Genomic DNA, 54493 nt, shown 5'->3' on the forward strand with positions numbered 1-54493 from the left:
TAGGGAATTCGCGTTAGCCGCATATCAAGATAAGAAGATGACCGAATGGACCTCTATTCGGGAGTACCACCCCATTAATGGGCAAGACAATGGCCCACCTGTCGTATCGCTAGTAAGGAGATACCCTGTACTTGCAGGCGACTCAGGTATTATCGTTGTGAACCTGGAAGCAGCTTCCCTCCAGAAGATGATAGACGGAATGACAGACAACTCTTCCAGCTTTATGGATCTCTATGATCAGGATGGACACCCATTTCTGGATAAGAAGCTTCAGTTCTCGGGAGTTGCTCATGCAGAGGAAGAGACGGGGACGTATAAGGTGATTTCTAACGTTGCATCCAGCACAACCAATTGGGAAATAAGAAGTGGTTATCGCAATGTTGACTTCCTCAGCATGGCGTCCATTGTCTACAATGTATGGGTATGGCTGGGGGTTGCCGCCATCTTGCTCGGCGCGGCTGCGGTCATCTTTCTTTCTAGACGAAATTACAAGCCGGTTGAGCTCATCCTGCAGAGTCTAAATATGAGCCAAGTTCGTACACCAGAATCGAAGCGAGGAAAGAGAATCGATGAATTCAACCTTATTGCTTCGGCCATTCATGACTTGATTGAGCAATCGGACTCCTATAAGAAGCGTCAGAATGAAGACCTTGCGTATCGACGCAAGCACTTCTTCAAAGAAATTATGGAGGGGACGCGTCCCGTAGGGCAGGAAGAGTGGAATCAGGAGATGTCGCGGCTCGGCTTGCGGACAGCAGGAGGAACCATGGTTGTAGCTGCGATGGAGATTGACCGCTACTCCTTGTTCGCAAACGGCTATTCGCATCATGATCAGTATCTGTTAAAGTATGCGCTCTCGGCCATTATTCATGAAATAGCCGAGCAGGAAGGTGTACAAGCATGGTCAGAATGGATATCGAACAGGAGATTGGGCGTGCTGCTGCAATATGAGGCTGATGCCATCAATCAGAGCTCGCTTGCCCATGACATAAGCGATCAAGTGCGGGATTGGGTGAAGGCGAACATGAACTTTACCGTCACCCTGGGCATCGGAAGCGCCGTCGATCGCCTTGACGATCTCTCACTTTCATACGAGGAGGCGCAGCAAGCCCTAAAGTACAAGCCGGTGCTTGGCAGCGACACAACGATCTCTACTGCCGATGCCGAGCTTCAGCCGCAAGGAGAACTATATCGGCTGCTCCAGACGGTCCGCTCTCTGTCGCAGTCATTTCGATTGAATGAGGAGCAGTGGAAGGAACAATATGAACAATTCTTCAACGGCTTGCGTGAAGGAGTATTCACACGCGACGATATTATCAATCTGCTGAACTACTTAACGTTCCATTTGCAGAAAGAGATGATGGAGCTCCCAACTGAGTTTCAGAAGGTTTGGCGTACGAATGCAGAGAGCAAGCTTGCCGCGGCTACCGCCAGATTCGAGTTGCTGGAGGAGGTTCGGGACGAATACTTCGACATCCTGCTGGATGTGTCCAGTCGATTAGCCGGTCTTAGGAAGCAGCGGCAGAACCATAGCCTTATTCAAGAAATCAAAGTGTATCTTGAGCATAACTACGGCAACCCTGACCTTTCATTGGATCATATCAGCGATCACTTTAACCTGAGTCCAAAATATTTCAGCCGCCTGTTCAAAGAAGAGTTCGGCGAGAAATTTACCGACTTCATCGCGAAGGTTCGCGTTCAGGAAGCGAAGAAAATGCTTATAGAGAGTGATGCTCCTGTGCATGTCATCGCATCTAAGGTCGGATATGTCCACACGCTCTCATTTATCCGAATGTTCAAAAAGATAACCAGTGTAACGCCTGGATACTTCCGAAGTGAGCATCAAGCCTCCCAAGTGGAACATTGAATATACCTGGAAAGTTGTATATGAAGGGATAGCCTAACACCGCGACTAGAGCGTGATTGAGCCGATTCAATCCGCCTGCTGCGGTGTTTTTGCTGTGGATGGAAATACGTATACGAAAAGAAGAAATGTGGATATTGTTCGATGTGTCCAGAAGAAGGTAGATTGAGATGTACCATGTTGCATGAGGAGAGGGGGTGATAACAGCATGAATCAACGAACGGCGGAAGCGGCAAAGGGGCAGGTGTCCAACATGTATCCTAACGGGGCTTTATTATCCCCAAGAAGAAAGCGGTTTCAACATAATATCCCTTTGCTCATATTGTTCCTACCCATTGTGCTCTACTTTGTAATCTTCAAATATGTTCCGATGCTTGGATTAGTCATTGCATTTAAAGATTACGGCTTCAGGGACGGTATACTCGGCAGTCCTTGGGTTGGGCTGGACAATTTCAAGCTGCTGTTCGACAACCCTATGATGCTGAATGTGATTCGGAACACGTTGATGCTTAGCTTACTGAATATATTTGTAGGCTTTCCGTTCCCTATCATACTTGCGATTCTGATTAATGAAGTCAGGAAATCCTGGTTTAAGAAAAGTGTTCAGACCTTGGTGTACCTGCCACACTTTCTGAACTGGGTCATTATTGGGGGCATCGTCGTCACCTTGTTTGCTCAACAGGCTGGGACGATTAATATGCTGCTCGAGAAGCTGACAGGGTCCAAGTTCCCTTTTCTCTATAACGAATTAAGCTGGCTGTCCATTTATGTTGGTTCAGGAATATGGAAATCCGCAGGCTGGGGGGCCATTATCTACTTGGCGGCATTGTCCGGAATCAGTCCTGATCTATACGAGGCGGCGAGTATTGACGGCGCTTCAAAGTGGAGGCAGATGTGGCATATTACGCTGCCCGGCATACGTTCCACCATCGTGCTGGTCTTCATTTTGAGCATGGGAAATCTAATGGAAGTGGGCTTCGACCACGTCTATGTCCTGCAGAATTCAGCCGTTTCCAATGTTTCCGAGGTCATTAGTACCTGGAACTATAAGTCAGGCTTGCGTGGCAATCAATTCAGTATCGGCGCGGCACTCGGTTTGTTTGAATCGCTAATTGGCCTCATATTTGTTATTGCTGCGAATCGGATCGCACGCAGATTCGGGCAAAATATATGGTAGGAGGAGAAGGATGAAGGCCACTAGAGGGGAAAAATGGTTTTACGCATTTAACTATGGAATACTGTCCTTGCTTTCCATATCATGTCTGCTGCCGATTATTCATCTCTTATCCGTTTCGCTAAGCTCAAATGATTCGGTAATGTCGGGGCTCGTGTCGTTCTGGCCTGTTGAATTCACATTCGATTCGTATCAATTGCTGTTTGATGGTACGCCTATTATGCGTGCTTTCACGAACAGTGTGGTGATTACAATCGTAGGTACGATGATCAACATGACATTTACGATTATGGCTGCTTATCCACTGTCACGAAAATATTTCTATGGTCGAAACTTGTTCAGTATGGCGATCGTCTTTACGATGCTGTTCAGTGCGGGGCTCATTCCGAACTTCCTGCTCATTCGATCGTTGGGACTGCTCGATAGCTATGGCGCGCTGTGGCTTCCTGGAATGGTAAGCGCTTGGAACCTGCTGGTACTGCGCTCTTTCTTTGAGAATATTCCTGAGGAGCTGGTAGAGGCCGCTCGTATAGACGGATGCTCAGAGTGGGGATTGCTATTCCGTATATTTCTGCCGCTGTCTATGCCGGTTCTTGCTGCGCTTTCCCTATTTTATGGAGTCGGACACTGGAACTCGTTCTTCAACGTGCTGATGTACATTAACGATTCTACCAAGCACAATCTATCGGTATTGGTTCAGAACATGATACAGAATCAGCAATTGTTGAATGAAATCAACAATCAGATGAACATGGGCAACACGAGTGAAGACTTAAGCAAGATTACTCCCCAATCCATTCGTGCTGCTGGAATTATGGTTATGGTTGTTCCGATGCTGGTTGTGTATCCATTTCTACAGAAATTCTTTGTGAAAGGTATGCTGATAGGTTCTATTAAGGGATAGGCTTTGTATCCATATTATTCTATTATTGTTCAAGGGGGAGATAGGTGTGAAGTTGGGAAAATGGAGATCAATCGGGGTATCTACATTAGCGGCACTTCTGGTTATGAGCGTGCTCTTGTCGGCCTGCTCGGGGAATACGTCAACCAGTAGCAATAATAATACGAACAGCAATAATGCGGGGGAAAGTGATAAGAAACCTGCGGCACCTGAGAAGAGACCTAAGATCACCGTTTCGATTTATGATCGCGGACTTGTTCCTCCGGGTGAAGGAGATTATACCAAGAACCGTTGGACGGAATGGATCAATGAAAACTCACCGGTTGAAGTTGAATTTATCCCGGTACCGCGAACTGGGGAAGCCGAGAAGTTCAATACGCTGTTTGCTTCTAACTCTGCGCCGGATCTTATTATGACATATGCGCAGGGCTATCGTAACGATCTATACAGCTCGAAGCAGGTTATGGCGATGGATGAAATCATTGATAAGTACAGCACCAACTACAAGCAGATGATGGAGAAGTATCCGCTGCTTAAGAAGCTGGGCTACAAGAATGATGGAAAAATATACGAGCTTGGCCGCGTAACGGGCCTGCAGCAGAATACGACAGTTGTGATCCGCGAGGATTGGTTGAAGAAGCTGAACCTAGAGATGCCGAAGACAACGGATGATCTGCTCAACGTCATGAAGGCGTTCACCGATCAGGATCCGGATGGCAATGGGAAGAACGACACTTTTGGCTATAATCTAAGCGGCAGCGGCGGCGATATTATTAATGCGACCTTCGGCAACAATACGTGGCATTTTGATCAGAATGGCGCGTTGTATCACGATTTCGAACGTGCCGAGGCAGCAACAGCTTTCAAGAAGCAGATGTATGAAGCTGGAGTTGTGGACAAGGATTTCTTGACGGACAAGGGCGGAGAGAAGGCGAAGCAAGACTGGGTAAATGGCAAGCTCGGTATCTACGCCGCAACAAAGATTACGTCTAATCTGCCGCTGTATCAAACGTTTAAGAAGAACAATCCAGATGCGAAAATGGCAGTAATGCCGCTGCCGAAAGGACCTTTTGGACATTTTAGCCCTGAGGTTGATACACCTGCAGGATCAGTTGCGATGGTAAATGCGAGCGCGGAGGACCCGGAAGCGGTTATCAAATTTGTAGATTGGCTGATCTCTGAGCCGGTACTGCGCACGCTAAAGTATGGCTTTGAAGGTGAGCACTGGAAGATGGGACCGAGCGGATGTCCAATTCCGATAGACCCTGAGAAGAATAAGAAGGAGCTCGACTGGAATTATGAATACTGGACATTGTTCGGCAACACGATACTGCTCGGCAAGTGCGGCAGCCTAATCGGCAGCTTTGATCTGAGCGACCCGTTACAGAAGGAGCTTACAGATATCTACGCGGAGGGGGACAAGGCATTCCTCGATCCAAGCAGACCTGTATATAAGGATGTAGCCTTTATGCCGGCATTACCTAAGGATCTTCAGCTTATCAGCACGAACGGCTTCAGTTATAGAGATCTATACGAGAAGGCCATCGTCAGCGGACCTGAGTATACGGCGGAGCAGGCGAGCAAGGAAGCGAAGGACATATGGGAGAAGGCCGGCGGCCTGAAGGTCGATGAATATTACACGAAATATTACGCTGACAACAAGGACAAAGTGTACATGGCCAAGATTGACGCTTATAAATAAAATATAATGAACGTGAAGAAGCACAAGGGCGTCAACTGCACTTGTGCTTCTCTGTTGAATGATCATGCAGAATACCACGTATTAATCCAACATGACCTCTTTGTCAGGGTCTCTAAGATACTCGAACATCATCTTGATCTGCGCTTCGGTGTTGCGCTCATAGGAAAGCTCGGGAAGAGCATCCTCCCCGAAGAACTCGACAGCGCTCGTTTCGACACCGCTATGCGCTTCACCGCCGACGATCCTGCATAGGATGAACATTTTATAGATGTGATAGAGATCTGGAGGGTGGTTATGACGTTTCTTATCCAGCACAGCCAGCAAACGAACGGGCTCGACCACATAACCGGATTCCTCTTGCGCTTCCTTCACTGCAACTTCGGAAGGCGTGTACCCGATATCTGCCCAACCTCCGGGCAGCGACCATGCGCCGTCCAGCTTCTCGCGAACCAGCAGAATCTTATTCTCCTGAAAAACAACAGCTCGAACATCCACTTTCGGTGTCGCGTATCCGGTATCGCTGGCAAAGGCAAGCTCAATCTTCTCGCTGCTAATAGAGCCTAAGGTGTATGCGGATAGGATCTCGACGCTCATCTGTCTAAGCTCTTCATACCGCTCAGCATCGTATACATCCTTCGTATAGGTCAGACCAGTCTGAGCGATGGCCTGGATCTGCTTAGCCCACGTTAACCATTTCGGATCCATAGACATAGATTATCTCTCCTCCTCTTGCAGCAGACGTATGAATTGATCCGTGCTCGTAAATATCCGATCGGGTGCGGTCTCGAAGCTGGCGCTCTGAACGGTAGGCAGCCAGTGAACGCCATATGTGCGCACTCCCGCAGCTAGCCCGGCTCTAATATCAGCGTTGCTGCCACCGAGAAACATGGCTTCCTCCTTACTAACGCCAAATGTATGTAACGCCGTTAATATGCCCTCTGGATGCGGCTTGGGCTGCTCGACGTCATCGCCTGTAATGGACAGGTCGAAGTAGTCGGACTGTCCGAGCGCCTCAGACGAGATGATAAAGGACTTGCGGCTCTTTCCGGTTATAACTCCAATCTTGATTCCTTTATTCTTCAGATAGGTTAGTAGATTGCTAATGTCCTGAACCTTCATTGCATCATCAAGATGACCCTGGCGGTACAACTCATAATAGTCCTCTATTGCTTGGGGTACGGTTGATGCGTCGCTGAAATTGATCGCTATTATCTCATCATCGGTTGGCCCGAACATGTCTATTAGCTCACTCACGGTCACCTTCCGTCCGTCATACTTGTCAAATACCGCTTGAAACGCTTGGAATGCAATTGGCAATGTATCCGCAAGTGTGCCGTCATAGTCAAACAATACAACCTTAGGAAGCATGTGGTCACTCTCCTGTTTCGTGCGTAATATGTCTCCATTATACTGCAGGATAGGTTTGTACATGTGTTATCAGGTGCACACCTCAACCTTTTTGCGTTGTAGTTATATACCATTATAGCAGCGGGTGAATGGAAAGGGTGAGGGTGAATATGAGTTACAGCAGAAAGCTGGATTCATCTCCAATTCCTATTGCCTATAGCATCTATGGTAAACTAGAAGGAAAAATGGATACCGATAGGCAAGGAGATAAACGATGATGAAGCTGATATCTTGGAACGTTAATGGGCTTCGTGCCTGTGTGACGAAGGGATTTTATGATTATTTTAAGGAACAAGACGCAGACATCTTCTGCGTTCAGGAAACGAAGCTGCAGGAAGGGCAGATTGCTCTTGAAATAGGTGATGAATACTCACAGTATTGGAACTACGCTGTGAAGAAAGGCTATTCTGGAACGGCTGTATTCACTAGAATTAAGCCATTATCGGTGCGCTATGGCATAGAGGAGAACGAGGAGCCGGAAGGCCGTATTCTGACACTGGAATTCGACGGCTTCTATCTCGTGAACGTGTACACGCCGAATGCGAAGCGGGACTTGTCCCGACTGGACTATCGATTGGAGTGGGAGGATCGGTTCCGGAGCTATCTTCAGCAGCTGGACAGCCAGAAGCCGGTTATCGTCTGCGGCGATCTGAACGTGGCGCATCAGGAGATTGACCTGAAGAATCCGAAGTCGAATGAAGGCAATTCAGGCTTTACCTTCGAAGAGCGCAGCAAGATGACGGAGCTTCTGGGAGCAGGCTTTATCGACTCGTTTAGACATCTATACCCAGATCGAACCGACACCTACAGCTGGTGGTCGTACATGGCTAAGGTAAGAGAGCGCAACATCGGATGGAGAATTGACTATTTTCTCATCTCCTCACGGCTCGCATCCCTGGTATCAGATGCGGAGATTCATACTGAGATAATGGGAAGTGATCACTGTCCGGTAGTGTTGAAGATCGAGGATATTCAATAGACAATCTCATATTATAGGCCAAAGAACCTTCAAATCCGCTTGAAAGCCGGGTTGAAGGTTCTTTTCTATTTGGATATGACAAACAGAGCGGAGAGGATTCTATTAAACAGGCATCCTATAGTAATCCGTCGCTGAAACAACCTGGAATCCAGCTGAGATATATAGCCGGTAGGCTCGCTCATTTGCGCTGTTCACGTCAAGAACGATATCCGAGATGTTCCTACTCATTAATTCGCGTATTACTTCTTGGAGCGCGGCTCTGCCTAACCCCTTGCCCTGAAGGGTTGGATCGATCCCAAAGCCATTGATGGACGCCGATTGTTCAACATAGGTGATCGATACGATGCCCGCATGTTGATCGCCATGCATGATTGCATATTGCGTACGGTTGGCAGCTTTCATCGTATTGGTTATGAATGATGCAGCAGACTCTATACTCTCTTCAAAGATGGTACTGGATAAATGAATGATACTGTTCAGATCCTCCTCAGAAGCCACCTTCAGACGAACTGTATGCGGAGAGAGGGAATTAGAAGATATCCGCTCTCCCTTGTACTTTAGTGAATACTCTGTAAATTGATACGCGGCTGGCAGTCTACTCATGACCTGCTTAGCAGGAGCGGCTTGAGAGTCGCATACAAGCAGCAAGCTAGGTATGCGGTAGAGTGAGAGCTGTTCACTAGTTGTTGTCAGCAGCGAGCTGAAGTATCCTTGTTGCCTATAGTCAGGGAGTGTACAGCCAGTAACCTCTGCTTCCTCCATCGTAGGGATAAACAGTTTGATAAAGCTTACTAGTTGCTGTTGTTCATAATATAGATAGTAAGAAGGAATACGCTTATCGATATTGAGAGAATTATCGAGAGTAAGACGGACAGACGGATCAATTGCTTGGCAGCAGCGCTCCAGCTGTTGGATGTCTTGTATGATGTCGAGATCAAGTTCATTCAGCATTAGAATCAAGGTATTTTCACGCCTTTCACTAACAAGGTATAGGATTACTCTTGAATATTGGTAAGCGGATGTTGAGAAAAATGACAATTGGATCGCATTGGTTGAAACAATCGCTGCTCCTCATACGTATGATGAGAATGATGCCAGATTAGATGAATGTGATGGCTGTACTTGTAGCATAGCTTAAACATGAACAAAATTTAAGCCTAATTTCAGCATGATTTTACATAAATTGATCATACTAATCTCATCCCATTATGAATTGGAGGTGTCACAAGGATGAAATGGACTACAACATCGGCTGTTGCTTGGTCAACAGCTATAATGCTGCTACTCGCGTCTCCAGCATCGACATCGGCACTTGAAATGACAGAGAAGACTATTGCGACGCTGCCAGAGGCGAAGGTCGTGATGGCTGGAGTAAATGATCGCAAGAACGATGAGCCGTCTCAATTATTGTCGATGCTGCCAACAGGCGACATGATGAAGCCGAGCACATCTGAAGATAAATCCCAAGCTGATGCTAAGGCGAAGTGGGAAGAACTGCAGAAGGATCCAGAGCTGCAGAAGATGCAAACTGAGATGAAAGAACTTCGCGGCCAGATGCGAGAGCTGCGCGAGAAGCGTTTGATGCATATCGCCAAGAAATTGGGCGTATCGACAGAAGGGAAGACGCTTGAGCAGATTCGTGACGAAGTTCAACAGAAAATGGGTGGAAAAAAACACCTGTTCCACGGGAAACATGTCAATAAAGAGGACCGGGTGCAGCATATGAAAGATTGGTCTACGCAGAACGGTGCGCAGATGGACGGGATCACCGCAGAAGAATTAAAAGCGAAGATGCAGGAATGGAGAGCTCAACAGAGTGAGCAGGGCTCTCGACAATAGCACGGATGCAAAGTGAAGTGAGGCATGTCCACTGGTCTAAGGGACATGCCTTTATCATTACAATTGTTTCACGGGCAAGGCTTATCGTGGCATTGGACATTACTCTCGAAGTTTGAAGGATTAATGATTGCCATGCCGTCTAATAGTCAATTAATCATAACGAAGGCCGAAGGCTCACATCAACGCGGAGTTACATAATAAAAAACCCGACAGGCCGCATGAGGCATCCTACCGGGTTAATCTACTAAATCTGTTGAACTACTATTCGACTGCCATATACTTGTACTGCTCGTCGCTCAAGATGCGCTTAGCACCTACATAGCGGTTCTCATAGTAATCCATGCTCAAGCTGTCGATGCGAGTTCCCTTACTTGTAGAAGCGTGAGCAAATTTGTTGTCGCCAACGTAAATGCCAACGTGAGAAACACCTTTTCCGCTAGTATTAAAGAATACTAGGTCTCCAGGACGAAGTTCGCTCTTCTTTACTTTAGTACCTTCATCATACATCCCAGAGGATGTGCGAGGAAGATCAATTTCGTACTTGTCGAATACGTATCCTACGAATCCAGAGCAGTCAAAGCCTTTAGTTGTTGTGCCGCCGTACTTGTAATCAATACCTAACAAACCATCGATCGTAGTGTCCAGCTTAGTTGCTGCGAATGCGCTTCCAGTTCCGATAGAGAATAGCAAGCTCATTGCAACAGCTGCTGTGATAAACTTCTTCTTCAAGTAAATATACCCCTTCCGTGCCTGCGAGGTTAGCTGGAGGGTTCGGTTGAAGGTCCCCTATGATCTCTGCATAAGCAAGATCAATTCACCCAAAATACTTGGTTCCCCCGCTTCCCGGATGTGTACGGGAACTCGGCATAATAAGATCACATCTGAGTCCGATGCTTACAATTACAATCTTGCAAGAACTGAGAATGGTTTCATGACAAAGTTGTAATAAATCCTGGATTTATTTTAACAGAATGTAATTCATTTGACAAACTGTTTTTGTCCCTAAAATAAAAAAACTTGTCCCTATCCGCGAAAAAAGCGGGAAAGACAAGTTTTTTTTGCTATATATGCGTTCTATTTTTGATGCAGTATCAGCTGTATGATTTAGAGATTTTCCCGATGCTGCCAAGCTGCGTATCGGCTGGACAGGCTCCATAGCTTCAGCAAAGTTTGCAGTGCTGGAAAGGCCTGTTGAAGGATAAGGGCCGTCATGCCTGTCCAGAACATAGCGGCTGTTGTAACCATAGCGCCAGAGAGAGCTGTGATCAGGATGAATATGAGCGATATTCCGATAACGGGCAGAATACGGCGTATGCCCCATTTCATTGCCTGAAGAAGCGACATCTCTGTCGCCGCACCGAATTGCAGGAACAGGAACAGGTGATGCAGTAGCCATCCTCCTATGATCCAGACGAAGGCAATGGGCAGAACATTCATTAGCATGGACTGCCAATTTAGGGAAGTCGCCAGCGTCTCTGCCAGATAAGGGACGATCCAATAAGAGGGGGCCAACAACACAACCGTTTCGATTAGATACAATAAGGATATCGGTTTCCACACTGTGGCAATACCTCGAAAGAAGGTCAGACTGGATTCTGATCGATGATTGGCCATGGTATACAGCAGTCCGGCATGAATCAATGGTGTCAACAACATCCGCAGCGCGATAAATCCGATAGCAGCCCATAGATAAGGGGTATAAATAGATGTCTTGGTTAATTGGAATTGGCTTTCCAGCATAAAGATTTGATTGCTCATCTCAGACGGCGCTGGATCGGGATATCGCTTCAATATCGGAACAACGATAGAATCAATAAACCGGTAGAGGAAAAATCCCCACAATAGATGGTACAGGAACAGAAGTACCCAGATATGAACATGATTCTTGATCCAATCCCATCCTGTGCGAAAATGTGGTTTCATGCGACGATCACCACCCCAATACATTCGTAATCAGTTCAATCCACTTGACTGCTGTCCAATTAACACGCGTTCGAACCGGTTCATCCACTTGAGCGCGCATATAATTGTTAATATGTTTATTTTCGACGACTATGGTATAGAGTGGATCGACCATAACCCAGCTAAGTGGTGATTGATGTGTCAGCTTGTACTGAATGCGATCACCCTCAACTTGCCATATTTTCCGAGTTGTCGTGCCATCCTTGAATCCAAATACGACCGGAACGCTAGGATAATTCGCCCCAAGCTTCTGGATGCTAACGGTCGATTCATACTTCACCGTATTGTCAGCTTGCACGGTGCGAGTTTCAATGCTCTCAACCGCAAAGTCAGCCATCTCCTGACCATATACATACTGATTAAAGAAGTCAGACCATTTCTGTTTCGTCACCGATTCGACCACACGTTGGAAGTCAGTAGTAGAAGGATGCTTGAAGCGGTACTTGCTGACATAAGTCTTCAAGATGCGCTGCATCTTCTTTTCTCCAACCTGCCTCTCCATCGCGAGCAGTACCAGCTTAGCGCGATAGTATACATTTTCAGCATAATGATTCTGATCCTTGTACCGCCATGCATCCTGCTTCAATGGGGCAGGGTTCGTCATATAACTTGACACGACAGCTAGGTTCGGAGCGACGCCGAACTCTTCCTCCATCAGCTTGTCTTCCGCGTATGAAGTGAAGCCTTCGTCAAGCCATGCCTCCTCGAATTCATTAGAGGCTACCATGCCGTAGAAATATTGATGTCCAATCTCATGAATAACCGTGCGCTCCAGATCATATCCAGGACTGTTGTCTCCAGCGCCGAAGGCAGTTATCAGCGTAGGATATTCCATTCCACCTGCTCCGTTAGCCTCCATCGGCGGCACGACAATCGATAGTGTGGTATAAGGGTATTCCCCATACCATTGGCTAAACTTATTGAGGGCTGTCTTAGCTGCAAAGAAGTAACGCTCCTTTAGATCGGCATGCTTCGGATCAAGATAAAGCTTGATTCGCACACCTGGCACTTGCTCAGAGGAAAATGGCTGTTCCGCATATACGAAGTTAGGTGATGCCGCCCAGGCAAAGTCGTGTACATCATCCGCGTAGAATTGATACACCTTAACGCCATTGGCGCTAGCCGGTGTCTTAACAGGGAAGCCGGTGGCAGCAACTATATAGTTGTCAGGCACTTGCACGCGAACATTGAATATACCGAAATCCGAGTAGAACTCAGAATTGCCGTGATACTGATGCATGTTCCAGCCTTCTTGAGATCTTCCCCGCACCCCAGCCTTCTCATAGGCTGCGATCTTCGGGAACCATTGACCCGCCATGACGAAGTTGTCGGTCATCCCCATTCTGGCAAATACCTTTGGAAGCTTTACTTCAAACTTCATCACTAACGTTATCTCGCCTCCAGCCTTAACGGGTTGAGTTAACCTGAGCTTGGCGAGGGTCTTATCCTTCGTATTGCCATCGTCCGGGTGCACATACTCAAGTCTGTTTAGCAGCGACATTCCATCCACGGTCTCAATAGAAGTAATGTTCATCCCGCCGTATCCATTCTCCGGCATCTTGTCCGTTCGGAGCTTGCCGCCGGACTCCTTCATAAATGTTGAATCTGAAGAGGCAAATGCATTCGGATACAGATGCAGATACATCTCGTTTACTGTTTTCTTTCCCGGATTCGTCCAAGTGACGGTCTGTGACCCGTAAAGAGTCTTAGTGGTCTCGTCCAATCGGACATTAATGTGGTATTCCGATACGCGTTCACTTCGCGCCTCATACTGAGGGGACTCTACCTTCTTCGGTAATGCAGGCTCGTCTGCTCTAGGAGCGCCTTGCTTCACTTCCGGCCCGATAGAAGGCAAGGGTTCGCTCGACCATAGCTGCGGAACAATTATGAGTCCTGCTGCGAGGATTACGATGGCGTAGAGGATTGTGCGATAGGCATTGCTTCGTCTCATCCGATTCTTACCTCCCGTTGACAAGCATCTACAGCATGTATATGTTGGCTTTTTGCGGAATATTAGCTAAAATGAAAATGAATTTGATTCCGGTTCTATACTGGTCGGATAACGTATCGTATATGGTATGGATCCGACTAAAGAGGGGACAAGGAAGGAGCCTGTGGTAATGGAAGAAGAGAAGAAAATGAAGAAGCCGCTGGCGTTGAACGTCATTGCTGGCGCAAAGCATAAAGGGTTCGGTGCAGGAAGCATCGACTTAAATAACGTTTCTCCTGTCATCATTGATCAAGGGGAGGCGTATATCGATATTGGTGCGATGCACGCGAAGAGTAAGGTGGAGAAATTAATTCGTTTCTCACCTGATAAGGATACGGTACCGAATGGACGCAAATGCTGGATCGTTTGGGTAGCTGTGGACCGTGACGAAAATGGCGCGTTCTACGGCGGTATGACAGCATGTGAGATGCTGATTGATACTGAAGCAAGACGCGGTTGGAAGATTCTAGCTGACCATGTCAATAAGATGGACGCTGCAATGAAGCGTCGCGTCATCTTGGAAGGTCTAAGCGCTGAAGAAAAGGCGCTGCTTCGTGAGCTGCTGCAGTCTCATAACAGCGAATGGTGGGATCGTACACCGGAAGAATTTAAGGCGGAGCTAGCATAATCATGAAATGAAGAAAAAGACCTGCAACCTCTTATGGAGGATGCAGGTCTTTTTTATTTATCAAAACAGACACCTTCGTCATGTGTATGTAATATAATCTAACATATAAACTGCGATTACACTTATATTTTGAGTTATTGAACCTGAAGATGCGATTTCTTTTATTGATTGGGGCTGAAAATATCTTATATATAACATCTTAGCACTTTTCGTGTTATATATATTTACATGAAATAAAATATTGTCTACAATACATCGTATCAAGAAATGAACAACCTCTAGGAAATGGGTTAGCAATTAAACAAATAAATCTGTAACTAATAATGTTATAAAGGAGATGGGTCACATGGAGTTAGGTACAAGTGCGATATGGACAATGCTGGGTGCAATATTGGTAATTTTCATGCAGTGCGGATTTATAATGCTGGAAGCCGGATCGACCCAGATGAAGAATGCTGGTCACGTTGCAGGTAAAACCGTATTTACGATCGGTATTGCATCACTAGTATTCTGGTTAGTGGGCTATGCTTTCATCTTCGGTTCACAAGGCAATTCAATTATTGGTTGGGGAGATTACTTTGGATTTGATCTCAAGACCGTGCCAGAGGGTGCAACAGTGGCCCCGATTGTTATGTTTTTGTTCCAGTTGGCATTTGCAGCTATTTCGATGTCGATTGCATTCGCCGGATTTGCAGAGCGTGCTAAGCTGTCGGTGTATTTAATATTTGCAGTACTATTCTCTGCTTTCATCTACCCTGTAGTTGCCCATTGGATATGGGGCGGTGGATGGCTGGCGGAGCATGGCAAGCAGGACTTTGCAGGCTCCACAGTTGTTCACTTAACTGGTGCGATGGCAGCCTTAGCTGCAACGATATTATTGAAGCCGCGCCTAGGCAAGTTCAACAGGTCGGGGGAGCCAAACGAGATTCCAGGTCACAATCAAGTGTTTACGACACTTGGCGTTATGCTGCTGTGGATCGGATGGTTTGGTTTTAACGCAGGCAGTACGATTACGGTTGGGGACGGAAGCTTCTTCGGGTTCATAGCAGTCAACACGCAACTGGCTGCTGCGGCTGCGGCAGTGGCTGCCTTTATTATTTCGTGGCTATTCATAGGTAAGGCAGATATTCCGACTATGTTAAATGGCGCTCTGGCTGGGCTGGTTGCTATCACGGCATCCTGTGCTTTCGTAGAGACTTGGGCTGCGATAGTAATTGGTATGATTGCAGGAATCATCGTCTTCTTCAGTATGAAAATGTTTGATAAGCTCGGCATTGATGATCCGATCTATTGCTTGTCCGTACATGGAGTGGCGGGTGTATGGGGAACGCTGTCCACTGGATTCTTCGCAACACCAGAACTGGTTGAGAAAGTAGGCGTAGGTAAACCAGGCTTACTGTACGGTGGCGGGCTTGAGCAATTAGGCGTGCAGGCTGTAGGAGTTGTAGTATGTGGTCTGTTTGCATTCGCGGCTTCCTACACTATACTGGCGATTATAAAAGCAGCTATTGGAATCCGTGTGACTGAAGAAGAGGAGTTGGTTGGCCTCGATATGAGTGAGCATGGGTCATATGGGTATCCTGAACAAATGAGAAAATTGACACCAAATGCACAATATAGAAGTTCGTAATTAGAAGTGGGTTTGCCCATCAGTCGCTCGTATGCGGCGGAGGTGCAAACTCATTTTTGTGTGCGATGTTGTTCTGTTCTGTATATGTCTCCGAGAGCGTCTCACTATTATCCCCAAGGCTCAGGAGCAGTGCAAATTGTTTTCACAACTGTTTTATGAAAATCATGGGAGTCTTGCAACGCTAATTCTGAAAGTTAATATCATAATCTATAGGATGAATCGTCGTCCTAGTGAATAGTGATCATCGAGATTGTCATGATCTACTTCATGAAAATATCACGCATACTGAATTGGACATACGGTATTTTGATGATTATGCTGCGAATCTGACAGTAGAAGTAGAGTTGTGTCTGGAGATGGGGGCATAGTGAGTGGACATGGATATGCCAATTAATTGGTCCCATGAGGAATAATGCCCAGACACTGCGTTGGAACGGAAGCAGAATTCATCTAAATAGCGTTGCAAATATTTCGGCCCAATACCGTGGAAGGTGTCGATCATCCATCTGCGGGCTTGTTGAAACACTTTTTTTAAATAATGAAATCGATTCGTTCTACAAAGCTGTTGGACAATCGTTATCTTGGAGATATCTGTGTACGTATGCAGGTCAATGAAATGGTCACAAGCGATATTACGCAATGACTTCCCATAGAGATGTTGACGATCAACGGTCTTAATCTTGAGGCTGGTGATCTGCTCATGTGCAGTAATGGCCGCTGCAATGATAAGCGGTTGTTCAGTTGAATGAAGTTCCCATGATGTAGGATAAAGGGGCTTGCTGTGAAATGACACAATACCTTGAACGGTTCCTTCGAGTGGCTGATCTGCATCTGCTGAGCTGATAACTGCTCGAATCTTATGAAGAATGGACCAAGCAGTCTTGTATGTAACTTGTATGATGGAGCTAAGCTGAACAGCATTGATGTTATGCTGGGCCACCAGCCATATTGCCGTGATCCACTTCTTCAATGAAGTACGGCTGCGTTCCATGATTGTATCTGTTGTCAGTGATGTTTGATGTTGGCAGGCGCAGCATTCGTAGAGAGGGAGTCTCCGTGTGCTAATGACATAGGCGTGTGAGTGTTGGCATCGTGGGCATTGGAATCCGTGAGGCCATTTAATACTATATAAATAGGAGACACAAGCTTGTTCATCAGAAAAATGTTGAGACAACTCCTCTAATGTATTCCATGAGTTCCAGTCCTCTGCAAACATAACTTGCGCCTCCTTTGTCGAATATATGTTCCTGCATGACTTTATTGTAGCAAACAAATGTTCGCAATTCAACTAGTTAACTGTAAAATATTCCAATAAATTCACTGTAAATACATAGGGAGATTTAAAGCTAGATACGATAGGATAGGGCGCGTAAGGAAAAGGAAACCTGAGTGAGTGGGAGAATAGCGAGAAGTCGAAACAGGGGGTACATAGTAAAGAATGGGTGCTACAGGACAGCTCTGCGAGAGAGCGGACCTCTGTCAATAAATCGTATGTATCCTGAGTGAATGGGAGAATAGTGAGATGGCACTGCAAAGGGGATACAGCCCCGAAGCGCAAATCACGATGCGATGCGGAGAACGGAGCAAGGAGACGGCTATGATAGGTGATTGGGCGGAGAAGGGTGAATGCCAAAGAGCGGTCAGTCTTAAGGGGCTGATCGCTCTTCGCTTAATGTCTCATCAATTATGAAGACTTTTTCCGATATTCAGTTGGGGACAAACCAACATACTTCTTGAACGTTGTTGTAAACGTTGAAGAATTCGCATATCCCACACGTTCACCAATATCCGCGACCGCAGATTCAGTGTTTTTCAGCAGAGCTTTAGCATGATGGATTCTAACCTTATTCAGGTGCTCTACGAAGTTAACGCCGAAAGTTTTTGTGAAGTAGTTTGAAAAGTACTTGGGTGTTGTATTGAACACTTCAGCCATATGATCAAGATACAAATTATTAGCGAAATGTATCTCAATATATTGGATGATCTCCTCAGCGTTCAGTTTGCTGGCTTGAGGCTGTTTTCTCTTTGCCGTTACGTGACGCACAAGCTCTAATAGATAGTCGCGCAGCTCAAAAAATGTTATCGAGTGTTCCGTCATCAGATTATGAATACGATTCTGAGCGGCATTCCACTGGGGATTCCGTTCGGAATCTTCTAGATGCTTCGTAATATGATAAGCTATGATCTTGGCGATTAGCAGCAGCTGTTCATAGTGAATATTCTCCTCTACGTTGCGCTCAAGCACCTCGTTAACGATCTGTGCAGCTTCCGTCTCATTTCCGCTCATTATGCGGTTAGACAGCCTTTCCAGTGCGTCCGGCGGCAAGTGCATCTTATTCGTCCATGTGATAGCTGCGATATCAATGACGGATGAATGGATCTGAATATTGCGATAAGCCATGCCGTTCTTTAGGTCTAGACTTGCCTGGTGCAGATGCTGAATCTTCGAAGAATAACCCTGACTAACGGCTGCGTGCAGGGAGCCATTCAGCACAAGCTCTCGATTCAACCGTTCGACATGCTTCCTAAGTCCAGCAAGCATCTCCTTACGTTCGGCCAGCTTACTCAAGCCGATGATAGCGATAAATCGCATATTGTCCCTATAGAATATCTGAACATCCGGGAATGCGATTCTCATCTCAGCTAACAATCGATCATATGCAGCCTCAATGCGCTGGTCGTCATGCTGTGGGATAGCCTTGGGATGAGGAAAATGAATAGACACGAGTACAAAGTAAGGTTTCACAAATAAGTCTGGATAGAAATTGCGAAGTGCCTTATCCAAGTCAGGGTTATGGACATATTCATCCAAGGATTGAATAAATAAATCCCTCCGAACCATATCTCGCACGATGTTGGATTGTTCGATAAGCGCCTGATTGTTTTGCTGCAGCTGTACGATATTTTGATAAATATGCGGGAAGCTGTTGCGATTGTTCTTATAATCTCCAAATAGATTCGTGATGCGATTAATCGGACGATACAAGAAGAAGCTTAAGATCGCAGACAGCAGCACTCCGCATATGATGGTGATCAGCATAATATAAGTATTTGCGTTCGTCACGCTCTTCATATCGTTAAACCGGTACGGCATCTTATGAACATAAATAAAGCCGTTAAGCGGAGATTTAGAGATGTTGTATTCATAATCTTTGTTCTTCAGGGTCTTCTCTTTTCCTTGATCGAAATAAAGATCATCTAGTATATCAACCAACATTAAATTCTTTTCTGTGCTCAAGATAACATTCTTATGTTGATCCAGGACGATTAAGTGTGAGCCCTGCATCATGGCCTTCTGATTCACATGCTCAAGCAGCTTGTTAACATCGACGAAGACTAGAATATTTTTGTTCGACATGCGAATCTTCTGATTGACGGCGAATGCGATCAGCCTCTTGCTGCTCTGCTGGTACGGGTTGGTCTTATCTCGATAGGTCTGCTCGGGTACGACAGTGACACTTTGAAGCGATGCAATATAAGACTTCCAGTAGTCCCCCGTGTACAATAGGTGATTGTACTTCTTAGACATCAACGTCTGAAAGTCTATCGTGCCCAAAGTAGTAACTGCAAGATTAGAATCCTGATAGTACACAATGACCTCTTCAATATAACTGTTAGTCGATACTAGAGCGTTTAGATTCTTCTGCAGAGCGTACATGTTATACATTTTGTCTCCATCGGAGCTGCCCTCTGCAGAGTTGATGTAATTCTCCTGCAGCATCAATATCGAAAAGATAAGATTGTTCATATCCCGAAAGCTATCGTTGAAGGATTGAATAATGTTGTCGACTACCATCCGATTGTTGGCGCTTACATGAGTGTATACTTCAGAGATGGAGTTCTTAAAGACCAAATAGTTAGAGGTAAACATGATGACGACGATCAACATAAGGGCAAAAAATATGTTCAGAAGGCTCTTGTTCATGATCATTTTCAGAAACACGCAGGACACACCCTTGTGCGATGTTGATTTCGCATTATTTACCAATATAGTATATGAAAAACATCGTGCAATCCAGTGTTATCCTTTCTCTGAGCCGAGCATTATGCCTTTGGCAAAGTATTTTTGAGCAAATGGATAGATGATAAGTACAGGAATCATCGTAAGGAATATGGTAGCATTCTTCACAGCCTGAGGCGTCAACTTGGTTGCAGTGACTAATCCGGTTTCGACGGCGCTGTCGACAAGCAGCATATCCCTCAAGACTACCTGCAATGGATACATCGTCTGCTCATTCAGATAGATCATCGGGATGAAGTAACTGTTCCAATGTCCCATGAAATAGAATAAGCCTATCGATGCCAGCGCTGGCTTAGACAACGGGATGACGATGTTAAACAAGATTCGCCATTCGGAAGCCCCGTCTATGAGTGCAGATTCCCGCAAAGAGCTCGACATGTTTTCATAGAAGCTCTTGAGAATGAGCAATTCGATGGTCCAAATTGCATTTGGCAATACTAACGCCCAGACCGTATCGATGAGACCTAGCTTCTGCACAATGATAAAGGTTGGAATTATACCTCCGTTCAAGAACATCGTCAGCACGATCCCAATCATCCAGAATTTTCGGCCGAAGAAGTCTTTCTTGGCTAATGGATAGGCAGCAACAGCGGTCATTAATAAATTGATAAAGGTACCTAACGCGGTATAGAATATTGAATTCAAGTAAGCTCTTGGCACTCGACTACTGCTCAATATTTCCTTATATGCGTCAATGTTGAAGCCCTTTGGCCATAAGAATACTTTGCCCTGAGCAATGGATGCGGAATCGCTGAACGATATAGCAACGATATAGATGATCGGATACAACGTCACGATGCCAACTATCGTCATAAGGAGCATATTTAGGAGATCGAATAGATTGAACTTCTGCTTTACCATAAGCCGTTACCTCCTGCTTTCCGGCTCAGTACGTTTGCAAGCAAGAGCATGACTAGAGCGATAACAGCTTCAAACAATCCTACAGCAGATGCGTAGCTGTAGTTCGTCTCGAGTAGTCCCTTTCGATATACAAAGGTTGAGAATACGTCTGCCACTTCGTATGTCATAGGATTGTAGAGCAGCAGCACCTTTTCGTAGCCTACTCGGAAGACAGAACCTGACTTAATGATGAACAAGACCAAGATCGTCGGCATAATGCTTGGTATTGTGATGTATCTCATCATGTGGTATCGGTTGCATCCATCTACCTTGGCTGCTTCGTACAGAGTTGGATTAATAGCTGCGATTGCCGCCAGGTAAATGATCGATTCATACCCCATCTGAGCCCATATTTCCGAGATGATATAAACGGGTCTAAACCAGTTCGGATCAGCCATAAAGTAGATACTGTCGAATCCTAACGCCATAATGATCTGATTAATAATACCGCGTGACGGGGATAGGAAATCGACAACCATACTGCAGATAATGACGATAGATAAGAAAGCGGGTAAATAGCTGAACGTTTGAATGGATTTCTTGAACTTCACGAATCTCACTTCATTAAGCAGAACGGCGAATAGGATGGGGATTGGAAATGTAAAAATCAGAGTCATGAATCCTAGTAGAAAGGTGTTCTTGAATAACAACCAGAAGTCTGGGCTCGAAAAGAACCGCTCAAAGTGCTTAAAACCAACCCAAGGGCTGTCTATAATCCCTTTAAAGACGCTGTAGTCCTTGAAGGAAATAACTAAGCCGTACAAAGGGCCGTATCGGAAGATGATATAGAACAGGATACAGGGAATAAACATAATAAGAAGCTGCTTATCCCGTTTCATGTGGCGCCATGCAGCAGACATACGTGAACTACTAGAGGAACGTACTCGTTTATGTGCCATATCTTTGTTTAGAGTCTGCATGATTTTTCCCTCCTAAAGGCGGTCAGCAGCACCCGAACTTAGCCGGGTGCTGCCGTCCACTCCTATCAACAGTAGATTACTTGTCAGCATCATATCGTTGCTGCGCAGCATTGAAGATCTCAACCAATTTATCAATTCCGAGTTTAGGAGCGTTTGCCTTCCAAGCTTCCCACTCTTTGTCGCCGGTGTTGGCACCAAGAACATATTGCGAGCTGAATTCATTCACAGCTTTTGTCAGTGAGGTTTGAATTTCAGCAATCTGTGCGGTTTCTTCATCGGTGAATTTCAGTAGCGGATCTGGCAACTCATATTTATTGCCTTTCACAATCTTATCTTGAGCCTCTTGTTCCTTCTCTGTGAAGTTATAGTACACACTGCGCTTATCAGCGCCCATGTACATACCTTCGATCCAGAGGCCGTAGTTTTCTTCAAGAACCTTAATATCAACCAGAGGCACATCCTTCAGACCTGGGTATTCAGGTTTGCCTGCTGCATTAAAATTAAAGGTTTCACCCTCAACGCCCATGGTGACCAATTCCAGACCGGATGGGCTGGAGAGGTAATCGAGCAGTTTCAGCGCAATCTCTTGCTTATCATTGTTGGCGACGACATGCCCCCAGTTTTCGATTGGAGCCTTCGTTCGAATGTTGCCTGTAGGACCTACCGGATTCCCGTAGCGAAGATCGTATGTTGGATTCTCTGCTTTGACTTGGTTATAGAACAGGTCGAGACGGCCGATCCAATCAAATGTAACGAACGCCTTATCGTTAGATGTCATCTTAGCAGTCCAGTTGTCTTGGGTATCGGTCAAGAATTCTGGATCGAGGAGCTTCTCGGCAGCCAGCTTCTTCATGAAATCGAGCATATCTTTATATTTGTCGGAGGTAACGGCTGCGTACCATTTGTTCGAAGCCGCATCATGTCTTATTGGGAAATTGAGACTGCCTATCCCCCAACCATACGCCCAATCTCTAAATATATAGTCTTTCGTCTTCGATGCGTAAGGGTAGGAGTTAGGGTAAATTTCTTTCAACTTCTTCAACGCATCGTAGAATTCGTCGGTATTGGTCCACTCCTTGATGCCATGCTTGTCGAAGATGTCCTTACGGTACAGGAATCCGTGGTTAACATCACGAGCAAAGGACTGTATAGGCCATGTGTACATGCTGCCGTCATCCGAAGAGTAGGATTTCATGACCCATGGAAGCTCTTCCGTATACATCCGCTTGAAGTTAGGCAGGACATCTAGATGCTCATTGATCTTGGCAAATGCGCCGTCATTCCCCATCTTGTTCGCTTCCGAGACTCTCAAGCCATGGAAGATATCCGGCAGCTTACCAGACGCCAACACCGATCGCAGTTTATCTTGGTAGGTTGCGCTGGAGTAGGCTTCAAGTTTAATCTTGATACCGGTTCTCTTTTCAATCTCTTTAATGATCATTTTGTCCTGAAGGTTCTCTGTAGCGCTGACCACCATCCACGTCAATTCAACCGGCTTATCCACGATCGGCAGCTTGATTCCGCCAGTATCACCGTAATCTACGGCTGGGGGTTCAGCTTTTGGATCAGGTGCAGGCGTTGTTGAAGGTGCTGGTGCTGGAGTAGTGCTGCCATGGCCTTCACTAGAAGGCTTGTTGCTGGAGCATGCAGCGAACAGGCTGGACAAGAGCACTAGCACCATGACCATAAGAAGCAACTTTTTTGGCTTTTTTGGCATTGCGGTTCCTCCCTTATTATTCATTCATAGAACCTAACCGAAGACTTCTGAAGACCCCTGGTATGTGTGTGGCTGATTCCTGCTTACGGTGATCATTATATTAAGCGGAGGTTTTGCTTGCATAGAAAGCGTTTTCATTAATTTGTGTTTTTAATAAACGCAGTCGATTACTTTACATGAAAACCTTGATACAGCAGCCTTGTTTGCGTGTAGAAAAAACTAAAGAGGTAGTAAAATCACAAAAAAGAGAATGGAAAGATTAGTGTTAAATGGCGATTATGAAAATAAAGGACCACTGCGGCTTGTGGTGCCTGCAGTGGTCCTATTCAAATTCTAGCTTTTCCACCAGCGTTTAAAGTGCATCCACCAAGACTTCTCTTCGGCTTTCTCGGTTTCTTTGGAGTCCCTATTGGTCGGTGGATTAGACCCACCGTTCGCATTGTGCTCGCTGCACCAAGCAGTTGGCTCGGTGCCCAGCACGAACGTTTCTAAGCGCTTGGCTGGGCAGCCCTCTCCAGCGAGAGTGCCGGTTGCAGGGTCGATATAGACACTAACCACATTGTCCGGTATCGGAAACAGCTTCGGCGGTACGCTCACCAGCGCCTGCTCGGTATACTGCGCGAAGATCGGCGCCGACAGATGACCGTCTGTCAGCGTGATGTTTCGCCCGCGGTCGTAGCCGACCCAGACGGCGGTAGACAGCTCCGCGGTGTAGCCGACGATCCAGGAGTCGGCATCGGTTGTGCCTGTCTTCCCAGCGACAGGCCGCTTCAACAGCGAGGACACCCGGCTACCCGTGCCGCCAGCATCGAATACGCTCTCCATCAGATTGGTGAGCACGTAGGCCTGTGCGGGCTCAACAATCTGTTTGGCAGCCGCTGGCGGCGCCTTATACAGCAGCTTGCCGCTGCGGTCTGTGATCGACAGAATCGCGCGCGGTTCCGCGCGTTTGCCTGCGTTGCTCAGCACGCCGTAGGCTGAAGCCATCTCAAACGGGCTGACCGGAAATGTACCTAGCGCGAGCGACGGCAGCGGCTTCATGGTCGTATGAATACCAAGCCGCTTCGCCATCTCGACTACCTTCTCAGGTCCGATCTGCATGATCGTGTTTACGGCGTAAATATTGTCCGAGGCCGCTATGGCCTGCCTGAGGTCGATGTCGCCGAAATATTTGCCGCCGTAATTGCTCGGCTTATACTCCTGTCTGCCTTCGTCATAGAGAAAGGTCGTCGGCTGACTCGTATATCGAGTAACAGCCGTCAGAGCCTGCTTCTCCAGCGCCGTTAGATAGACAAACGGCTTAAAGGTCGAGCCTGGCTGGCGAGTATCCGCGAACACACGATTGAACTGGTTCTCGCGGTAGTTTTTCCCGCCCACCATCGCTTTAATATCACCGCTGCGCGGATCAATGGACACGAGCGCGGCCTGGAGATCCCCTTCCGCTGGGATATTCGCTTCGACGGCGGCTTCAGCCGCCTGCTGCGCGCCCATATCCAGCGTCGTGTAAATGAGCAGGCCGCCCGTATCCAGCTCCTCCTCCGTCAAGCCGAGCGCGATCAGCTCCTTCCGCACATAATCGCGGAAGTACGGCGCGACGATCGTCTCGTCGCGCTGCTCGGACGTTCGGAATTGGAGCGTCATCGCATAGGCTCGATCCGCCTGCTCCTTCGTGATTGCCGCCGTTTCGACCATATTCTGTAGCACAATTCGCTGTCGATCTTTGGCATTCTTCATATTGATCCAAGGGGAATAGTAGCTTGGTCCTCGCGGAATGCCCGCCAGCATGGCGCTCTCCGCAAGGTTTAGCTCCCGCGCTGACTTGCCGAAGTAAAGGTTCGCTGCAGACTCAATGCCATACGCTCCATGCCCGTAGTAGATGCTGTTCAAGTACATGGCAAGGATGTCATCCTTGCTGTACTTCATCTCCAGCTGAAGGGCATAGAGCGCCTCCTTGATCTTGCGCGTCCATGTTCGCTCGTGAGACAGGTACAGATTGCGCGCCAACTGCTGCGTCAGCGTACTAGCTCCTTGCTGCTTCGACATATGCTCGAGATTGACGAGCATGGCTCGGGCGACCCCTTTTACATCAATGCCCCAATGGTTATAGAATCTGCGGTCTTCTGTCGCCAGCGTCGCGGACACGGCATCTGGGGAGATCTCCTTTAAGGTGACCTGGCGTGACAACGCGCGTCCTGACGCTAACAAGGCCAGCGGTTTTCCGTTTCGATCCAGAAGCTCGGATGACTGCTGCATCTGCGAGACAGGTAAGTCTGCTACGTATAAATAACCTAAGGTAGACGCGCTCGATAGTATTCCTAGAAGCAGCAGACCTAAGCTGCAATAGAGCACAATCAGCCAGCGTTTTCGAACGGTTAGTGATCGTGATAATCGACGGGAAAGATGGGGCTTTTTCGGTGTGTCGGCCACGGGCGCCGCCTCCATTTTGCATATGTATTGTGTAAACGGAATGTAATCAAATTAATTCCTTTCATTTCTCAGTATGGAGCAGCTTGTTGTCGGATATTCTAGATCATGGAAGTTAATTGAATTTGTTGTTGCTTTTTAGGACGAATTTTATATAATACACTTGTTTGGTTGTATGTAGTACGAAGTGTTACGAATGAAACAGATGGGAACCATTACGAGCATTTCTAGCTGGACCAGCGATAACATTACCGGTCACCGGAGAAAGAGGTTGATTTTAATGGAATTGTGGTACACGGAAAAACAAACGCCGAGCTTCGGCATTACGGCAAAGATTAAGGAAACGTATGTAACAGAACAGACGCCGTATCAGCATCTTGTGATGCAAGAAACCGAAGAATTCGGAACAATGCTCGTATTGGACGGCATGGTGATGACAACGGTTAAAGATGAGTTCGTCTATCATGAAATGGTAGCGCACCCTGCCTTGTATACGCACCCGAATCCGAAGAAAGTCCTTGTGGTAGGCGGCGGAGACGGCGGTGTTATTCGTGAAATTATGAAACACCCGTCTGTTGAGAAAGCGGTTCTGGTTGAGATCGACGGCAAAGTGATCGAATACTCGAAGAAATACTTGCCTACGATCGCAGGCGAACTGGAAAACCCGCGTGTAGAAGTGATTGTAAATGATGGATACATGCACATTTTAAATAGCAAAAATGAGTACGATGTCATCATGGTTGATTCCACGGAGCCAGTAGGGCCTGCGGCACCGCTGTTCGAACGCGGTTTCTACCAAGGCATCTATGAAGCGTTGAAAGAAGACGGTCTGTTCGTTGCGCAAACCGACAACCCTTGGTTCAAGGCGGATCTGATTCAGCAAGTAAACCGCGACGTGAAGGAGATCTTCCCGATCGTGCGCGTATACGGCGCGAACATTCCGACATACCCAAGCGGTCTGTGGACATTTACGATGGGAAGCAAGATTCATGATCCATTGAAAGTGGATGCCAACAGCATTCCGGAGATCGACACGAAGTACTATTCTCCGCGCTTGCATCATGCGGCATTTGTATTGCCGAAGTTTGTTGAAGACCTAGTCAAGTAAATAAAGCGTATATAGCTGCTGGTATTAAGTAGATACGCAAGCGGGTTTCAAGGAGGTAGATTACGAATGAGATTAGACCAAAGATATTCCGGCAATGTGTTCATTCTAAGCTCGGATGATTATGAGAATTCCAAGGCGGTCATTTACGGCATGCCAATGGACTATACAGTGTCGTTCCGCCCCGGTTCGCGCTTCGGTCCTGGCCGTATTCGGGAAGCGTCGGTTGGTCTGGAAGAATACAGCCCTTATCTGGATAAGAGCTTGGAGGACATCACGTATTTCGATGCGGGCGATCTGCTGCTGCCGTTTGGCAATGCAGCGCGCAGCTTGGATATCATCCAAGAGTACATTGCAGGCTTGATGAAAGACGATAAATTCCCTATCGGTCTTGGAGGCGAGCACCTCGTTTCTTGGCCGGTATTTCAAGAGGTATATAAGAAGTATCCGGACCTCGCCATCATCCATATCGATGCTCACGCTGATTTGCGTGAACATTATGAGGGCGAGCCGCTATCTCACTCTACGCCGCTGCGTAAAGCGGCTGATCTGATCGGGCCGCAGAACATCTATCAGTTCGGCATCCGATCTGGATCTCGCGAGGAGTGGGCGTATGCGCGCGAGCATATCAACTTCTATCCGTTCGAAGTGGCGGAGCCGCTGCGCAAGGTGCTGCCGGACTTGTCCGGCCGTCCTGTCTACGTGACGATCGATATCGACGTGCTCGATCCAAGCTGCGCACCAGGCACAGGCACCGCCGAGATCGGCGGGATCACGACGAAAGAATTGCTCGAGGCGGTGCACCTGATCGCCGGCTCGCATGCCAATGTCGTCGGCTGCGACCTAGTAGAAGTCGCCCCGATCTATGATCCGACGGAACAGACGCCGATCGCGGCAAGCAAGCTGATTCGCGAGATGCTGCTCGGCTTCGTAAAGTAAATAGACATGAATGCACGCCCCTTCTTCGTATGGAGAAGGGGCGTGTTTTGTGTTGCTGGCGGTCTGCGATGACGGTGAAACAGGTGGTTTTGGAGTAAAGTTAATGCTCGGATTAGAAATGTTGCACGAAATGCAACATTTTCCGATAATATCTTCGGAATAAGGTCTAAAGTTGTACGAAATACAACAATGTGCGCCCTTGATCGCTCCAAGGATGATGATTGTTGAAATTTTGTTGTATGCTGTACAACAATACGATGAATTTAGACGATAAGCAGTATATATTGTTGTACTTTTTACAACAACTCTAAGCAGCCTGAACTAATTTACAAACAATCAACATGAAGCTAACACTCTCTGAACGAAAGATCCTTACTCTTGATGATATGGATATCAATCACGATTAGTTCACTAATCAGGAGATGGGGGAGAATGGATTACATGACTAGCAATACCAAGAGAGTAAGGCACCGCAGATTGCTCATCAGCGCGACAGTAGCAGCGATGCTCTGGCAATCACTCATGATGCCTGTTATGGCGTTGGATGAAGAATATACGACATCAACTATAGAGACGTCTATCCCAACCGACACTGCTCAGCCTGAGCCAGTTGCGCCAAGCGTTAGCCAGACCGATCAAGCACCGGCGTTGTTGATTACCGAATTGATGATCGATCCGGCAAATATAGGCAGCAAGGATGGCTATGAATACATAGAGGTGTATAACAATTCCGGGCATGACATTCAGACGAAGGATTACAACCTGGTATATCGATATCCGACATATCCGAGTACAGCGGATGTTGTCGTGCCTATGGGAGATCGCTTGATCCACGCGGGGGAGTCCTTTGTCATATGGCCGAAGAATGCTGGCAACGAGACACAAACGGTTGCTGAATTTAAACAGATATACGGCTTAACCGCGGATGATCGCTTAATTATTGAATCCGGATGGGATGGCATGGCAAATACGGCTTCACGTACGCTCCTTATTACAGAAGCAGCGGATACAGCGGTTGCCAATCCTATAGTGTCCGTTTCCTATACGAAAGAGGATGTTGTTATAGAGAAGGGTGTGCATTATGCCGTCCCTAAGACGGGAAGCGTGATGATGAAGCTGGGCGTGATGCCTGCGTCTCCATTGACGGTGATGCAGAATCAGCACACCTATATGGAACCTATCGTGATCCAGCACAGCGCCCCTGCGCAAGCGAACAGCGGTGAAGATGTGACGCTCTTTGCCAACATCACAGGCGGCGAGGCGAGCCGTATCCAATCCGTTGAATACAAGACGGATAAGATGGAAGTGCCGCAGCGTGTGCCGATGAACACGGTAACCGAGTCCGTTTACAGCGCAACTTTGACAGCTGATCAGCTTCTAGATGCAACCATGCTTCAATATACGATTGAAGCGATGAACAGCCAGCAGCAGATCAATTCTCAGACTTATAAAGTACCGATTCTAGCAGCTAGCGATATGCCATCCTATGTGCCGGAGCTGCTCGTTACAGAGCTGGTGGTGAACTCCACCAATGTCGGCGGTATGGATGGATACGAGTATATCGAGCTCTATAATCCTACTAATAAGCCTGTCGATATGAAGGACTATACGATTCGCTATCGCTATCCTGAAGAGGGCCCGGAGGCAGATCTGTGGTGGAGTCCGGAGAATCCGGTCATCGTACCGCCAGGAGAAACGGTCGTATTCTGGATTATCAATTCAGACAATATCAACTCAACGGCGGCAGACTTTAACGCTAATTACGGATCGAATCTCACAGAGGATGTGAATCTGTTCCGCTTGCACAACAACGGTATGTCCAATTCCGGAAAGCGTGCAATATCGATCTCTACCAACACAGGATTGGATCGCTCGGTTGCAGTGTATAACGACGAATCAACGCCTATAGATGGGAAAACGGCTGATGCTTCGATCATCTATAAGTATGATGAGAACACGCGCCCGAACATGATTAAGGCGAGCGGCGGCAAGGAGAAAGGGACACCTGGCACACTCCAGCCATATCAGAAGCTGCCGAAGCTGTACGAGGCGGCAGAAGATACGACTCCGCCGCAGGTGTCGCTGCGTGAAACACCGTCTGGAGCACCAGATACACAAGACTTGAAGCTGGTGTTTGATGCTTCGGACGACCAAGATGTGAAGACATTGACGCTGTTCTATCGTACAGATGCTTCTAAGCCGTATGAGCAGCGCAATATTAATCGGGTCAACGCTGACAAGACGTTGTCCTATACGATTCCAGCCTCTGACTTAATCGGTCATGAAGCGGTGGAGCTGTACGCGACAGCGTCAGACGGAACCCATGATACGCAGATGCCTGAGGTGCGCATTCCGATACAGAGCTCCACCAAACAAGGGCTTCGAATGAACGCGGCTGATGGGCAGTTCATGTCAGGAGAGCAGCGTATCAAGGCGGCCTCTGGCTTTGAACGTACGAACACCCTCCAACTGTCTATTGATGGAGTGCCTGTTCCTACGGATCAATTGCAGCCGGCTATGGAGCAGCAAGTGCTGTTTTCATTTGATGTGAATAAGACGAATCTGTTCTTCAAGAACGGTGTTGTCTTAAATGGAGAGATCATTCACGTATTCGACGACACAATTAACGGATGGCAGACGTTAACTGTGCCGATTGATCCTGATAAGCTGGCCTACGGCAGCACAGTGCCGATCACGATTCGCGCGGGCTCTAAGGCAGGTACATTTGACGAGTCCGATAACCTAGACGACTTTATGATTCGCAATATCCGACTGGTGCTCGCTGACGGAACGACGCTTCGCGATGCGAACTATATGGATTCGACGAAAGAATGGGATATTGGCGACAGTTCAGGCATGAAGAAGCAGCATGACTTCGAGTTCACGGTTCCCGATCTGAAGTTCAACGGACACGCGTACACGTGGGATACCACAGCTGTTAAAGAAGGCGCTCATACGTTGAAGGTGACGGAACAGGGTGGACAGGAACAAGAAGTTCAAGTTGTCGTTGATAATACAGCTCCTGAGCTTGAGCTTAATGTCAAGCCGGAGGAAACCGTAAAGGGTACACTCGTGGTTCAAGCCCATGCTAAGGACAACCTGTCAGGTATCGACACATTGACAGCAACCTTAAACGATAAGCCTGTATCTCTGCCGCTGGAATTGCATTCCGCTCTGATGCCTCCTGGTCAGCATAAGCTGGTGGTAAAAGCTGTTGACCGTGCGGGCAATGCAACCGAACAAACAGCAGTGCTAAATGTGCAGGTGGAATTGCCAGACGTTCCGAAGCTGGTATCAAGCGTGCTGAATAAGTCTAAAACGAGCGGTCAGCTGACAGTAGAAGTTAAGGATCCAACGGATGATCCGCTAAAGGTATCGTTCTATGAAGGCTTTACTTATCTTCCGACAGATACGTCGACGATGAGTGTATATCAAGCGGCAAGCGATGTAGAGCCGCCACAGCAGTCCAAGCTGCCGAATGAGCATCAGCTTCAAGGGGAGCAGTTGGCTGCAATGCAGAAGGAAGACGACCAAGCAGTCCGTTATGACTCGTGGAATCAGTTCCCGTATCAGCGCTTCGAGCTAGTCGTTGACGAGCGGGTCTCTACGGGAGATGAGATCAGCGTTGAATGGAAGGGCAAGTCGCTTCCTGGACGCAAGGTGACGATGTACGCTTGGAATGTAGAAACAAGCAAGTGGGATGTGCTCGCTTCGCAGGTGGCGGGTGAGAGTTCATTCTCACTAAATGGTCATGCGGTTGTAGGGCCTTATATGAATGAAGAACGCAAAATATCCGTAATCGTCCAGGATGAGGTTGCGCCTGCAGCCAGTGCGGACGAAGCGAAGGTTCAAGACTTCAAGATGGTGTGGATGTCGGATACACAGTACTACTCTGAATCTTATCCGTACATCTATGAGTCAGAAGTGAATTGGATTGCGGATAACAAGGATAAAGAGAACATTCGCTATGTGTTCCATACAGGTGACGTCGTAGATAAGATGTATGAAGAGATTCAGTGGGAACGTTCTGATCAATATATGAAGGTTCTAGAAGAGGCTAATGTACCTTATGGCGTGCTTGCGGGCAATCATGACGTCAATCATAAGGATGAGGACTATTCGAAGTTCAGTGAGTATTACGGTGAGGATCGATTTAAAGACCAGCCTTATTATGGCGGCTCCTACAAGGATAATCGCGGTCACTATGATCTGATATCGGTGGATGGCATGGACTTCATCATGGTGTATATGGGCTGGGGCATCTATGAAGAAGAGATTCAATGGATGAATGAAGTGCTGGCGCAGTATCCGGATCGGTTTGCGATCTTGAATTTCCATGAATATTTGCTCGTGTCGGGCGAGCGCGGACCTGTCGGCAATCAGATCTATGAGGAAGTCGTCAAGACGAATCCGAACGTGATCGGTGTATTAAGCGGGCATTATCATGACGCGGAAACGAAGATCGATGCGATTGACGACAACGGTGACGGTACACCGGATCGCAATGTGTATCAGATGCTGGCTGACTATCAGGGCGGCCCAGAGGGCGGAGAGGGTTACATGCGCCTCTTGGAATTCAAGGCTTCACCTGACGGTAAGCGGATCGAGCGTATTGATATGAAGACGTACTCGCCTTATAAGGATGACTATAACTTTTACGATACGCCAGAGTATCCTGGCAAGGATGAGTTTGTGATCGATTGGGATATTGAGCCTAAGCTGAAGCGGGTTGAGACGGATATGTTCCGTGCGGACATCTACACGAAGCATGTTATCGGCACGGTTGATCCAGTAGTAAGCGGCGCGCAGGCGACCGTGAAGTGGGATGGCTTGAAACCGGAGCAAGATTACGCTTGGTATGCGGTTGCTGAAGATGCATTCGGCGGCAGTTCCCGATCTCCTGTGTGGCGATTGACTGAGGTTGGGGATGGCGGCTCTGGTGAAAATGGAGGCGGCAGCGGTAACGGTGGAAACGGCGGTAATGGCGGTAATGGCGGCATAACTGACGGAGGCGGTTCTACAGGCAGCACGGTGCCGGCAGAAGCGGTATTGACTGACGGAGTATGGGCGTTTAGTCAGGAGACGGAGAAGTCACTCCTTGATGCTATTAAGAAGCATCCGCAGCAGACAGTAACCGTAAAGGCGGAATTAAGCGGCGGAACATCGGGCTCAGCAGATTGGAAGCTCGGTTTGAATGCTGCGATCATGCAGGCAGCGGCGGCACAAGGTACATCCTTGCATATAGAAGTAGGGGATGTTGTGGTTGAACTTCCGGATTCTATGCTGAAGCATTTCCCATCGGATGGTGAGCGATTAGTATTAGGCTTGACGAGTTCGCTTACAAGACAAGAGCTCGCAGCTAACGCGAAGCTATGGGCTGATTCAGGACTGGCGTGGACAGGCGAAGCGTTCCGTTTCACTGTGAATGTGGAATCGCAAGGCAAGTTAGGTCAGCTACCTTCAGCCATGAAAGGCATAAGCTTGGCATGGCAGGCGAAGTTAAGTGACGGAGCATGGTATGTACAGTCGGCTGCGGCTGACAGCAAGCCTGCAAAGGCGAAGTCAGAAGGCGCTGCTGTACGGGCGGAGTTGACGGGTTCGGAGCTAGTGGGTGCGACATTTACAGCTTTATCAAGCTTTGCGGATGTAGGTGGACATTGGGCGAAGGAGTTCATCACTTCCGCAGCGGCGCTTGGTTTGGTAAACGGCGTATCGGACACTCAATATAAGCCGAACGCGTCCGTTACACGTGCGGAGTTTGCGGCAATGCTAGTGCGGACGTTGGAGGGCATATATGGAGTAGACAGCGATACCGCTGGATCTGGGGAAGCTAAGTTTAAAGATGTAGCTGCCAATGCATGGTATGCGGATGAAGTGGCGGCAGCAGCTCGTCTCCAGCTGATCCAAGGCGATGGAGGCAAATTCCGCCCGAATGACCGCGTGACGCGTCAGGAAGCGATTGTGATGCTAATGCGCGCAATCGAGATCGCAGGCCATGAAGCTGGCAGCACAACGTTAACCTATGCGGATAAGGAACAGATTGCGAAGTGGGCGCAGCCTTCGCTGCAAGCCGCACAGTCGTTGAAGCTCATTCAGGGACGTGACGGCAACCGATTCGTGCCGCAGGGCGAGATGACGCGTGCAGAAGTGGCGAAGCTGCTCATCCAGTGGATAAACCTGTAGTCTATCGCATGATGAATTGAAACAACATGAAGCTCCCCTTAATCTATACCTTGTCGGTAGGATTGAGGGGGCTTTTTTATCATTTTGACTCAGAAGGAAGAATAAATGAAGGAAGTACGGGAACAAAGGGAGTATGCTCCCCCTAAAAAGGTTGCAAAAGCAGCCTGTTTCCTAGATAATTGTACAATCAGACTAAGTCAAGAAGGGGTATAGGCGATGAGTGAAACACGTTCCAACCCGCTATCGGATAAATGTCGAGTCCGCATCACGGTCATAAGCCGCCAGCAGGATGAACGCGTGGAGCAAGCAGCTGAAGGCGACCTTTATGTTAAGGGCAGCAGCTTCTACCTTCGTTATACGGAGCAAGTACAGGATCCGAACCATGTGAAGCGACGAAGTGGTTCGCAGATGGAGAATAGCGCCCCCGTTCAGGAAACTGCGGTGATGCTGAAGATCAGCGCTGATGAGTGGAAGCTGACTAGAAGCGGTTCCGTGAGATCCGAGATGTCATTCGCACAAGGCGCTGCGCGCAGCGGTCGATATGAATCTAAGGTGCTGTCATTTCCGTTAGAAACACGCACACGGATGATGCGGCGCGAAGACGAGACATTCCAAATGGATAACGGTGAAACCTGCAGCATCCCGGCTAAGCTCAGATGGAGCTATGAATTATTTGTAGATGGTCGAAGCACGGGGCGATTTGATATACAGATACGTTTGCAGCCTATAACAGGTGAATCGTTATAGCGGTGTATGAAGATATAGTCGGCTCAGCCGAGGCAAGGTCATCAAAGGGAGGATATAACAAGATGAATACCGGTGTTATTGAACGGATGAATGAAACAGTTAAGGCTGCAATAGAAGAAGCGATTGTGAAAGCAGGAATCGTCGAGCGCGAACAGCTTCCGGCTTTTGTGATCGAAGTGCCGAAGGACAAGTCGCACGGCGACCTGGCAACGAATGTCGCGATGCAATTGACACGTATTGCAAAGCGCAATCCTCGTCAGATCGCGGAAGCAATTATTGAGAATATGGATCAAGCGGCTGCTTCGATTGAAAGCGCGGAGATTGCAGGTCCAGGCTTCATTAATTTCCGCATGAACAAGAGCTATCTCTACGATGTCGTGCGCGAAGTATCCAAGCAAGGCAGTGATTACGGCCGCGTGAATATCGGACAAGGCCAGAGCGTGCAGATTGAGTTCGTCAGTGCGAACCCTACAGGCAGCCTTCACTTGGGTCATGCGCGCGGCGCGGCAGTGGGCGATGCGCTCTGCAACGTGCTCGACTTCGCAGGATATGAAGTGAATCGGGAGTATTACATTAACGATGCGGGCAATCAAGTGATGAACTTGGCATACTCCATTGAAGCTCGTTACAAGCAAGCGCTGGGTCAGGATGCAGAGATGCCTGCTGACGGCTATTATGGCGAAGACATTAAAGGCTTTGCGCAAGAGCTGGTAGCGAAGGAGGGCGATCGTCTCTTGTCGCTGTCCGATGAGGAGCGTATCGAGTATTACCGCAGCTACGGCTTGGAAAAAGAGCTGGATAAGATTAAGCGTGACTTGGCGCGTTTTAACGTGCATTTTGATACATGGTTCAGTGAGACTTCCCTGTACAAGAGCGGAGCAGTTATTAAGGCGCTCGAAGCTCTTAAAGCAGGCGGCAAAGTATATGAGGAAGAAGGCGCTACTTGGCTGCGCACGACTGACTTCGGCGATGACAAGAACCGCGTCTTGATCAAGAATGACGGATCTTATACGTATCTGACGCCAGACGTCGCTTACCATCGCGACAAGTATGCGCGCGGCTTCGACCGCATGATCAACATCTGGGGTGCTGACCATCACGGTTATATTCCGCGGATGAAGGCGGCTATGGAAGCGCTCGGCAACGATCCGGACAAGCTCGTGGTATTGATTGCTCAGATGGTGAGCTTGTATCAGGACGGCGAGAAAGTAAAAATGTCCAAGCGTACGGGTAAAGCGGTAACGATGGAAGATCTGATGGATGAAGTAGGCGTGGACGCGATCCGCTACTTCTTCACGATGCGTTCGATGGATTCGCATCTCGACTTCGATATGGATCTAGCGATCTCCACATCGAATGAGAACCCTGTGTTCTACGTGCAGTATGCGCACGCGCGCATCTGCAGCATTTTCCGCCAGGCGGAAGAGCAAGGCGTGGCGCTTAAGCCGCTTGCTGAAGTAGACTTCAGCTCTCTGAAAGCTGAGCATGAATATGATCTGCTCCGCAAGATGGGCGAGCTGCCGGAAGAGATCGAGGTCGCGGCACGCGAATACGCGCCGCATCGCCTGATTCGCTACGTATATGAGCTAGCTGCTCTGCTTCATAGCTACTACAAGGCTGAGCGCGTCATTACAGAGGACGCGGAGCAAACGCAAGCGCGCCTCGCATTGCTCGGCGCTGTGCGTACGGTAATTGCTAATGTATTGCGCCTTGTCGGAGTTTCCGCGCCAGAGCGCATGTAATAGAACTGCATGGAGGCTGTCCCGCAAGTCATGAGAGTGACTGCGGGACAGCCTCTTTGGGTTGTGTGGCAGATAGGCAGACGGGCAGACAGTTGCCACCATTCTAACGGACACAGAAGCCGTTATTTTACGATAATGAGGCAAATTATCGAGTTTCGCGGACACAGGAGCCGTTATGTGCATCCGAATGAGCGATTCTCGTCCGTATTGGAGCAAATAGCGGAACCACGGTCCGCTAGGTTGCTGAAAAAGCCGACATTCCCATAAATAACGGTCTGTGTGTCCGCAAGCGTCCGCAAGCTCGTAAAAAAGAAACCTCTCCTTGGGCATGATGTGTATACGGACTGTTAGAGCAGTCCCGTTACGCCGAGGATTGGTTTCTTTGTGCTGACATGAGAATACCAAATGTGACATTGTCGCTTTATTGACTGTTTATGTCGCGCAGCAGACGCGCAACATCGACTTCACCCGCTGGTCGTGTCGTGCTGCGTCGAGCCGTGCGGCTCGTGGTTGGTGTTGCTGTTCGTTTAAGAAGGGCCTTAATATCATTTGGCTTCAAGCCCGGTTTCAGGGCAAGCAGCAAGGCTATCGTGCCGCTTACATGAGAAGTGGCCATGGAGGTGCCGCTCATTTCATGGTATTTGTTTTTCAACCATGAGGAGACGATCTTCTCACCTGGCGCGTATATATCAACGAAGCTGCCCCGATTGCTGAATGGCGCGATCAGTCGATTGGCATCTGTAGCACCAACTGAGATGGTTTGACTGTAACGTGCTGGATAATCAATCGACTTGCGCTTGGCATCGTTGCCAGATGAGGCGACGATGGTGATACCGGCATTGTACGCGCTGTTTACTGCCTTCAGCAGTGATTTGCTGCGTGACTTCATGCCGAAGCTCATGTTAATAATGTGTACTTTATTGCGCACGCACCAATCAATGCCCGCAATAATATCAGATACAAATGCCGAACCGTTGCTATCGAACGCCTTCACGGGATGAATCAAGGCGCGCGGCGCGACACCAATAATGCCGTACATCTGATTAGAAGCGGCTATCGTTCCTGCGATATGGGTGCCGTGGCCATTGTCATCATGCGGAGCTGAACCGCGCTGCACCAGATTGACGCCGGACAAGAGAGAACTGCTTAGATCGGGGTGACGATAATCCGCCCCAGTGTCGATAACACCGATATGGATGCGGTGGCCAGTTGTTACACTCCAAGCCTGAGGAGCTTTAATCTGGCGAACGCCCCATGGAATTCCGCGCTCCCAAGACACCGTCTTGTGGGATGCCGTATGCATCGTGAGGCGGACATCTTCTTCGATCCACAAGTCGCCTTTATCATCTGCTAAGCGCTCGTATGCCGCCCTGGACAGCATGCAGCGAACAGCAGAGATAAGCGGCTCTTCCCGTACCTCCTCAAGCAGGGGATTATCGGGAACTGCCTGCCGCAGCGCCTCGGCACAATGCTGATATAGATTGGCATCTTTAAAGCGGATGAGATATGGGCGTTTGTCTTGTCCGCCTAAGGAGAGATCTTGAAGCAATAGCTGGAGAAAGACCAATACATCCAATGTGGAGTCCCCTCCCGACAGGTCCTAGTGCGTTATCGTATGCGTGATGAAGGGAGGTGGACTGGTATAGTTGCCTTTTTTCCCAAAGTTAGGCCTTCCCCCGTGTCAAAGTAAACTGAAGGACATAAGATGGAGTAGAGCCGGCGAAGGGCTCAGCACGCCATGGTCGGAGGCGCATCACGCCTTCGAGTGCGGATACAGTCGAACGCGGAGGGAGCCCCTTCGCGTTTCCCTATTGTAGGACGAGAATGGCATACATATGAACTGTCTGTGAAGAAAACTTGCATTTTAAGAACAAATCGGTTTTACTTAGGTGTGAACATGGATATCTTGATAGAAGATATGCTTAAATGAACTTGATGTTTGAACATTTGTGAGAGGATGGATGTGTATATATGAGCACCCCATTGGACTTGAAATTAGATCCAGAAAAAGTACAAGAGATCCCGATGGTAGATCTGGCGTTTCTTATTCTTAAGACAGCGAATACGCCCTATTATTACCGTGATCTGATGAATGAAGTGGCGAAGCTTCGCGGTTTGTCAGAAGAACAGATTATGGACGTTATCGCTCAACTATATACGGAAATTAATATCGATGGACGTTTTGCATGCGTGGGAGGCAACACTTGGGGCTTGAAACGCTGGTACCCAGTTGACCGTTCGGAAGAGGCTGCACTGGCTGGTAACTCGAAGCGCCCTCGCATCATCAATGATGATGATGACGATATCGAAGATGACGACTACACAGAGGAAGATGATTCTTACTCTGGTGACGAGGATTTCGATTTCGTTGATGAAGACAGCGAAGAAGAGATTTACTCTGATGAAGAGAACGAGGAAGTTGAAGAAGAGGAAGAAGTTATTCTCGACGATGAAGAGATGGACGAGGATGCTGAAGAAGAGGAAGAAGCCGAGGAAGATTATGACGATGAGGATGACGATCTTGACCGATAATCGTGTCATATGAATGCCTCTGTAGATGCCGTCTGCGCTATCGATTATTCGATTGCTGAGTGCAGGCGGCATTATGTTTTTTATGCTGTTTATCACCCTTGACATGGGACGAGCGAACAGGTAAACTATCATATGGGCTTTGGATTTGTTAATTAATTTTATAGTGATGGATAGAAAGTGCCCCGTGACTACGGGAGTCACTTTTTTGTTTTTTTATGGCATGTTTGGCAGCTATTTTTCATGTTAAATTTGGATACGATAACATCATGAAATACATGAAACAAGCAATCGTTAGATGCTGCAAACAAAGCCTCCCGAGAACTTGTCATGATTGCACTTGATCATAGGAGGGTTTCACCAGTGACAAAATATATTTTCGTAACGGGCGGCGTCGTATCGTCTTTGGGTAAAGGTATAACGGCTGCATCCCTTGGCAGACTGCTGAAGAATCGCGGACTGAAGGTCACGATTCAAAAATTCGACCCGTACATTAACGTGGACCCAGGAACAATGAGCCCTTATCAGCACGGCGAAGTATTCGTGACGGATGATGGTGCGGAAACGGATCTCGACTTGGGACACTACGAGCGCTTCATTGACATTAACTTGTCCAAGAACAGTAATGTCACGACGGGTAAAGTATACTCCTCGGTCATTTCTAAAGAGCGTCGGGGCGAGTACTTGGGCGGCACAGTTCAAGTTATTCCTCATATTACGAACGAGATCAAAGAACGCGTTATGCGCGCGGGCAGAGAATCTGGCTCGGACGTTGTAATTACGGAAATCGGCGGTACAGTAGGCGATATCGAGAGCTTGCCATTCCTAGAAGCGATTCGTCAGCTGAAGAGCGATGTGGGTCGCGATAACGTGATGTACATTCACGTTACGCTCATTCCTTACATCAAAGCAGCGGGTGAAGTGAAGACGAAGCCGACACAGCACAGCGTGAAGGAACTTCGCAGCATCGGTATTCAACCGAATATGCTTGTCCTTCGTACGGAACGTCCGATCTCGGAAGACTTGAAACGCAAGATCTCGCAGTTCTGCGACATCGATGCGAACGCAGTAGTGGAATGCCGCGATGCTTCGACACTGTATGAAGTACCGCTTGCGCTTCACGAGCAAGGCATGGATGACATTGTCGTCAACCACCTGAAGCTGCAGACTTCCGCTCCAGACATGAAAGATTGGATCAAGCTTGTTGACCGCGTGAAATCGCTAGAAGAACAAGTAGAGATTGCAATCGTTGGTAAATACGTAGAGCTTCACGATGCATACTTGTCGATCGTAGAAGCATTGGCGCATGCCGGCTTTGAATCGAATTCCGAAGTGAATATCCGTTGGGTAAACGCTGAAGAGATTACGGATGCTAATGTTGCAGAGGAGCTTGCGGGCGTACACGGTATTCTGGTACCTGGCGGCTTCGGTGACCGCGGTATCGAAGGTAAAGTATCTGCGATCCGTTATGCGCGTGAGTCGAAGACTCCGTTCTTCGGTATCTGCCTCGGTATGCAAGTTGCCGTGATTGAATATGCTCGTTCCATCTTAGGATTGGACGGCGCTAACAGCTCTGAGATTAATCCAACCACTCAATACCCAGTAATCGACCTGCTTCCTGAGCAGAAGGATATTGAAGATCTGGGCGGAACGATGCGTCTTGGACTGTACCCATGCAAGCTGAAAGATGGTTCCCTTGCAATGTCATGCTACAATGATGAGCTGGTGTACGAGCGTCACCGTCATCGTTATGAGTTCAACAACGAATATCGCGAAGCTGTTGAACATGCGGGTCTGATCATTTCTGGTACTTCGCCGGATGGCCGTTTGGTTGAAATCGTGGAATGTCCTGAACATCCTTGGTTCTTGGCAGTGCAATTCCATCCAGAGTTCACTTCCCGTCCAAACCGTCCACAACCGTTATTCCGTGAATTCGTCAAGGCTGCAGTGAAACACCGCGGTTAATGACTAGAAGAATAAGAGTCGTCCTAAACTGAGGTTTGGGACGGCTCTTTGTGCATTTGGGCGCGCATCCAATGCTGATGTTACTTATTTTTTTTCATTTAACTCACAAATGTTTAGTTGAAATGTAGAATGTAAGGAGGAATTTAACAATCGAACTCGAATAAATACCCCAAGTGATATACAGCGGGAGGGGTGCCAAGTGAATAATAAGAAAGTATTAATTGTTGATGACCAGAACGGTATAAGGGTTCTTCTCATGGAAGTGTTCGGCAGCGAGGGGTATATCACCTATCAGGCCCCTAATGGCAAGGTTGCATTAGACATCGTACGCAATGAAACGCCTGATATCGTATTGTTGGATATGAAGATTCCGGGAATGGACGGATTGGAAATACTGAAGCAGATTAAGCTGATGGAGCCGGACATGAATGTGGTCATGATGACGGCGTATGGAGAGCTGGACATGATTAAGGAAGCAACGGAGCTGGGGGCGCTTATGCATTTTACGAAGCCATTTGATATTGATGAGATGCGTATAGCAGTAAATGCGATTCTTCAAGTCCCTTCACATTAATCGAATATGCTGACTTCAGAGCATGCTTTTCGTCATAACCGCTAGTTCCTAAGTCGGGTTACTTGAGTCCGATTGTCTCTCTATGTGTTCTATTGTACTATTTGGCAAGCTGCTAATTGTGACAAATTATTATACTGTACACATCCCAATTGTCAAGAGGTTGTTTACTTTTCTGGGGGTAATTGTGGTATAATAATTCGAGTACGAGATATTGGCTGCTAACAAGAATTATTTTTTGATGCAACAGCTAAGCGTATTAAGCGATTTTGTACACACATGTGTTAAGCATATGGGAATAACATCGTTTATCGGTGTTCTTCCCATTTTTAGTGTTATCGTATGAAAACTGTTTAAGCCAGTATTTGAAACCTGAAGCATAAGATGCTAAGATGCTCACAAGGATAATAAACATGGTATGAAATTGGGCTCTAGACTAGAGCTGTTTACAGCAATGGGAAGTAAGCTTTCATATGGTCATCCCGCAGTAACAGATCCGTCATGCAACATGAACGGGATTGATGCGGTATTGACTTCATGCATGTTGTAGGGGGAACGGGATGCACGATGGAAAAGTTAATGATTAGCGGAGGACGGCCGCTGCGCGGTACCGTGCAGATTAGTGGAGCGAAGAACAGCGCAGTTGCGTTATTGCCTGCTGCCATCTTAGCGGAGACTGAGGTTGTCTTGGACAACTTGCCGGAGATTAGTGATGTTGTAACCTATACCGAGATTATTACAGAGCTTGGCGGTGTCGTAGAGAGTAGTGATTCCACTATGCGTATCGATCCGTCACAGATGATATCCATCCCGATGCATAACGGACTCGTTAAGAAGCTTCGTGCATCGTATTATTTGATGGGAGCGCTGCTAGGGCGCTTTGGTGAAGCTATCATCGGCTTGCCGGGAGGCTGCAGCTTTGAGCCTCGTCCAATAGACCAACATATTAAAGGATTTGAAGCGCTAGGAGCAACCGTCACCAACGACCACGGGTCCGTGCATATTTACGCGCGTGAGTTGAGGGGAGCCAAGATATATTTAGATATTGCTAGCGTAGGTGCTACGATTAATATTATGCTGGCGGCTTCAAGAGCTAAAGGTCTGACAACGATTGAAAATGCTGCAAAAGAACCTGAAATCATAGATGTCGCTACACTGCTGAATTCGATGGGCGCACGTATTAAAGGTGCGGGAACCGAGACGATTCGCATCGAAGGTGTTGAGAAGCTGCATGGCTGTCGACATTCTATCATTCCGGATCGCATTCAAGCGGGAACATACATGATTGCAGCCGCAGCGACACGCGGCGATATTATTATCGACAACATCATTCCGAAGCATATGGAAGCCTTGACAGCTAAGCTTCAAGAAATGGGTGTTGAATGTATCGAGGGTGATGAATCCATACGCGTAATTGGCAAGCCGGAATATACCAGTGTGGATGTGAAGGCGCTGGTGTACCCTGGATTCCCTACCGATCTTCAATCACCAATGGCTAGCTTGCTGACTCAAGCAAAGGGAACTAGCATGCTATCGGACTTTATATATAGCGGTAGATTTAAGTATGTACCAGAATTGCATCGTATGGGTGCTAAGATTCGAGTGGAAGGGCGCTCGGCTATTATTGAAGGCAGTCAACTGAATGCTGCCAAAGTATGTGCTAGCGATCTTCGTGCTGGAGCGGCGCTTGTAGTAGCAGGATTAATAGTTCCAAATGGCATTACCGAAATAACAGGTGTAGAGTATATTGACCGCGGCTATCATCGATTAGTAGAGAATCTTCAACAACTTGGTGCAGAAGTATGGCGCCATACTGAATAAGTCGTACCAATTTGGGTAAGTCTATAGTAATGACCTTCGAATATTTATCATCTGTTACCAGTCCATTACTTGTCACCTTCGCTGACAAATCCGAATCCTGATGCCTATCCCTTGTCTATCGGTTATACACCCATATGATAATTTAATAGATCATAAGAGAGTACATGCTTAATGTGCTCTCTTTGCAGAAGTTCTTAATGGATGAATCAATACCGCAAGTACTTATTTTGAAAATTCTTCACCCGCATACAGATCATGATCGTGATATGTCTGTTAGTATATGAGAACGAGAATAGGAGTTGTATTATATGGATCTGCAAATGTCCGATTTGGAAGGAAAGAAACTGGCTGAGTTATACAAGCTCGCGAAGCAGTTTCAGATTGCTGGGTATGGCCAGATGAAGAAGAAAGAATTGATTATTGCCATTTTGCGTGCTCAGGCGGAGCAAGGCGGTTTCTTGTTCTTGGAAGGTATTCTTGATATTTTACCAGAGGGCTTTGGTTTCTTGAGGCCGATAGGCTATTTGCCAAGTGCGGAAGATATCTATATCTCTCAATCACAGATTCGCCGGTTCGATCTGCGTACAGGAGATTTGGTATCTGGTAAGTGCCGTCCCCCTAAGGAAAATGAACGTTACTTCGGTTTGCTGCAGATTAACGCCGTCAACGGAGAGAATCCGGAAGAAGCGGCTCAGCGCCTCCATTTCCCAGCATTGACACCTCTCTATCCGCAGAAGAAGCTTGTCTTAGAGACCACCTCTGATAAGATTTCCACGCGAATTATGGATATGCTCGCGCCTGTTGGCCTAGGTCAGCGCGGTCTGATCGTTGCTCCTCCTAAAGCAGGTAAGACCATGCTTATTAAAGAGATCGCCAACAGCATCTCCACTAATCATCCCGATATTGAACTGTTCGTACTGCTTATAGATGAACGTCCAGAAGAAGTAACGGATATGCAGCGCTCGGTTAAGGGTGAGGTAGTAGCATCCACATTTGATGAGGTGCCGGAGAATCATATTAAAGTAACGGAATTGGTACTGGAACGCGCACTTCGTTTGGTTGAGCATAAGAAGGACGTTGTTATTCTCCTCGATAGTATTACTCGCTTGGCGCGTGCTTATAACCTGGTTGTACCTCCATCAGGGCGTACACTCAGCGGCGGTATCGATCCGACAGCTTTCCATCGTCCGAAGCGTTTCTTCGGTTCTGCGCGTAACATTGAGGAAGGCGGCAGCTTGACCATTTTGGCAACAGCGCTTGTTGAAACAGGTTCCCGTATGGACGACATTATATACGAAGAATTCAAGAGTACAGGTAACATGGAACTCCATCTGGATCGTAAATTGTCTGAACGCCGCATCTTCCCTGCTATCGACATTCGTCGCTCTGGCACACGTCGTGAAGAGATGCTTATGTCGAAGGAAGAGCTGGATAAATTGTGGGCGATTCGAAAAAATATGACGGAGAGCAATGAGATCGTAGATCAATTCATTAAGAAAATGCGTGATACGAAGACGAATGAAGAATTTTTCGCTGCGCTTGATTTGAGTGGAAATATTAGTGGGCCGCCAACTCGTCGCTCACGCAATTCGTCCGTCAGCTAACGCATAAGGCTACTGGGGAGGACATAAGTAACAATGAATGTAGTGTACGCGGATGCAGAAGGAAATATATTTGACCATGAACATATGATAGGGTTGGCTCGAAGCGGCGACATGATCGTCGAAATTATGGACGATGAGCTCATTCCGATGCCTGAAGGCGCGACTCTAGTTGGATTGCCGTGTACGCGGCCGATAGGACTTGATCCGGATACGGGCGAGATGACCGCCATTAAGGGTGATGTGCAGGCTGTTGGCGCATTGCTGCCGCAAGGATATACTCGATTGCACATCCCGGCTTATGTAAAGACAGATAAAGAGCAGAAGCTTCCGCTCTTTGGCTATTCAGCTGTGGTGTGGAAGGACGATCAATTCTTTGTCGCGGCGCATCCATCCGATGACCCTTATAAGTGGGATCCGCTCAACTGCGACCGTGATGAGCTGCGTAAACAGGTAGTTACTATTACGGAGAAATATCCAGAGAACCGTCTGTACCAGCATTTATCTAACTGCGCATTGGAGTATGAATGCCTGACGGCGTCGAATACATTCCTGCAGCGTTGGGAAGGTGCGGTACCGGTATCTTATTCGTGTAACGCAGGCTGCTTCGGATGTATATCGGAACAGCCGGATGACAGCGGCTTTCCTGCTCCGCAGACGCGGATGAAGTTTAAGCCGACAGTAGATGAGCTTGTCCAGATTATGATGGAGCATCTGAAGACGCCGGAATCGATCATAAGCTTTGGGCAAGGCTGTGAAGGTGAACCTTCCACGCAAGCCAAGATCATTATCGAGGCGATTAAGGAAGTTCGTCGCCAGACGGATATGGGATACATCAACATTAACACGAATGCGGGACTTACCGATTTCATTCGCGGAATCGTTGATGCCGGTCTTGATCTGATGCGTGTAAGTACGATCAGTGCGCTAGACGATCACTATAACGCCTATTACCGCCCACGCGGCTATACGCTTGCGAACGTGGAGAAGTCGCTGCGCTATGCTTCCGAGCAAGGGGTATACACCTCCATCAACTACTTGGTGTTCCCAGGTGTGACGGACCGCGAGGAAGAGATTGAGGCGATGGTGGAGTTTGCGCGTCGTACGAAGCTGCGCTTGATTCAATTGCGGAATCTGAACATCGATCCGGAGAGCTATCTGGAGCTTATCCCTAAAGCTCAGGGTGAGATGCTGGGGATGAAGCAAATGATCGATATCTTCCGCGAGGAGCTTCCTGATGTGGTGATAGGCTCTTATACACATGTGCCGCCTGCTCTGCTGGCGCGGGAGAAAGCTCGGTACTAGCTGTAAGGACTGCCAGTTGCTCCAACGTTACTTACTTGCGTGGACGAGCGCTGTATGTTATACTGCACTTTGTGTCAACATAACTCTGGGCACGCAAAGGGCTCAGGGCGGAAAGAGGTGAATTCGATGAACGAAGCAATTCAACCGAAATATCATGCTACGACTGTTACTTGCGCTTGCGGCAACTCTTTCGAAACAGGTTCCGTTAAGGAAAACCTGAAAGTCGAGGTTTGCTCCGCTTGCCACCCATTCTTCACAGGTAAGCAAAAGTTCCTGGATGCAGGTGGTCGTGTCGATCGTTTCAAAAAGAAATACGGCATCTAATTTTATACGTATGTTATACAGCGAGCTCCTCTGCCATTATGGCGGGGGAGTTTATTTTTTTACATAAATGTTTAGGTTGGCGTCCGTCTGGTCGAATGCGATACATGAATCTACCTCATTAAAGCATTCGAAAATCATACTGATTAGTAAGATAACAGGTTAATTCCGCCTTACATCAATATTTGAATTTTGCTTCTCTTCATCAGTACATAGAGCACAAAATGCAAAAAAAGACTCCGCCGTGTACGGTATGATCTATATGCGGAGTACTAGGGGGGGGATGGCATATGATGTGGATTGAGCATAAGCGGTGGGTTATGGTCGCTATTCGCTACATAGAACGGCATCTAAAAGAAGATATCGATTATGACGATATTGCTCGCCATACGGCTGTGTCACGTTTTCATCTGCATCGCATCTTCATGTCACACGTTGGCATGAGCGCAGCGGCTTATTTAAGAGAGAGAAGGTTGACGGAAGCGGCGGTTGAGCTGCTTCATACGGATAAGCGAATTCTGGATATAGCGCTGGAATACTGCTTCTCTGGTCAAGATTCATTTACCAGAGCCTTTAGTCGCTTCTATTCGTTGACTCCGCAGCAATATCGGAGAGGATTTAGACCATTTACACTTAAGGAGGAAGATGTGGATATGGAGTCGCCATTTATGGATGAAGAGCAAGCATATGTGAATCATCACAATGTTCCTAAAGGGTGGATGCTGACTGGGGTATACCCGCATCAGTATGAGGTAGGTGTCGATCGTAAGGTTGTGAATCGGGGAACGGCTTCGGGGACGATCAAAGGTGGTCCGGCTACGAATGCCCAAGGCTTCGGCACACTGATGCAAATGGTCAAAGCGGATCATTATCGTGGAAAACGGGTGCGTTTGACGGGATTCATCAAGACGGAGGAGGCAAACTCCGCTGGCATGTGGATGCGGATCGACGGCAAAGATGAAGAAGCGTTAGCTTTTGATAATATGCAGAATAGACCGATTATGGGAACAACGGATTGGATGTCTTATGATGTTGTGTTGGATGTCGCGGATAACGCCAGTGCTGTAGCATTCGGAGTGCTGCTCATTGGCCCGGGTCAGGTGTGGATTGACGGAATACGGCTGGAAGAGGTGGATCGCTCGGTGCCTACGACAGATTCGATGGGTGAAGGTATGCATGAACTGCCAGATCGTCCTGTCAATCTGGACTTTGAGGAACTGAACGGAGAGTAACAGCGGTCGTATGTAGTAATGGGGGGACGCATACATGTTGGAGAGGATCATAGAGTACGGCTTCGGCTTTTTCATTGACATTGTTCGAGGAGACTATCCATTTCAGATCGTATTAGGAGTAATCATACTTGCCATTGCAGCGGGATTGGCAGAAGTGTGGGCTTGCAAGCTTCGTCGTGTCTCATTGGGCTCATATAAATGGTTAAAAGTTGGATTGGAATCAGCGTTGGGTTCGTTTTTGCTCATTGGTTTTAGTGTGTTTGTGTTCAAGTCTCTAGGACGGGCATTTCCCAAGGCGGGGTTTCCTGCTCCTGATCAGTCGGAATTGCTTGCGGGCTTGGGTATAGCGACTATGGCTGTTGCTCTAGCTGAATGTATCCTTGTAGAGCTGGCAGTGGTAAAGCGTAAGTCGATCGAATTGAATGCATTCTGGCTGCTGCTTGGATTCAGCGGCACGGTGGTTAGCGCCTTCGTATTGCGATGGATCCTTGTGCTCCCTCAAGCTACTGATATCGTCTATATCAGTGCAGGAATATTAGCGACGTTAACCACAGTTGGACTCAGCTCGATTAGACAGGAATCTGAACAGGAAAGCGATGGAGTTGCAGATCCTGCAGAGGCATCTACCTGAATAAGATCCTCAGAGCATACTTGTGCCGCACTGTGAGAGCTGTAAATGTTTTACTTAGGTTGCACTTTGTCCAGAAATGTTCTATACTAATCCTTGCCGTGCTAGATGGGGAGGTAGCGGTGCCCTGTAACTCGCAATCCGCTATAGCGAGGTTGAATTCCTGTTAGAGGTTTTGTCGATGTGGGGTCTGGTGTCTGCACGTGGTGTTGACGGTCGGGTCCTTCGCAATGGGTACCTATGAATCTGGTCAGGTCCGGAAGGAAGCAGCCATAAGTAGGTTCACCCATGTGCCGGAGGGAAGCCTGGCCCGAGCCATTGTACAGAAGTGCCGCTCGGATCGCAATTATCAATAACAGGTGCACGGTTTCCATATGAACAAGCATGAACACCGATGAGAGTCGGTGTTTTTTTGTTTCCACAATATTTACATATTTATACGGTTTTAAGAAAAAATGAGCAGGATTCTGGCGCGTTCACGGCGAAAGAATTAGCTCAACATCACGTATCGCATGTCATATCGGCAATCTGAAGTTGAGGTGGATGAATGCTAATGAATAGACCAATCACTCATTCAGACGTTCGTGACGTTAGTGAAGAAAGAAGCTGCCAGCAGATGTCCTTACTGCAGCAGTTCGCAGACGCCTTTTTACGGGATGTCAATCTGGGAGTTTTGGTATTGGATACACAGTTTCATTTGGTTGAGATCAGCGACACAGCTTGTGATCTTCTTGGATGGCAGCGGAATGCGGTTATTGGCTGCCGGGTGAATGAGTTGTTTGGCGATATGCCAACTGAGCACCATCTTGTCCAACGTTCAGTGCTTGAAGGTGCCGTTGTCAGAAATCATGCGGTCTCGTGGACGAATGATCAATATCGCTATGACTTGCTGGTAGATTCCAATGTGCTTCGCAACTCATCCGATGACATTGAAGGCGCATATGTCATATTCAAAAATATATCCAACCTCCGCTCATTAGAAGAGCAGGTGAGGCGCAGTGATCGATTGGCCATGGTCGGACAGATTGCTGCAGGTACAGCGCATGAGATTCGCAACCCGTTAACCTCGATTAAAGGCTTTATTCAGATGTTCAAAAAGTCGTTTACTCATAAGGGTATGGCGAAAGAGGTCGAGCATACCGAGATTATGCTGGCCGAGATTGAGCGTATCGATGAGTTAGTAGCTGAATTTCTGCTTCTAAGCAAGCCGAAGCAAGTATGTATGGAGAAGTTGTATATCCAGCAGGTGTGGGAAGAAGTGCTTCCGATCCTTCATGATGAGGCGTCTCTGAATCAGGTTCAGGTTCAATATGACGGTGGAGAACTCAGCCATCCGGTTGTAGCGGATCGCGAGCTGCTCAAGCAGGCATTTATCAATGTATCTATAAATGCGATTGAAGCTATGGTAGAAGGCGGCACCCTGTCAGTGGAAGTTCGGGTGGATGAACCGAGCAGGCGGATGCAGGTAATCATCCGAGACACAGGTCCAGGCATACCTGGATTCCTGATGGATAAAATATTTGATCCTTTCTTTACGACAAAATGTGATGGGACGGGGTTGGGCCTGGCTGTATGCCAGCGCATCATTCATGATATCGGCGGTGTAATCCGAGTATCGTCTAAGGGCTATGGAACCACCTTTACGATATCAATTCCTTACTAGGTGCTGTAAATTACAGTCATTCCCTGTATATTTGATCTGGGGAATGGCTGTTTTTTTAATGAATGTGATATAGTATAATATAAAAGATTCCTTATCACTCTCGACTTTATGAAGTATAGATAAAGCGAGAAGATTGTTATCGAGGTTACAGCATGGGTCATATTGCATTGTATCGCGCTTGGCGCTCACAATCATTTCAAGAGATGGTGGGTCAGAAGCACATTATTCAAACGTTGCAGAATTCGTTGCGGGAGCAGCGGTTTTCGCATGCTTATTTGTTTAGCGGACCGCGGGGTACTGGTAAGACGAGTGCAGCTAAGATATTGGCGAAAGCGGTCAACTGTGAGCATGGGCCGGGCCCTGAACCTTGTAACGAATGCGAAGCTTGCCGCCGTATAACGGCAGGCGCTGTTATGGACGTGGTGGAGATTGACGCCGCTTCCAACCGAGGCGTTGAAGAGATTCGCGATCTTCGGGAAAAAGTAAAATATGCGCCAACCGAGGTGCGTTACAAGGTGTACATCATTGACGAGGTACACATGTTGACGACTGAGGCTTTCAATGCGCTGCTTAAGACGTTAGAGGAGCCCCCGGCACACGTCATGTTTATACTGGCGACGACGGAGCCTCATCGACTTCCAGCGACTATCATTTCGCGCTGCCAACGCTTTGACTTCCGACCTGTATCATTGGATGAACAGGTGGAACGGCTTGAGCTGGTTTGCCGTGAAGAAGGCATTGAGGCTGAACGGGAAGGACTGACATACATCGCCAAGCTGTCTGATGGCGGTATGCGCGACGCCCTGAGCTTATTGGATCAGGCTTCTTCCTTTACAGATGGACGCATCACGTATCAACAAGTATTGAACATTACGGGCGGAATGCCCGAAGAGCAGTTCGCCAAGCTGGCTGTGGCTGTTCGCGATCAGGATGCCGCTACGGTACTGACTGGCATAGAGCAATTGATGCAGGAAGGAAAGAGCGCGGATAAATGTATGGAAAGTTTGGTGTACTTTTTCCGCGACATTTTGATGCTTAAGCTCGTACCTAATGGGGAGAGCATGACTGGCCGAATGACTCGAATGGAGTTGGCCCGAGAATTGGCGGATTCATTCTCGACAGATCGATTGTTTGCGATTATTGACTCGCTCAATCGCTATCAGACCGAGATGAAGTATGCGGTTCAACCTCAGACGCTATTCGAAGTGGCGCTGCTTCATATTGCGACAACGGAAGGCGCTGCTCAGGCAAGTGCAGATGGGCAAGCTCAATCTTCACCAACGGATCATGCATTGGTTCAGAAGCTTCAACAGCAGATTAGCGCGTTGGAGACGAAGTTGAACCAACTGCTGAAGAATGGGGTACCTGCCTCCCAAGCACAGCATCCTTCCGGGGGCGAACGGCCTGCCGCGCGTCAATTGCAGCGTGTGTCCTCCGGTGCGAAGAAGCCGCCGCAATTTGAGCAGTATGTGGAGAATCGCAATTCTCCTAACTTTGCGAAGATACGCGGTCAGTGGGGTCAAGTGCTGCAGCGAGTGAAGGAAGCGGGCGTTACGATTCATGCCTGGCTGGTCAACGGTGAGCCGGTCTCTGCGCTTGAAGGCAAGGTGTTGGTCGCATTTAAGAACACCATTCATCGTGACACGACGGAGAAGCCATCTAATAAGCAGGTTATTGAGCGTGTGCTTAGTGACGTGTTAGGTGCGGCCTATCAACTGGATACGATGATGTTGAAAGACTGGGAAGACTCGGTTGAAGCGAAGCCCGAAGAGCCGGAGACGGCTTTTCAGCTGGAACCGGAAGGTCAGGACCAAGCTCGTGAACCTTGGATTGACGAGGCGATCCATATGTTTGGCGAAGACCTCGTTATCATAAAAGAATAAACCCATAACTTTGGAGAATAAAGGAGATTTATTGTCATGAACAATATGAACCAAATGATGAAGCAAGTTAAGAAAATGCAAGAGCAAATGCTGAAAGCGCAAGAGCAGCTTGCAGACAAGAAAATCACAGGTACTTCCGGCGGCGGCGCTGTAACAGTTGAAGTTAACGGCCACAAAAAAGTACTTAGCATCGCTCTGAAACCAGAAGTGGTTGATCCAGAAGATATCGAAATGCTGCAAGACTTGGTTATGACTGCGGTTAACGATGCGTTGACGAAAGCAGAAGATCTTGCTAATGACGACATGTCCAAATTCACAGGCGGCATGAAGATCCCTGGATTGTTCTAATTCGGGAATTATTTATACGGATTAAGAAGAGATAGTGGTGCTGATCCTTATACTAAGGGTAGGGCACCACTATTTGTATGCCTGCCAATATAATTGGCAGTGACAGATGGTCAGAAAGGGGAACGGGCCATTGTATTATCCCGAACCGATAGCTAAATTGATCGACGCCTTCACTCGTCTCCCGGGAATCGGGCCAAAGACGGCGGCGAGGCTTGCATTTCATGTCATTCGCATGCAAGAGGATGACGTGATCGACTTTGCGAAGGCGCTCGTCAATGTGAAGCGCAATCTGCATTATTGCTCGGTGTGCTGCAATATTACGGATACGGATCCATGCCGCATCTGCCAGGACAAATCAAGAGATGGATCGGTCATCTGTGTTGTGCAGGAAACGAAGGACCTTGTTGCCATGGAACGGACGAAGGAATTCGATGGGTACTATCATGTGCTGCAGGGAGCGATCTCGCCTATGGAAGGGGTCGGACCGGAGGATATTCGATTGGCGGAGCTGTTGAAGCGGTTAAGCGATGAACGTGTCAAGGAATTGATCCTTGCGACCAATCCGAATATTGAGGGGGAAGCGACTGCGATGTATATCTCGCGGTTGGTTCGTCCGTTTGGTATCAAAGTGACGCGTATTGCGCATGGGCTGCCGGTTGGCGGCGACCTGGAGTATGCGGATGAAGTGACCTTATCTAAGGCGTTGGAAGGCCGCAGAGAGCTGTGATTCGCGCAAAACTATAATAAAGTTGTAATGAGCAGGGGCCTTGCTTCTCCGACATATATCGGGGGTGCAGGGCTCTTTTAGTTTATTTGGCTGCCTAAGAAGATTACTGACTCATGAATCTTTACGTTCTATATTACTCGGGACAACCATAGTTTAATTTAGACAGGCTGGAGGGGTGATAGATGATGTGGAGATGGATGAATCGCAAAATGAAACATGATCTTCATGAGGAGTTGGACAGAGAGCTCCTCTTGCGCGACATTCAGGTTGCCTTCCGGAGATGGAGGACTGCGCAGCTGCAGTTTGACTATGCCTCGGGTCAGGAAGAGATTGACTATGCCATCTATATGCTTAAAGCAACGGAAGCCAGATTGTCGGTATTGCTTGGACAAGCAAAGAGGGTGGGATTGGTAGTGCATGATCGTAGCTATTTGAACGGGGCAAGAAGAGGAGGTGGGATGTGATGAAGACGATTATGCTCGTCATATTTGTGGTATCGCTGCTCTCATTGTTGTTTATGCTGTTTCGGCGTCCTAACACGGCTCGTTTTATTACAGGCTTTGTCGTACACGGAATAGTGGCGTTTGTACTGTTATATATGGTGAATACGATGGGGTGGATCGGCGATGTGCGTGTGCCGACTAACCCTGCTACACTGGTTACTGTCGGTGTGTTGGGTATTCCGGGATTGGCGTCAATCATATTCCTAAAAATGGTTTGGTTTTAATGGTTGACGAAAGCTTGTATCGTATGATAAATTAATACACGTCGCTTCGGACGAAACGATTTTAAAGAAACGAAATGATGTCGAAAGACATCGAAAAAACTTTAAAAAAGTTCTTGACTTCGAAAACGACAATGTGATATATTAATTAAGTCGCCGCTGAACGGCGGTGAACAAAAGAAAGTGACTTACGGGTTACAAATTGTTCTTTGAAAACTGAACAACGAGCGAACGCTAGAATGATCAACGCGAACTTGTTCGCATGATTCATTCAGCGGGAATGTTAGAAATAACGAGTTAAACTCGTCAGCAATACAAATGAGCAAGTCAAACACTTTTATGGAGAGTTTGATCCTGGCTCAGGACGAACGCTGGCGGCGTGCCTAATACATGCAAGTCGA

The 54493-nt window shown here is 47.7% G+C and carries 43 protein-coding genes, 1 rRNA gene, 1 other RNA gene and 1 riboswitch (1 of these 46 only partly in view); of the genes, 32 read left to right on the plus strand and 13 right to left on the minus strand.

The features are described from left to right. From ACXX53_RS19525 to ACXX53_RS19540, 4 genes are all read left to right on the plus strand, one after another. Nucleotides 1-1867, plus strand: partial view of a helix-turn-helix domain-containing protein gene (locus ACXX53_RS19525; protein WP_458570365.1) — the 3' portion only. It extends 404 nt beyond the left edge of the window; the window shows 1867 of its 2271 coding nt (coding positions 405-2271); its start codon lies beyond the left edge, outside the window; the stop codon is at nt 1865-1867. Nucleotides 1868-2117: 250 nt separating this feature from the next. After that, entirely contained in the window at nt 2118-3041 is a 924-nt protein-coding gene (locus ACXX53_RS19530; protein ID WP_458570405.1) for an ABC transporter permease, read from the plus strand. Between the two features lie 10 nt (nt 3042-3051). Then, nucleotides 3052-3942 (plus strand): carbohydrate ABC transporter permease, encoded by an 891-nt coding sequence (locus ACXX53_RS19535; RefSeq protein WP_458570366.1) that lies wholly within the window; start codon nt 3052-3054, stop codon nt 3940-3942. A gap of 46 nt (nt 3943-3988) precedes the next feature. Continuing rightward, entirely contained in the window at nt 3989-5641 is a 1653-nt protein-coding gene (locus ACXX53_RS19540; protein WP_458570367.1) for an extracellular solute-binding protein, read from the plus strand. Between the two features lie 81 nt (nt 5642-5722). Here the strand turns inward: ACXX53_RS19540 and ACXX53_RS19545 are convergent, their stop codons facing one another. Further along, the gene (locus ACXX53_RS19545) at nt 5723-6346 is read right to left on the minus strand and encodes an NUDIX hydrolase (RefSeq protein ID WP_458570406.1); all 624 of its coding nucleotides are present in this window, start codon (nt 6344-6346) and stop codon (nt 5723-5725) included. A gap of 9 nt (nt 6347-6355) precedes the next feature. Further along, nucleotides 6356-7009, minus strand: coding sequence for an HAD family hydrolase (locus ACXX53_RS19550; protein WP_458570368.1), 654 nt, complete (start codon nt 7007-7009; stop codon nt 6356-6358). A gap of 256 nt (nt 7010-7265) precedes the next feature. On the opposite strand from ACXX53_RS19550, the gene ACXX53_RS19555 reads away from it, so the two are divergent. Then, the gene (locus tag ACXX53_RS19555) at nt 7266-8027 is read left to right on the plus strand and encodes an exodeoxyribonuclease III (protein ID WP_458570369.1); all 762 of its coding nucleotides are present in this window, start codon (nt 7266-7268) and stop codon (nt 8025-8027) included. 102 nt (nt 8028-8129) lie between these two features. Here ACXX53_RS19555 and ACXX53_RS19560 read toward each other — a convergent pair whose 3' ends face one another. Further along, on the minus strand, nt 8130-8978 hold the full coding sequence (locus ACXX53_RS19560; RefSeq protein WP_458570370.1) for a GNAT family N-acetyltransferase: 849 nt from the start codon (nt 8976-8978) through the stop codon (nt 8130-8132). A gap of 279 nt (nt 8979-9257) precedes the next feature. Here ACXX53_RS19560 and ACXX53_RS19565 point away from each other — a divergent pair, with 279 nt between their 5' ends. Beyond that, nucleotides 9258-9866, plus strand: a complete 609-nt coding sequence (locus ACXX53_RS19565) for a hypothetical protein (RefSeq protein WP_458570371.1) — start codon at nt 9258-9260, stop codon at nt 9864-9866. 45 nt (nt 9867-9911) lie between these two features. Then, nucleotides 9912-10064 carry a hypothetical protein gene (locus ACXX53_RS19570; protein WP_458570372.1) on the plus strand — a complete coding sequence of 51 codons (153 nt, stop codon included), beginning with the start codon at nt 9912-9914 and terminating at the stop codon, nt 10062-10064. A 63-nt stretch (nt 10065-10127) separates the two neighbouring features. On the opposite strand, the gene ACXX53_RS19575 is transcribed toward ACXX53_RS19570, so the two are convergent. From ACXX53_RS19575 to ACXX53_RS19585, 3 genes are all read right to left on the minus strand, one after another. Beyond that, nucleotides 10128-10595, minus strand: a complete 468-nt coding sequence (locus ACXX53_RS19575) for a C40 family peptidase (protein WP_458570373.1) — start codon at nt 10593-10595, stop codon at nt 10128-10130. 4 nt (nt 10596-10599) lie between these two features. Continuing rightward, nucleotides 10600-10743: riboswitch (cyclic di-AMP (ydaO/yuaA leader) on the minus strand. A gap of 227 nt (nt 10744-10970) precedes the next feature. Continuing rightward, nucleotides 10971-11789, minus strand: a complete 819-nt coding sequence (locus ACXX53_RS19580) for a carbamoyl transferase (protein WP_458570374.1) — start codon at nt 11787-11789, stop codon at nt 10971-10973. A 7-nt stretch (nt 11790-11796) separates the two neighbouring features. After that, nucleotides 11797-13779, minus strand: coding sequence for a M1 family metallopeptidase (locus ACXX53_RS19585; protein ID WP_458570375.1), 1983 nt, complete (start codon nt 13777-13779; stop codon nt 11797-11799). A gap of 169 nt (nt 13780-13948) precedes the next feature. Here ACXX53_RS19585 and ACXX53_RS19590 point away from each other — a divergent pair, with 169 nt between their 5' ends. Beyond that, on the plus strand, nt 13949-14446 hold the full coding sequence (locus tag ACXX53_RS19590; protein ID WP_458570376.1) for a YwhD family protein: 498 nt from the start codon (nt 13949-13951) through the stop codon (nt 14444-14446). A 346-nt stretch (nt 14447-14792) separates the two neighbouring features. After that, on the plus strand, nt 14793-16076 hold the full coding sequence (locus tag ACXX53_RS19595; RefSeq protein ID WP_458570377.1) for an ammonium transporter: 1284 nt from the start codon (nt 14793-14795) through the stop codon (nt 16074-16076). A 313-nt stretch (nt 16077-16389) separates the two neighbouring features. Here ACXX53_RS19595 and ACXX53_RS19600 read toward each other — a convergent pair whose 3' ends face one another. Next, nucleotides 16390-17292: a transposase gene (locus tag ACXX53_RS19600; protein ID WP_458570378.1), complete on the minus strand. Its 903-nt coding sequence runs from the start codon at nt 17290-17292 to the stop codon at nt 16390-16392. A 306-nt stretch (nt 17293-17598) separates the two neighbouring features. Here ACXX53_RS19600 and ACXX53_RS19605 point away from each other — a divergent pair, with 306 nt between their 5' ends. Then, nucleotides 17599-17766: a hypothetical protein gene (locus ACXX53_RS19605; protein WP_458570379.1), complete on the plus strand. Its 168-nt coding sequence runs from the start codon at nt 17599-17601 to the stop codon at nt 17764-17766. On the opposite strand, the gene ACXX53_RS19610 is transcribed toward ACXX53_RS19605, so the two are convergent. From ACXX53_RS19610 to ACXX53_RS19630, 5 genes are all read right to left on the minus strand, one after another. Further along, nucleotides 17761-20001: a helix-turn-helix transcriptional regulator gene (locus tag ACXX53_RS19610; RefSeq protein WP_458570380.1), complete on the minus strand. Its 2241-nt coding sequence runs from the start codon at nt 19999-20001 to the stop codon at nt 17761-17763. The two genes, ACXX53_RS19605 and ACXX53_RS19610, sit on opposite strands and share 6 nt — an antisense overlap. Nucleotides 20002-20097: 96 nt before the next feature. Next, on the minus strand, nt 20098-20958 hold the full coding sequence (locus tag ACXX53_RS19615) for a carbohydrate ABC transporter permease (RefSeq protein WP_458570381.1): 861 nt from the start codon (nt 20956-20958) through the stop codon (nt 20098-20100). Continuing rightward, entirely contained in the window at nt 20952-21917 is a 966-nt protein-coding gene (locus tag ACXX53_RS19620) for an ABC transporter permease (protein WP_458570382.1), read from the minus strand. Before ACXX53_RS19620 ends, ACXX53_RS19615 begins: the two co-directional genes overlap by 7 nt. A gap of 76 nt (nt 21918-21993) precedes the next feature. Beyond that, on the minus strand, nt 21994-23634 hold the full coding sequence (locus ACXX53_RS19625) for an extracellular solute-binding protein (protein WP_458570383.1): 1641 nt from the start codon (nt 23632-23634) through the stop codon (nt 21994-21996). A gap of 333 nt (nt 23635-23967) precedes the next feature. Beyond that, on the minus strand, nt 23968-26076 hold the full coding sequence (locus ACXX53_RS19630) for a transglycosylase domain-containing protein (protein ID WP_458570384.1): 2109 nt from the start codon (nt 26074-26076) through the stop codon (nt 23968-23970). A gap of 262 nt (nt 26077-26338) precedes the next feature. On the opposite strand from ACXX53_RS19630, the gene speE reads away from it, so the two are divergent. The 5 genes from speE (at nt 26339) to argS (ending at nt 36774) form a co-directional block, all read left to right on the plus strand. Next, the gene (gene speE, locus ACXX53_RS19635; protein ID WP_458570385.1) at nt 26339-27166 is read left to right on the plus strand and encodes a polyamine aminopropyltransferase; all 828 of its coding nucleotides are present in this window, start codon (nt 26339-26341) and stop codon (nt 27164-27166) included. Between the two features lie 66 nt (nt 27167-27232). Beyond that, nucleotides 27233-28102 carry an agmatinase gene (gene speB, locus ACXX53_RS19640; RefSeq protein WP_458570386.1) on the plus strand — a complete coding sequence of 290 codons (870 nt, stop codon included), beginning with the start codon at nt 27233-27235 and terminating at the stop codon, nt 28100-28102. Between the two features lie 441 nt (nt 28103-28543). Beyond that, a complete protein-coding gene (locus ACXX53_RS19645; RefSeq protein ID WP_458570387.1) occupies nt 28544-34285 on the plus strand; it encodes an S-layer homology domain-containing protein in 5742 nt (1913 codons plus the stop codon). A 216-nt stretch (nt 34286-34501) separates the two neighbouring features. Then, a complete protein-coding gene (locus ACXX53_RS19650) occupies nt 34502-35032 on the plus strand; it encodes a DUF1934 domain-containing protein (RefSeq protein WP_458570388.1) in 531 nt (176 codons plus the stop codon). A gap of 62 nt (nt 35033-35094) precedes the next feature. Beyond that, a complete protein-coding gene (gene argS, locus ACXX53_RS19655) occupies nt 35095-36774 on the plus strand; it encodes an arginine--tRNA ligase (protein ID WP_458570389.1) in 1680 nt (559 codons plus the stop codon). A 421-nt stretch (nt 36775-37195) separates the two neighbouring features. Here argS and ACXX53_RS19660 read toward each other — a convergent pair whose 3' ends face one another. After that, nucleotides 37196-38350, minus strand: a complete 1155-nt coding sequence (locus tag ACXX53_RS19660) for a S8 family peptidase (protein ID WP_458570390.1) — start codon at nt 38348-38350, stop codon at nt 37196-37198. 395 nt (nt 38351-38745) lie between these two features. Here ACXX53_RS19660 and rpoE point away from each other — a divergent pair, with 395 nt between their 5' ends. From rpoE to ACXX53_RS19745, 17 genes are all read left to right on the plus strand, one after another. Further along, the gene (gene rpoE / locus ACXX53_RS19665) at nt 38746-39306 is read left to right on the plus strand and encodes a DNA-directed RNA polymerase subunit delta (protein WP_458570391.1); all 561 of its coding nucleotides are present in this window, start codon (nt 38746-38748) and stop codon (nt 39304-39306) included. Nucleotides 39307-39666: 360 nt separating this feature from the next. Beyond that, nucleotides 39667-41268 (plus strand): CTP synthase, encoded by a 1602-nt coding sequence (locus ACXX53_RS19670; RefSeq protein ID WP_458570392.1) that lies wholly within the window; start codon nt 39667-39669, stop codon nt 41266-41268. Between the two features lie 199 nt (nt 41269-41467). Continuing rightward, nucleotides 41468-41842: a response regulator gene (locus tag ACXX53_RS19675; protein ID WP_458570393.1), complete on the plus strand. Its 375-nt coding sequence runs from the start codon at nt 41468-41470 to the stop codon at nt 41840-41842. Nucleotides 41843-42406: 564 nt separating this feature from the next. Then, nucleotides 42407-43660 (plus strand): UDP-N-acetylglucosamine 1-carboxyvinyltransferase, encoded by a 1254-nt coding sequence (locus ACXX53_RS19680; protein ID WP_458570394.1) that lies wholly within the window; start codon nt 42407-42409, stop codon nt 43658-43660. Between the two features lie 308 nt (nt 43661-43968). Next, on the plus strand, nt 43969-45264 hold the full coding sequence (gene rho / locus ACXX53_RS19685; protein ID WP_458570395.1) for a transcription termination factor Rho: 1296 nt from the start codon (nt 43969-43971) through the stop codon (nt 45262-45264). 33 nt (nt 45265-45297) lie between these two features. Then, nucleotides 45298-46566, plus strand: a complete 1269-nt coding sequence (locus tag ACXX53_RS19690; protein ID WP_458570396.1) for a radical SAM protein — start codon at nt 45298-45300, stop codon at nt 46564-46566. Between the two features lie 126 nt (nt 46567-46692). Continuing rightward, nucleotides 46693-46890, plus strand: a complete 198-nt coding sequence (gene rpmE / locus ACXX53_RS19695; protein WP_458570397.1) for a 50S ribosomal protein L31 — start codon at nt 46693-46695, stop codon at nt 46888-46890. A gap of 290 nt (nt 46891-47180) precedes the next feature. Next, nucleotides 47181-48119 carry a helix-turn-helix transcriptional regulator gene (locus tag ACXX53_RS19700; protein WP_458570407.1) on the plus strand — a complete coding sequence of 313 codons (939 nt, stop codon included), beginning with the start codon at nt 47181-47183 and terminating at the stop codon, nt 48117-48119. 34 nt (nt 48120-48153) lie between these two features. Then, a complete protein-coding gene (locus ACXX53_RS19705; protein WP_458570398.1) occupies nt 48154-48750 on the plus strand; it encodes a hypothetical protein in 597 nt (198 codons plus the stop codon). 96 nt (nt 48751-48846) lie between these two features. After that, nucleotides 48847-49114, plus strand: an RNA gene (ffs, locus tag ACXX53_RS19710) — signal recognition particle sRNA large type. Between the two features lie 186 nt (nt 49115-49300). Then, nucleotides 49301-50410 (plus strand): ATP-binding protein, encoded by a 1110-nt coding sequence (locus ACXX53_RS19715; protein ID WP_458570399.1) that lies wholly within the window; start codon nt 49301-49303, stop codon nt 50408-50410. 152 nt (nt 50411-50562) lie between these two features. Then, nucleotides 50563-52293: a DNA polymerase III subunit gamma/tau gene (gene dnaX, locus ACXX53_RS19720; protein ID WP_458570400.1), complete on the plus strand. Its 1731-nt coding sequence runs from the start codon at nt 50563-50565 to the stop codon at nt 52291-52293. A gap of 36 nt (nt 52294-52329) precedes the next feature. Beyond that, entirely contained in the window at nt 52330-52641 is a 312-nt protein-coding gene (locus tag ACXX53_RS19725; RefSeq protein ID WP_458570401.1) for a YbaB/EbfC family nucleoid-associated protein, read from the plus strand. A 130-nt stretch (nt 52642-52771) separates the two neighbouring features. Beyond that, the gene (gene recR, locus ACXX53_RS19730; RefSeq protein ID WP_458570402.1) at nt 52772-53368 is read left to right on the plus strand and encodes a recombination mediator RecR; all 597 of its coding nucleotides are present in this window, start codon (nt 52772-52774) and stop codon (nt 53366-53368) included. A 182-nt stretch (nt 53369-53550) separates the two neighbouring features. Then, complete coding sequence (locus ACXX53_RS19735; protein ID WP_458570403.1) at nt 53551-53832, plus strand: DUF2508 domain-containing protein; 282 nt, start codon at nt 53551-53553, stop codon at nt 53830-53832. Continuing rightward, nucleotides 53832-54095 carry a pro-sigmaK processing inhibitor BofA family protein gene (locus ACXX53_RS19740; protein ID WP_458570404.1) on the plus strand — a complete coding sequence of 88 codons (264 nt, stop codon included), beginning with the start codon at nt 53832-53834 and terminating at the stop codon, nt 54093-54095. Before ACXX53_RS19735 ends, ACXX53_RS19740 begins: the two co-directional genes overlap by 1 nt. A gap of 333 nt (nt 54096-54428) precedes the next feature. After that, nucleotides 54429-54493, plus strand: a 16S ribosomal RNA gene (locus tag ACXX53_RS19745); the annotation flags it as partial.

The organism is Paenibacillus marinisediminis (assembly GCF_054343325.1).

Bases quoted from the DNA above. Each gene is read 5' to 3' on its own strand.
- ACXX53_RS19530 (WP_458570405.1), top strand. From the start codon at position 2,118: ATGTATCCTAACGGGGCTTTATTATCCCCAAGAAGAAAGCGGTTTCAA.
- ACXX53_RS19535 (WP_458570366.1), top strand. From the start codon at position 3,052: ATGAAGGCCACTAGAGGGGAAAAATGGTTTTACGCATTTAACTATGGA.
- ACXX53_RS19545 (WP_458570406.1), bottom strand. From the start codon at position 6,346: ATGGATCCGAAATGGTTAACGTGGGCTAAGCAGATCCAGGCCATCGCT.
- ACXX53_RS19550 (WP_458570368.1), bottom strand. From the start codon at position 7,009: ATGCTTCCTAAGGTTGTATTGTTTGACTATGACGGCACACTTGCGGAT.
- ACXX53_RS19555 (WP_458570369.1), top strand. From the start codon at position 7,266: ATGAAGCTGATATCTTGGAACGTTAATGGGCTTCGTGCCTGTGTGACG.
- ACXX53_RS19560 (WP_458570370.1), bottom strand. From the start codon at position 8,978: ATGCTGAATGAACTTGATCTCGACATCATACAAGACATCCAACAGCTG.
- ACXX53_RS19565 (WP_458570371.1), top strand. From the start codon at position 9,258: ATGAAATGGACTACAACATCGGCTGTTGCTTGGTCAACAGCTATAATG.
- ACXX53_RS19570 (WP_458570372.1), top strand. From the start codon at position 9,912: ATGCCTTTATCATTACAATTGTTTCACGGGCAAGGCTTATCGTGGCAT.
- ACXX53_RS19580 (WP_458570374.1), bottom strand. From the start codon at position 11,789: ATGAAACCACATTTTCGCACAGGATGGGATTGGATCAAGAATCATGTT.
- ACXX53_RS19585 (WP_458570375.1), bottom strand. From the start codon at position 13,779: ATGAGACGAAGCAATGCCTATCGCACAATCCTCTACGCCATCGTAATC.
- ACXX53_RS19590 (WP_458570376.1), top strand. From the start codon at position 13,949: ATGGAAGAAGAGAAGAAAATGAAGAAGCCGCTGGCGTTGAACGTCATT.
- ACXX53_RS19595 (WP_458570377.1), top strand. From the start codon at position 14,793: ATGGAGTTAGGTACAAGTGCGATATGGACAATGCTGGGTGCAATATTG.
- ACXX53_RS19600 (WP_458570378.1), bottom strand. From the start codon at position 17,292: ATGTTTGCAGAGGACTGGAACTCATGGAATACATTAGAGGAGTTGTCT.
- ACXX53_RS19605 (WP_458570379.1), top strand. From the start codon at position 17,599: ATGGCACTGCAAAGGGGATACAGCCCCGAAGCGCAAATCACGATGCGA.
- ACXX53_RS19610 (WP_458570380.1), bottom strand. From the start codon at position 20,001: ATGAACAAGAGCCTTCTGAACATATTTTTTGCCCTTATGTTGATCGTC.
- ACXX53_RS19615 (WP_458570381.1), bottom strand. From the start codon at position 20,958: ATGGTAAAGCAGAAGTTCAATCTATTCGATCTCCTAAATATGCTCCTT.
- ACXX53_RS19620 (WP_458570382.1), bottom strand. From the start codon at position 21,917: ATGCAGACTCTAAACAAAGATATGGCACATAAACGAGTACGTTCCTCT.
- ACXX53_RS19625 (WP_458570383.1), bottom strand. From the start codon at position 23,634: ATGCCAAAAAAGCCAAAAAAGTTGCTTCTTATGGTCATGGTGCTAGTG.
- ACXX53_RS19630 (WP_458570384.1), bottom strand. From the start codon at position 26,076: ATGGAGGCGGCGCCCGTGGCCGACACACCGAAAAAGCCCCATCTTTCC.
- speE (WP_458570385.1), top strand. From the start codon at position 26,339: ATGGAATTGTGGTACACGGAAAAACAAACGCCGAGCTTCGGCATTACG.
- speB (WP_458570386.1), top strand. From the start codon at position 27,233: ATGAGATTAGACCAAAGATATTCCGGCAATGTGTTCATTCTAAGCTCG.
- ACXX53_RS19645 (WP_458570387.1), top strand. From the start codon at position 28,544: ATGACTAGCAATACCAAGAGAGTAAGGCACCGCAGATTGCTCATCAGC.
- ACXX53_RS19650 (WP_458570388.1), top strand. From the start codon at position 34,502: ATGAGTGAAACACGTTCCAACCCGCTATCGGATAAATGTCGAGTCCGC.
- argS (WP_458570389.1), top strand. From the start codon at position 35,095: ATGAATACCGGTGTTATTGAACGGATGAATGAAACAGTTAAGGCTGCA.
- rpoE (WP_458570391.1), top strand. From the start codon at position 38,746: ATGAGCACCCCATTGGACTTGAAATTAGATCCAGAAAAAGTACAAGAG.
- ACXX53_RS19680 (WP_458570394.1), top strand. From the start codon at position 42,407: ATGGAAAAGTTAATGATTAGCGGAGGACGGCCGCTGCGCGGTACCGTG.
- rho (WP_458570395.1), top strand. From the start codon at position 43,969: ATGGATCTGCAAATGTCCGATTTGGAAGGAAAGAAACTGGCTGAGTTA.
- ACXX53_RS19690 (WP_458570396.1), top strand. From the start codon at position 45,298: ATGAATGTAGTGTACGCGGATGCAGAAGGAAATATATTTGACCATGAA.
- rpmE (WP_458570397.1), top strand. From the start codon at position 46,693: ATGAACGAAGCAATTCAACCGAAATATCATGCTACGACTGTTACTTGC.
- ACXX53_RS19700 (WP_458570407.1), top strand. From the start codon at position 47,181: ATGTGGATTGAGCATAAGCGGTGGGTTATGGTCGCTATTCGCTACATA.
- ACXX53_RS19705 (WP_458570398.1), top strand. From the start codon at position 48,154: ATGTTGGAGAGGATCATAGAGTACGGCTTCGGCTTTTTCATTGACATT.
- ACXX53_RS19715 (WP_458570399.1), top strand. From the start codon at position 49,301: ATGAATAGACCAATCACTCATTCAGACGTTCGTGACGTTAGTGAAGAA.
- dnaX (WP_458570400.1), top strand. From the start codon at position 50,563: ATGGGTCATATTGCATTGTATCGCGCTTGGCGCTCACAATCATTTCAA.
- ACXX53_RS19725 (WP_458570401.1), top strand. From the start codon at position 52,330: ATGAACAATATGAACCAAATGATGAAGCAAGTTAAGAAAATGCAAGAG.
- ACXX53_RS19735 (WP_458570403.1), top strand. From the start codon at position 53,551: ATGATGTGGAGATGGATGAATCGCAAAATGAAACATGATCTTCATGAG.
- ACXX53_RS19740 (WP_458570404.1), top strand. From the start codon at position 53,832: ATGAAGACGATTATGCTCGTCATATTTGTGGTATCGCTGCTCTCATTG.